The organism is Bacillus sp. 7884-1 (genome assembly GCF_002272245.1).
Taxonomy (GTDB): domain Bacteria; phylum Bacillota; class Bacilli; order Bacillales; family Cytobacillaceae; genus Neobacillus.
In genome coordinates, this window is the sequence record NZ_NPDD01000167.1 from 1 (window position 1) to 57671 (window position 57671).

The following is a 57671-nucleotide window of genomic DNA, read 5'->3' on the forward strand; positions in this document are numbered from 1 at the left end:
CAGTGGCACCGGAACTATTCCTGATCTAATACTCCAGTTGTCTCTTGTGAAGACATTTGTTTTTGCGCTTTGGCAACTTGATTGCTTTCATGGCTGAATTCATTGACTTCACTGAATTTTTTAATGTTATCTTGTTTCTGTTCCTTTTTAGTAACAGCTTCCGACTTATTCATATTTATCCCTCCCTATTCTACCAATCACTTTTTGAATTTGACCTGAAAAAAATCTAGTAATACTCTGATTATTAGAGCAACTTTGTCCTAGATTTAAAAAATGTAATCAATTTTGTTTTGCCTTAGCTTCATCATAAAACCAAGCGAGCTGTTATGTACTTCGCATTGGTGTTGTTTGGAAACGAATGGTTTCAAGTACACGAAAGATTGCGACTACTGTATCAAGAGAGGTTAAACATGGAATACCATTTTCAACTGCTTCACGACGAATTTTAAATCCGTCACGTGCAGGCTGTTTTCCCTTTGTTAGTGTATTGACCACAAGCTGTGCTTTACCATTACGAATTACCTCTAACAAGTTCTCCTCTTCGGATTCGATTTTATTTACAACATTTACAGGAATTCCTTCTTGCTTAAATGCAGCAGCAGTCCCTGCTGTTGCCAGGATACGATACCCAATGTTGTAGAAACGTTTAGCCAGTTCAGCAGCTTCCGCCTTATCTTTGTCCGCAACTGTAAACAATACATACCCGTGGGGCTTGATTGAAGTACCGGAAGCAATAAATCCTTTATACAGTGCTTTTTCCAATGTTGTATCTTGTCCCATTACTTCCCCGGTTGATTTCATTTCGGGTCCAAGTGTTATATCTACTTTTCTTAGCTTTGCAAATGAGAATACAGGGACTTTCACATAAACATTGTTCTCTTCGGGATGAATGCCTGATTGAAGCCCGAGCTCCGGTAACGTTTTTCCTAACATTATTTTGGTAGCAAGATTTGCCATTGGAACACGTGTAATTTTGCTTAGGAATGGCACTGTGCGGCTCGCGCGCGGATTAACTTCCAATACATACACTTTCCCTTTTGTTAAGACGAACTGAATATTAAGTAAACCTACTATTTGAAAACCTTTTGCAATTCTTGTTGTATAGTCAATAATTGTCGCCTTTGTTTCTTCTGATAGGCTTTGTGGCGGATACACACCGATCGAGTCACCTGAATGGACACCTGCACGCTCAATATGTTCCATAATACCTGGAATGAATACATTCTCTCCATCAGAGATAGCATCTACTTCCATTTCCTGGCCTGTTAAATAACGGTCAATCAATACTGGCTGATCCTCGTGAACTTGGACCGCATTTTTCATGTAATGAAGTAATTCCTCAGTTTGATATACAATTTCCATTGCCCTTCCGCCTAGTACAAAAGAAGGCCGAATCAGTACAGGGAAGCCAATATCCTCTGCAATTTTTACCGCTTGTTCTACTGAAGTTACGGTTTTCCCTAAAGGCTGCGGAATATCCAGAGCTCCCAATGTTTTTTCGAACTTTTCACGGTCTTCTGCTGCCTCAAGACTCTCAAGTGATGTGCCTAAAATTTTCACACCCCGGCTTGCCAATTCCCCGGCCAAGTTAATCCCCGTTTGCCCGCCAAATTGTACAACAACACCCAGTGGATTTTCTAAATCAATAATATGCATAACATCTTCAATGGTTAATGGCTCAAAGTACAGCTTGTCTGAAATACTAAAATCGGTTGAAACTGTTTCGGGGTTATTATTAATAATAATTGCCTCGTAACCTGCTTCGCGAATAGCCCAGACAGAGTGAACCGTTGCATAGTCGAACTCCACTCCTTGTCCGATACGAATGGGTCCAGACCCGAGTACGATAACACTCTTCTTCTCAGTGACAATTGATTCGTTTTCATCTTCATACGTACCGTAAAAATAAGGCGTTTCGGATTCAAATTCAGCTGCACATGTATCCACCATTTTATATACAGGGATGATTCCATTCTCTTTCCGATATTCATATACTTCGCGTTCTGTCATTCCCCATAGTCTTGCTATAGTTTTATCTGAAAAACCGATTTTCTTTGCTTCAAGGAGAATTTCTCTATCGCCTTTGTTTTCTTCCAAAACCTTTTCAAATTTGACTATATTGTCAAACTTCGCAAGGAAGAAGATATCAATTTTGCTCCACTCATGAATTTGTTCAATCGTTTTTCCTCTGCGGAGTGCTTCACCTATGTAGAATAAGCGCTCATCACCTGCTGTACGAATACGTTTTTCAATCAATTCATCATTGATTTGATCTGCATCATTTAAGGCTAGGTGATATACTTTCAATTCAAGTGAACGAACCGCTTTTAATAGTGACTCTTCGAGCGTACGGCCGATTGCCATTACTTCACCTGTCGCTTTCATTTGTGTACCAAGCTTCCGATTGGCCGATTCAAATTTATCAAATGGCCAGCGCGGAATTTTGGTTACTACATAATCCAGGGCAGGTTCAAAAGATGCATAGGTTCTTTCTGTTACAGGATTCATCATTTCATCTAACGTAAAACCTACTGCAATTTTCGCCGAAAGTTTCGCAATTGGGTATCCTGTTGCTTTTGAAGCCAGCGCGGATGAGCGGCTCACACGCGGGTTTACTTCAATAATAAAGTATTGAAAGCTGAAGGGATCTAAGGCAAGCTGAACGTTGCATCCACCCTCAATCTTCAGGGCACGAATAATCTTTAAAGATGCATTACGCAATAATTGATACTCACGATCGCTTAAGGTTTGACTCGGTGCTACAACAATTGAATCACCTGTATGGACACCAACAGGATCGATGTTTTCCATGTTGCACACAACAATAGCATTATCATTGCTGTCACGCATTACTTCGTACTCAATTTCTTTAAACCCGGCAATACTTCTCTCGAGCAGGCATTGGGTAACAGGACTGTATTTTAAGCCACTCGTTACAGTTTCAATTAATTCTTCTTTATAGTGGCAAATACCGCCGCCCGTTCCTCCAAGTGTATAGGCCGGACGAACAATAACAGGGTAGCCAACTTGTTCCACGAATGCATATGCCTCTTCCAGCGTATGAATAATTTCACTGTCCGGAACTGGTTCATTCAGTTCGTTCATTAATGAACGGAACAAATCTCGGTCTTCTGCTTGTTCAATCGCGCTTAATTTTGTTCCTAAAATTTCAACGCCCAGCTCTTCTAAAATACCTGATTTGGCCAATTCTACAGTAAGATTTAACCCTGTTTGCCCACCTAGAGTCGGTAAAATGGCATCCGGACGTTCTTTATATATGATGGAGCTTACGAACTCAACAGTTAACGGCTCGATGTATACTTTATCTGCCATTTCCGTATCGGTCATAATGGTCGCTGGATTTGAGTTAACAAGAATGACTTTATACCCTTCTTCTTTTAATGCGATACATGCCTGCGTGCCCGCATAATCAAACTCTGCCGCTTGTCCAATAACAATTGGTCCTGATCCAATTACTAAAATTGTTTCAATGTCTAAGCGTTTTGTCATCGTTCGTCCCTACCTTCTTCCTTGCTTCCATTAATTCAATGAAACGGTCAAATAAATAGTTTGCGTCTTCTGGTCCCGGAGATGCCTCAGGATGGTATTGGACAGTAAAAGCTGGATACTTGTCATGCTTTAACCCCTCAACTGTCCCGTCATTTAATGCAATATGTGTTACTGATAAATCAGTTCCTTCTAAAGAATCCATACAAACTGTATACCCATGGTTTTGCGAGGTAATTTCAACGCGATTTGTTTCTAAATTTTTAACAGGATGGTTTGACCCGCGGTGGCCAAACTTCAATCTTTCTGTATCTGCTCCGCATGCAAGTGCGACCAATTGATGACCTAAGCAAATGCCGAACAATGGTATTTTCCCAAGGACACCTTTAATCATTTCAATTCCTTCTGTTATTTCTTTCGGATCCCCTGGTCCATTACTTAACATGATGCCATCCGGATTTAGATTAAATATTTTTTCTGCCGTTGTATCATACGGAACGACTATAACATCACAGTTGCGCAGCGTTAACTCCCGTAAAATACCGTGCTTCATTCCGTAGTCGACTAGCAGGACTTTAAAACCTCTTCCAGGACTCGGATAGGAACGTTTTGTTGATACTTGTTTCACCTGATCTCTCGTCCATTCTGCTTTCTTTAAATCTGCCACTACTTCTTCAACAATAACATCCATGCTGCAGATTCTTCCTTTTAGAATCCCATGCTCGCGGATTTTTCTTGTAAGCTTCCTTGTATCAATTCCCGCTAAACCTGGAATATCTTTGTCTTTTAAATATTTATCAAGTGGAAATTGACTACGGAAATTTGACGGTATTTCGCAAAATTCTTTTACAATCAAACCATTAATTGTTGGTTCAATCGATTCAAAATCATCACGATTAATTCCATAGTTACCAATAAGTGGGTAAGTCAATGTAACAATTTGACTGCAATAAGAAGGATCCGACAAAATTTCCTGATAGCCGGTCATACCTGTGTTAAATACAACTTCACCTATCAATTCCTTCTCACTGCCAAATCCTTTTCCAACAAATACAGTACCATCTTCTAAAATGAGTTGACGTTTCATTCCATTACACTCCTTTCTTCCATACGCATTATCCTTCTACCCCGCAATCGTTTGATTAACGCCTGTTGATCTTCTCTTCCTCGTAAAAGGAGGATTCATTTTATAGTATTTGGAGGGCATCACGAGCAATTCCAATGATTCACAAATTGAAGGGGTTCCGCTAAAAAGGTTTTTATTTATTTTATTATTGCGTAAAGTTAAAACTACTTCTTTCCTAATTTGTATTTTTACAGGACATTCCTATAATCTCCTTATTTGCCAATAAAATGTATTATATAAAATAAGAAAAATTGTCCACTTTTTTGTATATTTGGCAACACTTGAGCAGGCATTTTTAGAGCGAAACGTCAAAAAAACGCCTTCAAATTTTTGAAGGCGTTTTTTGTAATTTGAGAGAAATTTTCTGTGACCAAGGGGACGGTTCTAGCGGTCCTTTTTGTTTAACTTGTCCCATGAGAACCGTCCCTATGGACACTACCAGATAAAACCGAAATTTCAGTTCCACAAAGAAGACATGTTGGGCATACCTCTGAAAAATATGAACGAGTTGAAGAAATCTTTCTTACTAATAAAGTGATGTATAAAGGTCATTTTGGCGATGCGATCGTGCGAGTCTGCGATACAGAAAAAATGACAGACTTGCTCTATCATATACTAAAGGAAGACCCTGAAATATTTTCTTGATATTTAGTGCCTCGCAACGGGGACCGTGACCGTGGGGACGGTTCTGGTGGCTTTTTTATAATTATTAGTGTCGTAGCTAAGATGAAGAAGCTAATCCAATTTGAATTTGTTCAGAAGTAGATTCAAGAAAACAAAAAAACCACCCTTCGCTATCGTTAGCAAATGGTGGTTCTCACAAATAATCTGCATTTAAAACAACAAGCAATAAGATTATTGCTAGGCAAAAGTTAATCATTCTGGATTTGAACAAACAAAAATATCAGCATCAGGGTCTAATGTTAAAACTTCCTCGGCGTCAATACTCTCAATTGTTACTTTAGTTGTTTCCCATACATTACTGCATCCCGTAATTGTAAATAAAAATAATGCAATCAATGAATAGAATAACTTCCGAAACAACCTACTCCCCCCTTTTTAAGCTAATAGACGGATAAAATCTATCAAAAATTCCTTATTCTACTCTCTAGGTCAAATCATTATTTTAAGTCTGATAATTTTTCTCCCGTAATAATTTCGTATAGGACTGCCGATTTTTCTTTATCTAATTGAGCATATTTACTTTCAGCTTCTATAACAAGTTCTACTTTTTCCTTATTTGGGCTTATCCAGAGCTCATACAACACTGCTTTCGCTTCAATGTTAGGATTTTTGTATTGAAATCCAAACCTGTAATCAGGAGGGCGTATCATAGACACTTTTGCATTTTCCCAATCAATATATGATAAAATCTCTTTCACTTTTTTAACTTGCTCATTATTATTAATTTCTTTAAAGTCCTCATAATGATTTTCATTCACCATATACTTTTGGACTTCTATCCTTTGTTTCCCATCTTTTAAATCATTTGAACAACCTGCTAAAAATATAAATATCATTCCAATAGTGACCATTAATTTTCTGTATTGTTTCAAGTGAATCCACCCCTTTTATTATAGGACGAATTGTTTTAGGTAAAGTTTCGACGTGTACCATCATAAAACATTCTTCGACCAACCTGTTAACTGGCTAGCCCTCTGGTTCCTGCGAACACCAAAGTATCTTAAAGTCTTTTTTCATTAAAAGCCCTTAGCATAAAGAAGAGCTCGATTCTTACTGTAGAATCGAGCCTGTTTTTGAATAACTTTTCATCATAAAGCTATGATAAGTTCGTTCTACTTGCTGTAACTTCCTTTTTAACATGAAGGGTCTGATTCTTTTCCTTCGCTTCTGATACCCATTTATCAAGTGATAAATAAATAATACCGGCAAAGATACAACCTATTCCTAGAACAGTAAAAAGAACCTGACCAAGATGTTCATCAAGCAAAAAACCTGCAAAAATGGGACCGAATGCACTGCCAACGATCCACTGAAGACTTGCTGCCCCCATATAGGTACCACGTAAATGTTCAGGTGCAATATTCGCTACAAATGTCATTTGTACCGGGGATAAGAGCATTTCCCCTAATGTGTATATTCCATAGATAATGATAAGAATTAAAAGGATACTCCAATAGGAAAACTGGAGCTTTGTAAAAAAGATTGGCAGCCATCCTACTGAAAGCAGCCCAAAACCAAATAAAACCGAACCATATAGCATGACCTTTCCAAGTTTGCGCTTACTTGCCCATTTCGATATCGCAAATTGGAAGAAAACGACCAGTGCACCGTTAAAAGCCATTAAATAAGGATATGGATTTTGGGCATCGGAAAGTGCCGGCAATTGTTGATCAAAATGCAGTGGCAGCATCCCTTCCGTTTGTGAGAATCCCATTGAAATAACAATTCCCGTGATAATATAGAAAAATAAAATTTTATCTTTGACGAGCACCGTAAATATAGATGGCAGTTTCTCTTCTTTATCAAGATCTTTCGTATCCTTTTTTCGTTCATTTTTCGGAAGTGTTTCTGTAAGCAAGAGCGCTAAAAATAGAGAATAAATAAAAACGGATGAAGCAGCAATGATAAAAATAACTGACTTTGATAAAAACACAACGGATGCTCCAAGTAATGGACCGATTGCTGCTCCAATATTGTGTCCCATTCGAAGCAGCCCAAATGCTTCCGTTCTTCCTTCTTCATCCGTCACATCAGCGACCATGGCTGATGCCGCAGGATGAAAAAGAGAATTAAACAAACCGAAAAAACTCGATATCAATAAGAAAGGATAGAAACCATCGAAAAAAATAAAACCAAGCATAACCAATCCATTTCCAACCATTGAAACAATCATAATAGGTTTCCTGCCATATTGATCCGCAAGCTTTCCACCTATTAATGAACCAAGCACTCCTGCAAGTGGTCCCATCGCCATCACAACACCAACTTGCCAAAAATGATCCACCTTATCACTCATATATAAGGCGAAAAAGGGCATTAACATCATCATCGCAATACCATTAATCGATTCGCCGATAAAACGAATCCAAATATTACGATCCATGTTTCGAAAGGCATGTAAACTCATTTTCATTTCTTTTTCCTCATTTCTCTTTGACTGAAAGATTATACTTTTACCAGAACAAAAAAGCCGTGAGCAAGTTAAACCCGCCCACGGCATTTTAATTAAAATGAAAGAATGGGTAAGGAAAACTTATGGTTGAACAATCGTTTTATAGTTAAAAAAGGGCACACTGCTCCCGTTAGACATAAGTACATATTTGGTGGAACATACTTCTACTATCCAATTAACCTTAAAACGTAAACCAGTAAGCATTTCCTTACACCTCCTATTCCTGAAATTTTTTAAATTATCTTAATTATCCATAAGAATTATAATTTATTATTAACATGCATGTAAAGAAATTCCTTAAAGAAAAATAAAGAACTTTAAGTAAGCTATTAGGACAGTCCTCTCAAGTAAAAATGGCTGCCTTTTCATATACCCTTCTCTAATGAGGATAAAGCCTGCTTCCTAAATATAGTGAGTAAAACTAATTCAACTGGGTAGTATATGTTTAGGATGATTTACGTTCATATTTAGCATTTTTCCTATCAATCAATGAGGAAGTGAATAGATGAAACACAGTAACGAACAAAATAACTTTGATGGAAATGTAGAAGAAAGTGGTAACAACCTAGCTGGTAGTGATGCTAATCAGGATACCAGTGACTTTGGTGAAAGTAAAACAGCAGGAACTTTAACTGATGCCGTTGCGGGTGCTATGATAGGTGCTCCATTTGGACTATTTGGTGCTGTTATAGGCGGTGTTACGGGCGGTGTTATTGGTAACCAGATGGTGGAGACTGCTGATGCAGATAACAATATAGCTTCCAATAATCGTGATGTGAGCAATAATACTAACTCTATAAATGAGTAGCTATTTTTCAAGGATTCCAATTAATTTAACTAGGGAATGGAAATTTTCCTTTAACCACAGAGACAAAACCGTGGGGACGGTTCTCGCGGTCCTTTTTGTCTAACTTGTACCATGAGAACCGTCCCTCTGGACATTTACTTCTCCACCATTACTCCTCAGATTATTGTGAAATCCAAAAAAAAAACGTTCCTTACAAAATGCAAGGAACGTTTTTTTCTGTTGATAAGTCTTTTATCATTGGATACCTAAGCCATTACTCCTGAAGTTTTACTCGTACATTTCTTTGCCTTTTTCCATCTTCCACACCCTCTGCCTGGCGGTTATGCTTAATGAAAAAGGAGAGAATCAGTCCTATTAAGGAAAGAATGGAAACGACCATAAAGGCGATATTCGCTCCGTGTATATCCGGATAGGCAATGTCCGGGCGCTGTTTTGCTGTTTCCGCTGTTGTTGTCATAACTGTAACAAGGATGGCGGTTCCTACCGAAGCGGCAATCATTTTCATCGTATTATCCATCGCCGCCCCATGAGGAATTAATCGTTTTGGTAACTGATTCAAAGCAGCTGTTGCGACCGGCATCATTACCATGGAAAGACCAAACATTCGAATCCCATAGAGGACAGTAATATATGTCAACGTGGTCGACGGACTTAAAGTCATAAACGCAAATGAAGCAGCAGTCATGATGGTTAATCCAATCATCACGAGCCATCTTGCACCGACTTTATCAAATATTCTTCCAACAATTGGTGACATAATCCCGCTAATCAGTGCACCAGGTAATAAAGCAAGCCCCGCCTCAAAGGCAGAAAACTCCCTCATATTCTGCATAAAGAGCGGAATGATTGTTTCTGCTCCAATTAAGCCCATAAAGCTGATCATTCCAATTGCTACGGCAAAAGGGAATATTGAAAACGTAAAAACACGAAATTCCAGCATCGGATGTTTCAGTCTTATTTGGCGGAAAATAAATACAATCAGTGATACACCACCAATTGTGAGTGATAGTAAGGTTGCAGCATGAGACCAACCGTAATTTCCAGCACTCGTAAATCCATAAAGCAGCCCGCCAAAACCGAATGACGATAGTAGGATCGAAATGACATCCACTTTTGGCTTGGAAACCTCTGTGACATTTTTCAAGAAAAAGAATGCGACAACAATATCGATAAGAGCAATAGGCAAAATAATATAAAATAACACTCTCCATGAAAATTGCGATGTCACCCATCCAGACAATGCTGGTCCGATGGCTGGTGCAAAGGATATCACAAGCCCGACAAGACCCATTGCTGCACCGCGCTTATTGACCGGGAAGATCAGTAAAAATACGGTTGTCATTAATGGCAGCATGACTCCCGCTCCCACAGACTGAATGACTCTACCTATTAGAAGAATTTCAAAATTAGGAGCGATCCCACTGACAACCGTTCCTAAAGCAAAAACACTCATGGCAGAGATAAATAACTGTCTTGTGGTAAATTTTTCTAATAAAAAGGCACTGATTGGAATCATGATCCCATTCACCAACATAAAGACGGTGGTCAGCCATTGTGCACTATTTGCGGTAACGCTCATTTCATCCATAATTGGAGGAATTGCTGTTATCATCAGCGTTTGATTCAAAATCGCGATAAAGGCCCCTGCTAGCAAAAGGCCCACGATCAATGATTGCTTACTCCCTAAACTCTCCATTCATCAAACTCCCCATTTAAAAATATACTGTTACAGATTACCTTGTTTTCCTTCTAAATTCCAATGAAGTGTTCTATTTTTACTATAGGTTATTTACTCTAGCTTCAAAGTATTTAAATTTAACCATGGAAATGATTCCAATGATCGGACCGATGCTTAATAGGATAAAAACAAATCTCCATCCTAACCATGTTTGAAAGATTGGAATTAGGTTTATTGACAAGATTGTAATTAGAAAACCTATACACATTTGCAAGGTAAGGGCCGTCCCGATATAGTCCGCTTCTGCAAACTCTGTAATACCAACAGAAAATTGTGCAGAATCCGCAATGACCGACACTCCCCAGATAATGGAAACAAGAACCGTCAGCCAAATGAACCCACCAAAAGTAAAACCAATCAATATCGCACAAATAGCGCTAACCGACATACAAATAATCGTTAAATTTGCCCTTCCTATCTTATCCGCCGCTATCCCACCTGCTATGCACCCTATTCCCCCCGCAATTCCAATAGCGGAAAAAGAAGCTAACATACTTAGCCATGGGTCTAAATTTGGTGCGGACCGCAAAAAACTTGCAGATAAAAAAACTGGTAGCCAAGTCCACATGGCGTATAACTCCCACATATGTCCAAAATAACCATAATTCACTAACATGACTGGTTTATTCTTTAGTAACTTTCCAAATACGGAAAAAGACCAAGAACTATTTTTAGAAACCAATCGAATATCAGGTAATAGATAGAAAATAAAAATAGCTGCTATCATTGCTAATGTCGAACTAATTGTGAGTACCCATCGACTATCCATATTAATTGTGAAAATGGATATAAAGTGCGGCAATGAGGAGCCTAATGTTAAAGCAGCGATTAAAATGCCTGTTGCCAATCCTCGTTGTTTTGGAAACCAGTGTGCAATCATTTTTACTGAAGTTGGATATACACCCGCTAACGTTACACCAGTCAATATTCTCAATAATATACCAATCGCTGCCTGATCAACGATAATCAAGACCCCATTTAGGAACGCACCCGACAGCGCTGAGATAGCAAACAACCTTCTAATATTAAAACGATCCGATACCCCAAAATATGAACTTAAAAATGCACCAATCACAAATCCAATGGGAATGGCTGCGGACAGCAATGCGCCTTGGGGCGGGGTTAGACTCCAGCTTTTTTCTAGTTCGGAGGCAATAACGGAGGCATTAAACCACAGACTTAAACAAAAAATGACTGCTATTCCAATAATCGTTAACGCCAGCCAACGATTCTTTATCATCATTCACAATGTCCTCCCAAATAAAAATTGAATTAGAAAACCGTGGGGACGGTTCTCGCGGTCCTAAAAAGTAAAAATTTTTGTAGTTCCATCCCCTTTAAGAGTGGTTTAATAATTATCATCAACTAAATGATAACACTTTCCTCTGTTTTTTTTCTGTATTTGGTCTTCATCGGCTTCATGATAACGCCTAATTAAAAAGCTCCAACCTCTATCATCAGAGCTTGGAGTCTTCATTAACTGATTTGTATCAAGAGTAATGATTATCTGCGAATTAGTACTTTCTGATGATCTGCTTGTTCAAAGTCTATTTTGGACATATCATCATCTAATGATATTTTCTTTTCTGCTAGTAAATGGTGGATGTAATGGGCCAATGCTGAATCTTCATAACGTAAACAATCCAGGTAAACTTAAATAACCCAGCTTTTTAATAAAAGATTTACAGCACCTTAACATCAACAAAGTAGCCTCTTAACAATGATTTATTATTCTTATTTTTAGTGGGGGTAGCATGTGTGGCTATCATGGTATTTGGCGTAGGTGGAGCCGTTCGATGTAAATAGGAAAGTGCCAGGCACCATCCACCCCGACATATGAACTTTCGGGAGAAATTTCTGTGGTAAGAAACCTATTCGTTCATGTCCGAATGAGAACCGTCCCAGTGGTATTGGAAACTCGATTCTTTTATCAATAGCTCTTCCCAACTTGTATCTGGAATTTTATTCCCTAAATTATTTACAAAAATAGAACCACAAGACAAGTTTTTAGTAATAACTTAAGATTTAATGTTTCAAATAACAAAAAAATAAAGTCCAGCACTCTGAAGTGCTGAAACTATCATGTGATTCTCTCATTCTATATTATTCAGCAAGCATAAAAGAAAAGTTGGTATCTACATTTTTAGTATCATCATTATTCCTAACAAAAATAATCAACTCATAATCCCCATTTTCATTATAAGATGTTCCTGCTACCCATGCTATTGTCGGTGTTGAAACCCCGTAAACCTGAATCATCGGTATAGGGTTTGAGGCTAAATGATTAGGAAATGATTGTACTATACTAGCGGGGATTGTAATCCAGTATAATCCAGTGTTACGTTTTTCTACGGTAAAGCCTGAACCGGAGACAATGTGGCCATCAGAGGCAATTGCACCTTGAAGTATTTTATTTCCAGGGACGCCAGGATCACCTTTGTCACCTTTATCTCCCGGATCTCCCTTGTCACCCTTTGGTCCCTGTGGTCCTGTTGGCCCCACTGGTCCTTCAGTTCCAGGCTCGCCTTTATCACCTTTTAACCCTTGGTTACCTTTTGGACCAACTTGGTTCCAACTTATTTTCATTTCATTGGAACGGCACTCATCTTCGGCATCAATTATGTAGAGGGTACCGTTGCTATTCTTGACACATGCATAATATACGGTTGTATCATCTTGTGCGAGAACACTTGATACCCCAAAAATAGCCGACATCACCAATACCCCAACCACTGCACCCTTTACTATTGGCTTTTTGAAGAGTTTCATAATTAGAGACATAATCAATCACTCCTATTTTTATTATCTATCACCTTCCTTATAAATGCAGAACTTATTATATTTAGAACGTTGGTGCAAAATATTATTAAGACCAAGGGAACGGTCCGAGACCTGTGAAAAATCTAATTTTTCCTAAAGGTATCTCCAAATCCCATGCCATTATCTTCCATAGACCGATTTGATACGACATCTCCTTTTTTGACATTTACAAACAACTCGGAATCGGTCGATGTAACAAATGCGACACTTCGTTGCTTGGTAGCATCATCATTCAAAAAACCCATTTGAATTGAAAATGCAACAGCCTATCTTGGACATCACTATCTATTCTTAAGAGGTTGATAGTTTGATCCTCATCTTTAGACATATAAAATTGTCCATCGGGCAAATCTTTTATTAATGCTGCATTGTCCTGTGACGATCCATTTGCCAAACCAGGTATTATGAACGGTATTAAACTCACAAGAAAAACAATGGAACTTAAAAAGTTGAATAAGCTATTTAAAAAATAAAAGCAGTGTGATTTCTTAAAAGAATCACACTGCTTTTCTAGTTGTTTTTATTTTTGATTTTGCCGATTTCCAATATTATAAGGAGTCTTCCTCACCAGTTTTCACTTTCTAAACTTCTAACCCTGCAATTCCGACGCCACCAGGTCCCGCATGAGTTGAAATCATTGCGCCGGCTTGAATCCATTTTACATTATTAAAACCCGTTTCATTCGCGATTTCACTCATCCGATGCTTGATCCTTTCATCAAGTCCGATAGAGTATAGAAGGTAAAGTTGCCCTCTATCAATGTCGTATTGATCTAAATAATCTCGCATGAGTTTTTCTGAAACTGCGTCCATACTCCCGCGATATTTTTTGGTTGAAGTAAGATTTCCGTCAATTAATTCAATCCGCGGCTTTATTTTTAACAGCGCCCCTCCGAGATAAGCTAGATTACTAACTCGTCCTCCTGCTCTTAAAAAATCTAAGCTGCCGGGGACAAAAGCTAGTCTTGATTTAGGAACCACTGATTTAATCTTCTCTACTAAGCGTTCAGGGTCAATGGAAGGTTCATTCTCTAATAAGGTAACAGCATACATCACAATCGCCGTTAATCCGCCTGTAACGTTCAAAGCATCAATTAGAAAAATATCATTCATATCTTCGGTTGCAATGATCGCGTTTTGGAAGGAAGAAGATGCCTTCGAAGTATAACCTATATGTACAATGATGCAATCAGGAAAATCATTTTTGATCTTTGTGAAAAATTCAAGATATTCATGCGAATTGGTGGATGTTGTCGAGGGTATTTTCTTTGTCCGTTCGTAATAGTCAAAAATTTCTGTTACAGGTAACGAACCATCTAAATAATCCTTTCCATCCATGATAACGTGCATCGGGACCACTTGAACATTATGTTTTTCAGCTAATTCCTTTGGTAAATCCGCACCACTCTCTGTCGTTAAAATAATTCTCCTCATCCATATCCCCCACTCCAATATAAAACCCATTACGAATTCGTTCTGCATTTTTGTTCTACTCTACTATACATGAAAAAAGAGTACTTAGGGACGGTTCTCTTGGTTATATTAAAAAGGCCATCAGAACCGTCCCCATGGTCACTACCGCTAAATTGTAAATTAAGACACAATTCACTTAAAAAAGAGGATAAATAATTGTAAACTTCAATTTCGTCTTGAGCTACCTCAGGCAAACTTTCTAAACTGACTACTTGCATTTTCTTGAACTTAAGATTCTCTCTGCATTTCCAATTCTTTCTGATTTATTAAGTTTAAGAGTGTCACTATTAAATTTACAATAAATTCTACACAGTCAATTAACCCTTCCTATGTTATTATTTAATAGTTGATTTTTTTTCAGGAGGAAACCTTTCATGCTTGATGTGAATACATCCTTTATTAAAAAACAAGGTGAGAAGATGAAGTCTCCCACAAGTAATAACGATCTACAATATGATGAATTGTCTTCTTTTTTACAGGAAAATGGAGGAAATCATGCTTCTCATTTGATTTTTTTAAAAGATAAAGAGATTTTTTGGACGAAAGAGCGAGATGTACTAATTGTATATAAACGCATTGCAAATAAATTAATGGTTTTAGGTGATCCAATTGGAGATGAAGCAAAAATTCAGGAAGCCATAAAAGATTTCTGTGAATATAGCAAAAGCAGAGGCTTTAAACCTGTTTTCTATCAAATAAGCCCACAGTATATGCACTATTACCATGATACAGGTTTTCGCTTCTTCAAGGTGGGCGAAGAGGGATTAGTGAATCTCCAACAATTTTCTTTAGAAGGAAAACAAGGAGCAAAATTACGAACACGATTGAATAAATTTACGCGAAATTCTTATACATTTAGCGTAGTCCACCCCCCTTATTCTAATCACTTGCTTTCCGAATTAAAGCATATTTCCGATTCATGGATAGGCAGTCAGAAGGAAAAAGGGTTTTCGGTCGTCTCTTTTAGCAAAGAATATGCTTCGCGTTTCCCTATCGCCCTTTTACACAATCCTGAAGGGAAAGTAATTGCTTTTACGACGTTAGCAAGCGATTTTCAAAATACGGTTACCATTGACCTGATGAGAAAATATTCAGATAGCCCTCATGGAACAATGGATGTATTATTTATTCATATATTTCAGTGGGCAAAAAATAATGGATATCAAATCTGCAGTTTGGGTATGTCACCACTATCAAATGTAGGAAACTGCAAACATTCATTTACATGTGAAAAACTAATTCGTCTTGCCTACCTTTACGGGAATTCCTTATACAATTTTAAAGGTCTAAAAGAATTTAAAAGTAAATTTACTACCGATTGGGAACCAAAATATTTAGCTTACAAAAAAACCTTTCTGCCGTTAACTATTTTACAACTACTTTTTCTGATCAACTCTAAACGTAGTTCAATAGATAATAAGGAAAGAAAAAATAATTCTATTAAAAATGCTATCTCAAAATGGCGTTTTGAATGACCAAAATGAGAGGCTATAATGATGCTCGTAAGTAAAGAACTATTTCTTAAATTTATCAAATACAGTGTTGTGGGCTGCATAAGCGTGCTCATTTATTTTCTTTCCGTTTTCATCTTGGTTGAACTTTTTGACAAAGATCCGATTTTCGCATCAACATTTTCCTTTATTATCATGACTTACATTTCATTTCTATTAAACAAAAAATTTACCTTTGGCAGCGACTTCTCCTACAATCAATTGTTGCGTTTTCTAGTTGTTTCTGCCATTGGTTTCATCTTAAATTTTGGTATTATGTATCTAGTAGTAAATATACTTTCACTTCACTATGTAATCGGTGAGCTAATCACAACATTGATCATACCCATCATCAACTTCATATTGAATAACTATTGGACATTTAAATAGTAGGAAAAAGACCGGAGGGACGGTTCTGATGGCTTTTTAGTATTACTGTCCCCCGTTACATTAACGCAGTGCTTCGCCGGGGGACTGACCCCTAGCAAAGAAAAAAACACTCACAAACTGACAGCTTCGTTATTAAACTTTTGCACCAGTATACTATTTAAGCTTTTTCCTTACGGATTTTGATTAACTTTACTGAACAATCGCCCCCGTTGGTTTAAGTGGTATTTATTTTTTATCAAGGAATATATCGACCTTTCTTAAAAATCTAAAAAAAAGCCGATTTTCAACGGCTTTTTTTATATTGTATTTGTTAATTCATTTATCCCTATTTTCCCATTAAGTTTTCAAATATAACAGAGATATTCCATTCCATCATACCAATATAAGAATCTCCATCTTCACCCGGTTTTCCAAGAGAGTCTGTAAATAATGTCCCACCAATTGGAACACCAGTTTCTGTTGAAACCATTTCCATACTGCGAGGGTCGATACTCGTTTCTACAAATAATACTGGAATTTCTTGTTCATTGATTAAATCCACTATTTGCTTAACTTGTTGCGGCGTTCCTTGATTTTCTGCATTGATCTCCCAAATGTATCCTGCCTCAAATTCGTATGCATCACTAAAATATTTAAAAGCTCCCTCGCTTGTAACTAAAAAACGCTTTTCCTTAGGAATTTTATTAAAGCTTTCTAACGCTTCTTGATGAAGTTTTTCTAATTTCAAAATATATTCTTTAGCGTTTTTTTCGTAAATATTTGCATTCGCTGGATCTATTTCAATCAGTGCATCTCTTGCATTTTCTGCATACTTAATTCCGTTTCGGATATCAAGCCATGCATGTGGATCTTCTTCACCTTCATTTCCTTCTGATGTTAAAAATTTAGGATCTACTCCTTCACTTAGTCTAAATACAGGCGCATCCTCACCAGTCTTTCCCGCAGTTTGGATAAGTTTCTCAAACCAAGAGTTACCCGCTTCAAGATTTAAACCATTATAAAAAACGACATCTGCATCTGTTGTTTTTTGAATGTCTAATGGAAGTGGGTCATATTCATGCGGATTAGATCCTACTTTAGCTAAACTATGAATCTCTACTTGATCGCCACCGATATTTTTTACGATATCATAAAGAATGGAGTAAGTCGTAACCACCTGTAACTTATCCTCTTTATGTTCTTTTCCTGGTTCACTAACGGTTTCCCTATTTTCACTACATCCTGCCAGAATGACAATTGCAAAAAGACTTATAATAAATAATTTTAGAAAATATTTCATTGCTATTCCTCCTATGTTTTTTATGAAAGGGCTTGTTTTTTCCTTCTTGCTTTTAAGAAACGCCATAAGATTCCTTGTTTTGGTGAAAAACCAAAGGCTAATAGGAAGAGAGCAGTTGAAACTAAGACAATGGTTGCTCCTGAGGCTAAGTTATAAGTGAAGCTAAAGTATAACCCCACAACCGAAGCAATCACTCCTAAACCAGCTGAAAGGTAAATCATTACCCATAATCGATCAGTTAATAAATAGGCTGTTGCTGCTGGAGTGATTAGCATTGCTACTACCAGTATGATTCCCACTGTTTGTAAAGAAGCAACAGTTACCATTGTAAGCAGCGTCATTAAAAAATAATGGATAAATTTTATTGGTAGTCCATATGCTTCTGCCATGGTCGGATCAAAAGAAGTCACTAGTAGTTCTTTGTAGAACAAATAAATCGAAATTAACACAAATATTCCGATGCCCAGTGTAGTCCACATATCTGAAGGTCGGACTGCTAATACATTCCCAAACAAGATGTGATAAAGGTCCGTACTACTTTTCATTAGGGTGATCAGAATAATTCCTAATGCAAAAGCAGCCGTAAACATAATTCCAATGGAAATATCATTTTTGATACGACTATTTTGGCTAACAAAACCGATTGACATTGCGGTCAAAACACCTGAAATAACGGCTCCAACAAAGAAATTAATTCCAAGCATGTAAGCAATGGCCACCCCTGGAAGAACAGCATGAGAAATCGCGTCACCCATTAGTGCCATTCCTCTTAAAATGATAAAACAGCCCACTACTCCACAAATAATTCCAACCATTACAGAGGTTAAAAGAGCTTTTTGTAAAAATCCGTATTGAATCACAGCCTCAATAAAAGACATTTATACCTTCACCCCCAAACTATCAAGAAACGAAAACTGTCCAGAATACGCTTTAGCCAAAACTTCCGCATTTAAAACCTGATTTATTTCTCCAAAACCAATAAGTTCTTTATTTAACAGAACAAGTTGGTCAAAATAATCACTGACTTTACTTAAATCATGATGAACAACAAGAATCGTTTTGCCACTATTCTTTAATTCTTTCAATATAGTAATAATGGTTTCTTCACTTGATACATCTATACCAACAAAAGGCTCATCCAGAAAAAGCATTTCAGATTCTTGAGCAAGTGCCCTTGCTAAAAAAACTCGTTGTTGCTGTCCCCCTGAAAGTTCTCCAATTTGACGCTTACTAAATTCTGCAATACCAACCCTTTGTAAACATTGCAGCGCCCATTCTTTTTCTGACTTTTTTGGTCTTTTGAATAAACCTAGTTTTGGATACGTTCCGAGTAAGACAGTATCCAAAACAGTGATTGGAAAATCCCAGTCAATATTGCTCCTTTGCGGGACATAGGCAACGGATTTTCTTAGCTCATTAAAACTTTGCCCGAATATTTGAACTTCGCCTTTATCTTTCGGGATAAGGTTTAACAATGCCTTTAATAGCGTTGATTTCCCAGCTCCATTTGGACCAATAACCCCAACTAATTTACCTGGATCTATTGAAAAACTAACATTTTTCACCGCTTCATTACCATGGTAGGACACAAACAAACTTTTCACTGTAAGCGCTGGATTCATTAATAATCATCTCCTTCATATCTAATGTTTTCCTTTGTATGAAAAATGTTGACTTAATGCAACTTTTAATTAAAAAAATAAAGTGGAAATTTACCACATCTTACTTTAACTATATATATGGTTTAATTCAAAAAAGTTTCCCTTATGAAACATTTTAAACTACAGGAAAATCCATGTCAATTAAAAAGAATTTTCTTTTGTATTCTCATCGAAGAATTCAAAGTTAAAGTAGATGTAACAAAAGGAAAAAATCAAGGAATAAACGGAGATATCATTCTACAATTTATTGTCACCTCTTACGTAGGGATAGTGGAATGGTGGTTCAAGAATGGAATGCCTTATTCACCTCGTGTCATGGCAGAACAAGTAGGGATTTTATTAGAGAGGAATCTATTAAAAAACAGAGCAGTGATTAGCACACTGCTCCTTATGTCTCAATCTCAAAAAACAGGGGTTTTTGGATTGATCGCAGGTTTCTTGCTTTCAGCTGGGAACCTGATGCTGGCTGCGACCTTTTATGGGAAGTTCGCTTATAGGGACTACCCACAGGATGGTTTGTCTGTCAATATCGCGAATAGTCTTTCATATGGAGGGCTGCTTCTTGGCACGATTATTCTCATGATTGTATCTTTCCGTGCGAAAGTATTCCCGGGCTGGTACGGAGTCGTGTTCTTGCTCATGCTTATCTCTTTAGGGCTTCCTTTCCTTGATGACTTTTTCTCACTATTCTGGGGATTGACTTATGTGGTGATGGGCTATTCCATCTTTACAGGTAAAGGAATTCGCTACTATTTTGATCCAGCAGGAAAAAAATCATTGATTATTTAATCTATAGATTTCTTGAAGACCATGGGGACTGTTCTCATGGTCTAACCTCATTTGAACCCTATAAGAAACTATGAAGACAAGAAATTTAGGCTGCCTCAATCCAAATGAATTTAGTTTGAGGCAGCCTAATTGGTGTTTTATATATTTCTCATTTTCATTAGCGATTTTTTAAAATTTAGAACCTCAAATTGGAGGTTCCTTATTCTCGAATAAACCAAATCTTTGATATCAAATCATCTAGCTATTAAACTAGTACTTTCCCCTGTAATCCCATTCGTGGCAATCTCCCAATAGATGACCTTGTGCCCAACAATGGGCCGATTTTTAATATCGGCAAACTCTTGAATTTCACAAAACTGTTGTAATATCTTATTGATTCTGACACGAGCTCTTTGAGATTCACGAAAACTGTCAGAATACCCCTTTCATTCTGACAGGATTGCTCTTGAATTCTCCAAAGCTGTCTGAATGTCCATTTAATTCTTACAAGAGTGCTTTAGGATTCACCAAAACTGTCAGAATAACCCTATTATTTTGACACGATTGCTCTTGGATTCACCATTGCTGTCCGAATACCTTTATGATTCCGTTACGGTTACTCTTAAAGTATTAAAGAAATATCTTAGCCCGCCTCAATGTGAACCAAAGTTCTTTTTTTCATTCCATTATTCTGCCCCGTTAACATAATGAGAAAATAAGACCTCATCCTTCTGAGTAGTAGTTTAATTTTTGTAAATTAGAATAACATTAGAAATCAAAAAAACCGGCACATTTTTGGTTGCCGTTATTTCTTATGAACCTTTACAAATACAGTTCCAAATAGTTTATCTCCAATATATGCATCTAACTTCCACATTGCACTCGTAGGTAGTGACATATTTGATGGCATGTGTCGGTCTGCTCCATTATTTGGACCACTTAAATCTACACCTTCAAACAAAGTTATTTGTTCAATATCATTTTCGTGTGTAGCAACAACTTATAGTTTTCCTTCAAGCTCTTTGTCTTCTCCCCAAAAATGCCACATATATTTTTGGGTTTTATTTGGATAAAATATTAGAACCTCACTATGATCATAAATAAAACCTAAACGTTCTTTTTCACCAATCAACGTATAATTACCTGCTTTAAACAAAGAACTTTCATTCCACTCTTGTGCTTGATTTCTTTCGTCTTAATTGGTAATTACTGTTTCATTACTTTCTTATATCATTTGTTCACCTCCATATGCTCGGTAATTACCCTATATTTGCTTAATAAAAGTGCTAAAAGCAGTGCAATTTTGAAATGCACTGCTTTTATACTTGTTTTTATTTATGCCTTTTCCTCTGTAGGTACTCCAAAAGAGAACGGCTTACTAACAGTGGGAACCCTGATTTAATCAATATTTTTTATAAGTATAGTAGTTTTCGCTATTAGTTGTTAAGCAAGAATGCCCTCAATTTTTTGAATAATTTCACTTGGAAGTTCGATTTCAACAGCTTTCACATTCTCTTCCACCTGACTTGGTCTGCTTGCACCAATTAAAGCGCTCGAAACATTTGGCTGTCTTAAGATCCAGGCTAAAGCAAGACCAGGTAGCGTGATATCCAATTCCTTTGCGATCTTCTCTAACTGTTCTACTTTTGAAAAAATGTCCTCATTCAGCATGCCTTTGATAAAGGTATTGATTTCTGCATTTGAAGCGCGGCTATCCTTTGGAAGGTTATTTCCCTTGTATTTTCCTGTTAAAACCCCTTGAGCGAGTGGAGAAAAGACAACTTGTCCTACACCATATTTTTCACTCACTGGAATGACTTCTTTTTCAATATAGCGCTTAAACATGTTATAGACCGGCTGGTTCACCACGATTCGATCTAAGAGATATTTATCGGCAACACGCATTGCCTCTTCAATTTGCGCTGCGCTCCATTCACTTACCCCGGCATAGAGGATCTTCCCTTGACGAATTAAATCATCAATCGCTCTTAATGTTTCATCAACAGGTGTTTCTGGATCAAAACGGTGACAATAAAAAACATCCACATAGTCTAAGTTCATTCTCTTTAAGCTAGCGTTTACTTGCTCGGTAATATGCTTTCTAGATAATCCCCGATCATTCGGACCTTCACCCATTGGAAAGAACGCCTTTGTTGTAATCACATAAGAGTCACGTGGATATTCCTTTAAAGCCCCAGCCATGACTCGTTCACCTTCACCACGCTCATAGACATTGGCAGAATCAAAAAAGTTGATCCCTATTTCATACGCTTTATGTATCGTTTTTTCAGCAATATTCTCTTCGACAGATTTCCCGTAGGTTAACCAGCTTCCTAAACTAATTTCACTTACTTTTAAACCACTATTTCCTAATCTTCTGTATTTCATCGAAATCCTGCCTCCTTGGACTATTTTTAGAAAATGTCTTTCAAATAAACTTATGTTTCTTTTCGTTTATTATTACTTATGATTATAAAGTTCCAGCTACACCGCCATCAATATTCAGTGAAGTACCTGTAACATAAGAGACTGCATCCGAAACAAGGAATGTAATCACTTTCGATACGTTCAAGAGGAAATTGATGGTCTTTCCGGGAGAATTCTTCCCATGAATGTTCCGGTGCTTGGTTTCTCCATATTTTTTCCATTTGTTCGTTCCGTACTAAGCCAATACATACGGTGTTGACGCGAATATTATCCCGGCCAAGGTCCTTGCTCATTGCTCATTGCTTTTGTAAGAGCCATCCCCGCTGCTCTGCTAACAGAAGTTGGCAGTGAAGTAGAAGGAGGTGTTTTCCCACTAATTGCTGTGACATTGACAATCGCGCCTCCTCCCGATTGGCGCATATACGGTACGGCATAACGGGCACAATGAATCGTACAAAATAATTTTAAATCTAGATCCTGTCTCCAAAGTTCGGTTTCTACTTTTTCAAACGCGTGGGCCTGTGCAGTTCCGGCATTGTTGACTAAAATATCCAAACGTCCATATTTTTCTATGGTCACTTCTACTACTTTTTTACATTGGTCTTCCTTTGTAACATCGGTTACGACAACTAATACTTCTTTTCCTGTTTGTTCAAAAATTTAGGCTGCTGCCTCCTTTAAACGATCCTCATTTCTAACACAAATCGTTACTTTTGCTCCTTCTTTCACTATCTGAAAGGCCGTTTCTAATCCAATTCCTCTGCTCGACCCGGTGATTAATGCGACCTTTCCTTTTAAACCTAAATCCATTATTATCTCCTTTCTTGTGTAAGCCTTTTTTATATTGGTTTCCTTATTTTTTTGCTATTGCCTTCGCTTTCACTTTAATTCGATATAAAAGGGCAAATCCCCTTCCACAGTTCAAAAATATTAATCAAACTCTCTTTATTACATTACACAAAAAAGTGTGGGGACCATTACATACCTGCTGCATACCCTTTAATTTAGGAGAAAAAAAGCCGATTTCCCCTACGCTAAATGTGGTAGCGTCAGGAAAATGCTGATTTACAACGTTAAGGAAATCCTAATATAAAAAGCCCAATTTCTGAGCATTAAAATGGAGAAATTAGGCTATTCGTTACTAGATGCATTTCATTTTGGACTGACTACCAACTCGCTCAAATTCTAGATATCATTTTTCAAAAAGCGCAAACGTCATTTCCCCAAGCATAACTAAAGCTGGAATGAAAAATACCAAAAAACTAATATATAATACCTTTTCATAGTGTCGGCTTCGTACCCATCTATCAACCTTACAAAAACAATATGCCATCAAAAGTCCTCCAGTAATAAACACACAAGAAAAGAGTATAATCGTGAGCATTGCTTGGAACCCTGTCAACTCGGTACCGGGATTGGTTAAGATTGGTGTACCGTAAATAGCTAGAATCATAATCCCAAATAAGAATCCTTTTTTAAACCAATGATGTGGGAGATACATTTCTACTAATATAAACAAGAAACTGATCGCTAAACAGGAACCTATTCCTGTACCAAGCAACTGCAAAACTCCTTCGATCGTTACACCACTTGCCAATTCCGGAAAAGCGATAGCAGATACGCATAATGATTCGTAGCAAAATTCCACAAACTGCTCCAGTGGCAATCGCAGCAATAAATGCAATTCCAATTCTTTTACAGATTTCCTTGACTCCTTCATTTATGTACATATAAATCTCCTAACAAACCTTTTGAATTTTATACTACACCCTAAAAAGAGATGTAATATTGCCGTAATTCGCGTTAGAAGATAGAGTATTCTTCTACCAGTATAATGACTGCTTAAATAGAAGAATTGGCTGGTCTTCCTGCCACTTCCTTTTTTTAGGTAATATAAAATGAAATACCTTAATCTTTATTTTAGTCAAACTTCAATTTCTTCTTGATAGGAATACGATTCCTCAAGAAGCTTTTCCCACTTTTCATACAAGCTATTAGCTGACTTATAGTTTTCGTTGACCAATGACAGATCTCCCTATAACTTCTCTTTTAAATGAGAGCACATGCCTTCCCATTCCTCTAAGCATTCGTTATCAACAAGGTTAGAAAACATCGGTTTCGTTCTATAACTCCTCCTATTAATGCACTGCCAAGGTGGGATACGGAGAATTCTTTACGTAAGGGTGCAAGCAAATCGATAAACAAAGATGAAATTAACAACCCTTGTAAACTGCTAAAAAAATAGCCCCTTTCATATAAAGATCAAGCCACCATTGTCTTTCCTGTCTGAAAATGAAAGAAGTAATGAAGTATTAATGAAATTCCAAGGATTCCACCATCAATTATATGATTGGGCACGAGAAACCCGTTTACCCCAATTCCTAATAGCAAGCTGCCAATGATCAAAGCCATTAATTTCTGAAAAATAACAATCACCTTGTCCAGTCTTTTTATTCTATTCATATGTCACCATCTTGAAATTAAGAATAAGTGACAAATGTTATAATCGCTCCTTCACTAACACAGTTAAAGACAATCTAGAGTTTATAAAAATGGTATGCCTAAAAAAACAGTTGAATATTATAGAATGATTTAACATTAAGGAGGTTTTGTCTATTGGCTAAAATTATCATTCTGTATGAACAACCAAAGGATATAGAAGGATTTGAAAAACATTACTTCGATGTTCATGTTCCGCTTGGAAGGAAGATTCCCCATATTAAGAGTGAAACTATACGACGAGTCATTCAGTCACAAAATACCAACTTAAACTTATACTTAATTACTGAACTTGAATTTGAAAACATCGATAAATTACATGAAGCATTGTCTAGCCCTGAGGCACAAGCTGCAGAAGCAGACGGAGAAAGTTTATTCAAATACCTTTTTAAACCTCCAATCATCACAATTGTTGAATAATAGGTATGTCAAGTCACTCCACGGCTGTTCTTTTTCATTTCATCATATTCATATTACTAATAATAGTAATCTCGATTTACAAAGGGGTGAGTTTGATTGGCGGCTTTGTTACCCATTGATGATAACGCTTTAAATGCAGTAGGAAATTGGAATTTAACCAAGGAGCAATTTTTAATAGATTTACGAAATACTTTAATTGATTCAGTGAACGAATGTGAAGCTTATCGCTTTCTGTGCAAGGAACAGGACTTTGATGCAAATCGTGATTTACAAACCATTGACGACCTTACAAAAATCCCCTATATCACTTCTCAAACATTCAAACGGTCTGTTGGACTTTATTCCAAGCTTTTACGTATACCTGTTAAGGAAATTGACCTTTGGACCTTATCCAGCAGCACAAGTGGAGATCCCAGTTTATCAGGCCGAAGATGGAAAGATGTCGGTACTTATCAACGATCATATCTTACCGTTTATCCCCGTTTATTTGGTACAGAGCCGTTAGAACGTTGCCTTATGTTTTGGCCTGATCCAAAAGCTATGCGAGCATCCATAGGCCTAATTGATGGGAAAAAAGCTGCACCATTTGCTTCGTACATTATTGATTCAGAGCGTTTTACAAAAGAACCAACTAAAACACAATATCTTTTAGAATTAAATCAACATTCTAAAAAATTGGAGGTCAATGTTCCTGTTTTGCTTGAAGGTCTAAGGGAAGCAGATAAAGATAAAGGAAGAACATTATTGATTGGCTCAACCCCTTTACTCTACTTAACTATTGTAGATCATTATAAGCGAACCGGTGAGACTTTCCACCTCGGACCCAATACTTTCATCCTTGCAGGAGCAGGTGGATGGGATGGAAAAAAGGGGCAGGTAAATATCGGAAGAACAATATCAAAGGAGGCTTTTGTTTCAGATTTGATGCAAATTCTAGGTATTCTACCGAAACACATTATTGATCGATTTGGTTTTTCCGAATCCTCCGCAACGTTTGCTGGCCATTATAATTCTAACTTAAGAGATTTTATATATGAAATTCCTCCTTGGGCACATATTCTTGTTAGGGATCCATTTACACTAAAACCAATTTCAGAGTTTGGTAAAGAGGGGCTCCTTGAAGTCATAACTCCCTATGGGATGAGCACCCATACTGGAACAGCTATTTTAGTCGATGATTTAGTCAGTCTTGTTGACCCATCAATTTATGGGAGTAAACGAACTACTATCCGTATTCATGGCCGTGTTCCTCATTCTCATAAAGCTGGATGTGGGGTGATGTTTGAATGACAGTTAATAATTTATTTGAACCTACTCGATGTATTGGTTCTATAGAAGCAAGAGCTGAAGCGGAAAAGCTTAGAAATGGAATATCGACGGCAAGGAGCCGCCCTGTTTCATATTATATAGACCTGCTTGATGCGGTTGGGAAACTTTGGTCAGATCCCACTTTTCGCGCCTCAGTTCTACCTTTTCTAGCAACCGCTACAGGCCATTCACCCGAGCTCGTTGAATTAGAACTTGATACGGTCTGCAAATTCCTAAAGCAGGAGTACCTTTTTGCCATGGTGGATAGAGAGCTTGAAGATGGAAACATCCTCGACAATTGGATAAAGGTTCAAGGGATATTGTTGCGGCGACATCCTCGGGGGTTGATATTGCATAATTTGGCTGGTAATGCCTTAATCGTTGCACCTCTTAGCATTACTTTTGGATTATTGACTAAAAATATTGCACTCATCAAAGTCCCATCTGATCAACCATTATTTTCAACGGCATTTGTCCGTTCTTTACTATCACTTGCACCAGAACTAAATAATGAGATATCTGTTCTACAATGGTCAGGTTCCGATCATGAAGTTTTTCAAACACTATTCCCTGTACTAGACGGAGCAATTCACTGGGGTGGAGAAAAATCTCAGCATGCTATATCTCTTCTGGCTTCAGAGTATGATGTGCCCTTACTCTCACATGGCCCTAAGTTTAGTTTTTCATATATAGATGGGCTGATGCAAAAGGATGTAACGGAGCTTGCAAAAAGAATTTCCATTGATATAGTGTTATGGGAGCAAAAAGCCTGTTCGTCACCAAGGTTTATCCTGGTTCGTTCAGGGGATGATGGCGCAGACGCTCAAGCGTTGGCAGAGTCTCTTGCCATTTCCCTTAGTCAGGCTGATGTCAAATGGCCAGTTTCACGGACTGATATCGGAAAAAGTATACTTGTCGCAGCCCAACGACAGCAATATAGTCTTAAATATGGAATGAGTGGTCAAGGAAAAGTACTGGCTTCAAAAGATCCAAATGGCTGGACTGTGGTGATATCGAATACATTGCCAGACAATGCTGCCATCAATGCTTCAACAGGACGATTTATATTTGTCTGTCCCGTTTCCTCAAGCACAGAAGTACTCAATTATTTGAAGTCATACGACCGTCAACAGAGAAAGCTTCTTCAAGTAATGGCATACGAAGGAAAGGATATGAACTTCTTGGATGCTGCCACATACCTTGGCGTATCACGAATATCACGGATTGGAGAAATGAGCTTTCCAGCACCTGGTGCCTCACACGATGGTGGATATAATCTAAGTGCCTTGACAACCATTCATTCTTGCCCAGAATAAAGTTTATTCTCTACTTCTCTACTCCTAGTTTATAATCCAAATCCTAATGCTTTCTGACTTGAAAATCAAACGTCGAAATTAACCAGAGTTCCCCCTTCTGTTTTTCGTCCATAAAATAACATAATAAAAATAAAGCAGGGGAAAAACGATAATGAGATTATTTATTAATAAAAATGAACATTCTGATATCTATAAAAATGATGAAAAAATTCTGAACCTATTCAAGTGTTTGTTCGGCATAATTCCTAAATAGAGCAAATGAATGAGCAACAAAAAAACAACATGCCCTAGTAAACCAGCGCAGACCTGAGACTCATGTAAATGCGAGGTTTCAAAAAACTGTAGGCGAAATTTCGAAAAAAAAGAAAATCCCAGCCTTTCTTTAAGGCAGGGATTTTCGACTTGTTAAAAGAGTTAATCGTTTTTTTATTAAATGCTTTACTTCAAATCATTATAAATCTTTGATAATAAAACTTTATTGGGATCTTGGCTAAGTTCCCACATCATAGCACCACCCAGGCCATTCGCCTTTATGAAGGAGGTTTTATATCCTATTGATTCTGTATCATCATAACTGATAAATTGAGATCCATTAAACAGCCATGGAACTTTGGAATCCGGTTCCCAGTAACGGATGAACCCATTTTTATTTACATAATTCGCTTCCAGTTCCGCATATCTGATAGCCGAACCACCGCCCATAAATGACTGATATAAACCATTATTCATATTCGTTACCTGGTTGTAGGCTCTGCCGTAGAAAGGAACTCCCATGATGAGTTTATTGGCAGGCACCACATTATTAAGAAAAATCCGGACTGCATCCTGTACACTCCACTCCCAGGAGAAGCCTGTCTCGGGATCACGGTATAATGGAGCATTCATCCCTGTCATGATGTCCCAGGATCCGTGGATATCATACGTCATGAGCTGGATGTAATTCACATACTGGTGAATTAAGTTCAGTTCTGTATTTGCAGCATAGGTGCTGCCCGCTCCAGCTGCAATGGTTAACAAATACTCTTTCCCATCCTTTGCACTCTGAGCATCCATTGTTTCTCTTATTTTTTTTAAAAGAAGAGTAAAATTCTGCTTGTCCTCAGGACGGTTTATATTGTCTGCTTCTCCCCCGCCAACTGGATATTCCCAATCTAAATCAACTCCATCAAATCCATATTTCAAAATGAATTGCAGGCAGCTTTCAGCAAAGATCGTTCTGGATTGTTCCGTCAAGGCTACATCCGAGAACTTTTCGGACCATGTCCAGCCTCCCACAGAAATTAATGTTTTTAAATGAGGATATTGTTGTTTGAGCTTTGTTAATTGATAAAAATTTCCCTTGTAAGGCTGTTCGGTCGTATCTCCTGGAAAGTTTTTTTCAACATCTGCCCACGAGTCCCCTAATGCAATTTTCCCATCTGAAGAAATGTTGGCAAATGCATAGTTTATATGGGTAAGTTTACTTGCATCAATATCGGCTGCCTGAAAATTTGAATAAGTGGACCAGCCGGTAAAATATCCGACTCTTTTATAGGCGGTTGGTTCAGGGGTAACTGTATTTCTTACAATGACCGTTTTGGAAACCTGCGCACTTTGATTGGCAGTATCGTAAACGATTACCTTTAATGTTTGACTGCCATCCGGCACCCATGGGTCGGTGGCCCAATTCATACTATATGGTGCTGCAGTTCGAGTTCCAATTAAATACCCGCCATTATTGCTGTAAAACTCTACCTTGCTTATTCCTTTATCATCACTTGCATCAACAGACAATGTAACCGTTCCACTTATAGTCTGGCCATCACTCGCAATAGGAGAAACCTGAAAGCTGCTTACTTGGGGTGGCTGATCGACTGCCGGTGCGGAAGTGGTAACATTTATCGCATTACTTGGATCAGAAACATTTCCACTTGCATCCCGCGCTTTTATGAAAAAACTATAAGACGTATTGGAACTTAAATTCCCCACTGTATATGAGGTTGAGGAAGTATTTCCGATATAGATATTATTTTTGTAAACATCATAACCTTTAACCCCAATATTATCCGTAGAGCTAGTCCAAGTTAATGAAACAGTCGAAGCAGTAATTCCTGCTGTCTTCAAATTAGTTGGTGCAGTTGGTGCATTTCGATCCCTTTTTGCGGCTTCACTGACAGTGAAATTACTGGTAAGGCTGAGAAACACTAAAAAGAAAACAGTAAAGATTTTAAAGCAGTTTTGTAATCGTGGATTCATGGCAATTCCTGCCTCTCCTATTAAAATAGCAAACTATGTTTACTTAATTTTAATAGGAGGAAAAAGGATAATGTAGTGGCAAATAGTAGCAAATTTTAGTCTATTCCCAAATAAGCTGATAAAAGGGCTACACACTAATAGGAAACTGTTGTTTGTTCAAAACGGAAAAAATCATCCTCTTCCTGATAGAGTAACCAATCCTTATAAAAAGACTCTAATTTATCAAGTTCCTTATCTTTAGAATTTCTCATAGCAATCTACCCAATTAATACTTGGACAGACTTTTTCTAATAGTTTCATCCCGTTTTTTGGATATAACATTTCTGCTTCATATAATTAAGCTGGTTTGTTCATAGTCTACTATTTTTTTCCTATAGATACTTGGTACATCAACATTAATAGTATATGTATCATTTTCAGTATTAACGCCATCGACAGTATAATTGACATCCTTAGAGGAAATTCATACATCATTCTCGTATTTAATTACTTCAATAAATTTCCATATTTATTCAACCAAAACCTTATCATCTCAAAAAAATCCATTCTAAATATATTCAATACTATTGGTTATTTTTCTATTAAAATCATAATTATTGTAGCTAATTGTCGATAAAAATAAAACTATTCAAAATTTTGAAAATAGTTTAAACTAAATTTGAACATGTCATGATAGGTTTCGTTATCGCTATATGTTCACAAAATTATAAAATTATTTTAACAAAAAAAGAGGAGGAGTTTTGTTGAATAAAAAAGTTTTAGCACTTGGTTTGTCATTCGGTTTAGCAGCTAGTACATTGGCAGCAGCATCTACATATGCTGCACCAAAAAATGTTTTATCTAATTACAAGTACAACGAGTCGGTGGATTCTCCTGAATTTGTATCAGGTGAGTTAACAAAACCATCAGCAAAAAGTCCTGAGAGCATTGTACATGCTTATGTGAATGAGAATAAAGATAAATTCAAGTTGGGATCGAAAACATCTGAAGCCTCATTTATCATCCAATCTAGTAAAAAGGACAAATTTGGTTCTACTGCTCTTCGACTTCAGCAAGTATACAATGGTGTTCCTGTTTGGGGATCAACTCAAGCAGCATTAGTAGCGGATGATGGAGTTTTAACCGTTTTTTCTGGTACTGTAGCTCCTAACCTGGAATCCAAAAAAGGACTTAAAGAAGAAAAGAAAGTTAATGCCAATAAATCGATTAAAATTGCGGAAGCAGACCTTGGATATACGCCTGATTATGAAAAAAACCCAACATCTGATCTAGTAGTTTATACAAATGGAGATGAAGCTACGTATGCTTATCTTGTAAACTTAAACTTCTTATCTCCAAAACCTGGAAACTATAACTATTTTATTGAAGCTTCAACAGGAAACATATTAAATAGCTATAATGATCTTGATGAAGCACACGGTCAAACTACATCTGATGAAGGTAAACCTAGTGGTGGTTCAATTACTGGATCAAATGTTTCCGGAACAGGTAAAGGGGTTCTTGGAGATTCCAAGCTGCTAAATATGACGCTTTCGGGGTCAACATATTATCTACAAGATAATACAAGAGGTGGAGGCATATTCACATATGACGCGGCGAATCGTACTCGTCTATCCGGTTCTCTATGGACAAGTATTGATAACCTCCTAAATAGCACATATGATGCGGCAGCTGTCGATGCTCATTATTATGCAGGTAAAACATATGATTATTATAAAAATGTTTTTGATCGTAATTCTTATGATGATAATGGCGCAGTAGTAAAATCTAGTGTTCATTATGGTAGTAATTATAACAACGCGTTTTGGAACGGTCGACAAATGGTCTATGGTGATGGGGATGGATCTAATTTCATTCCATTATCAGGAGGCGTCGACGTAGTTGGGCATGAGCTAACTCACGCAGTAACAGATTCTACTTCAAATTTAATCTATCAAAATCAGTCTGGCGCACTAAATGAAGCAATATCTGATATTTTCGGAACGCTTGTTGAGTTTTATGATAATAACAACCCGGATTATGAAATTGGGGAAGATATTTATACTCCAAGTATTGCGAATGACGCGTTTCGTTCGATGAGCGATCCAGCAAAATATGGTGATCCTGATCATTACTCTAAGCTTTACACTGGAAAAGCTGATAACGGTGGAGTTCATATTAATAGCGGAATTATTAATAAAGCAGCTTACCTTTTAGCAAAAGGTGGAACACATTATGGTGTAACTGTTACAGGCATTGGTAATGATAAGTTAGGTGATATTTATTACCGTGCTAATACAGTATACTTAACTAAATCCTCTACTTTTAGCCAGGCTCGTGCTGCTCTCGCTCAAGCGGCTGCTGACCTTTATGGTGCAACTTCAAATGAAGTTACGTCCGTAAATAAATCGTTTGATGCAGTAGGTGTAAAGTAACTAGTATCATAGAATCGCAATAAGGGAAACCCTTCCCATCTAGTTGTAAAGTAGAGAACTGATTTCAAAGAGGTAGCTTACGCTATCTCTTTTAATTTCAGTTCCCCCTCATCAAACCGTACGTGAAGTTTTCCCTCTTAAAGCTTTCCGATGTTCTTCTTACTTAAGCTAAAAAAAGGATACTCTGCTAGAAGAAATACAGTTGAGTAGTTTGCTAATACAATAGAAATTAGAAGGGAAAGGTTAAAATGATTGTTGATTGCCATTTTCATGTGGATGAAAAATTTTGACACTAGAAAAAATGGTAGAGGGTATGGATAAAAATGATGTAACTAAAACAGTGCTAATTGCCCCTATGAATGAAACAATGTTTGAAATAGAGAGCGCTTTTCAACATCATTTACAACGCTTGTTCCGTTTTCTAATACTTCATGCACCTCAAATTGGACTTAAAATTTATGATGGTCTAGTAAAAGATGGCTATTTGAAACTTTATGGCAATTCATACAAGATTTATCCTAAGCCAAGCAATTGTTTTGTTGCTACTGCAATTGCTAGATTTCCAGACCGGTTTCTAGGCTGGATAGCAGTGAACCCTTTGATTCCCGGATCTATGGAAGAAGTAGAATTCTATCTTAATAACCCAAGTTTTATTGGGGTGAAAGCTCATCCGTTCATGCATCAATATAGTATTAAAGCAATTGATCCTATTGCGGCTTTGTGTGAATCAAAGGCATACCTATGATTATTCATCTATCTTCAGAACCTGATTCTTATCAATATTTACCCGAAAACTACCCCAAACTTAAATTAATTTATGCTCATGCAGGTCTTCCTTTTTGGAAAAAACTATGGAAATACGTTAAGGATCAACCAAATGTATTTGTTGACACATCAAGTGATTATCTAAATCGATCGATTGTAAAGATGGCTGTTGAATCTTTAGGTTATCGTAAGGTTCTTTGGATTGATTCACTTCAAATTCCTGATAACCAAAAGGAATATATTCTGGGGCAAAACTTTTTAGGATTAATTGATTGATAAAATGATTCCTATTTAACAAAGAACCTGATAAATATGTCAAACCTACAAAAAAATTAATTACTATATATCACTCTTTTAAAATATACATCTAAAGTCTTTTACAAGGAAGGAGTGAAGGAATTGGTAAATAAATTAAAAAGTATGTCTTTTTCCTTACTGGGTCCCTTAACTGAATTTCGAAATAATCCTTTGAAGCTAATGGATTCATTAAGGATATTAAATGAAGATAAAGCAATCATAAGATTTGCAAATATAAAAATACATGTTCTGTTTCATCCCGAATTAATTAAAGAAGTTCTGGTTACTAAGCAAAAGTCATTTCAAAAATCTACAATATTTGCTGGTTTAAAAATAATCATTGGCGATGGATTATTAACAAGCGAGAACCCAAAAAATCGAAAACAAAGAAAACTCATTCAGCCATCTTTTACTCGAAGCCATTTACTATCTGTCTTTATTTATTAGCTCAACATCCAGATGAGCAAACGAAAGTCATTAATGAGATTAGTGAAATAGTAGGAGACAGAAGCGTTCAATTTACAGATTTAACTTCATTAAAATATACACAATCGACAATATTGGAGACCTTGAGAATATATCCACCAGCTTGGATTATAGCTCGTGAAGCAGCTGAAGACACTGACCTGATGGGTTATAAAATAAATAAAGGGGAACACATCTTTATTTCTCAATATGTAACACATAGGGATGAAAAGTATTACAAAGATGCACATGTATTTAAACCTAATCGTTTTGAGAATGGTAGACCAATCGATGTTCATGAATATGCGTATTTTCCTTTTGGCGGTGGATCTCGTATTTGCATCGGAAATCATTTTGCCTTAATGGAAGCGACGATGATCCTCGTAACCATCTTGCAGAAATATAAAGTACTACTGCCTTCAGAATCAAAGGAAGTTGAATTAGCTCCATTAATTACTTTACGACCGAAAAATGGGATTAAATTACGGATTCAAAGGAGATTGTAACGTGCTAAGGAATTTCATCCCGCAGATTTATAAGCTGCTAAACTAACGAAGAGCTTCTATTTCAGCTTTTGTGTTAATTCGTAATTATGCTGCTTTCTTTTCAATCGTACCCTCATTAAATTTTGTTTTCACAAAAATGCTTCCTATTTTGTAACCAATTAAACCAGGAATCACCCATCCGAAGTCCATATATTGCAAAGGAACAATTGATAATAATTCTGAAAATGAATCATTTAAAAATGTAGAATTAATGATTTCCAATAAGCTAAATAACCCAACTAGGCCGACTGTCATGACATAAACTGGTCGTTGATTAAAAGGTAATCTATCATGTAAAGACCTAAAATAATTAAGGTAATGGCCATTGGATACACTAAGCCCAATATCGGGACAGATACTTTTAAGATTTGAGATAAACCAAGATTTGCTACAAAACCGCTGATCAAACATACAAGGATTGCCCATTTTATATAAGGTAATTTAGGGAAAACACTTGAAAAATATTGTGCACATGATGTAATTAATCCTATAGAAACACTTAAATAGGCTAAAGTATAAATTAATCCTAAAACAATCGTACCACTCTGTCCAAACAATTGATGTAGTACAGAACTTAATACAATTGCCCCATTATCTACATTACCTGATATCGAAGCTGAAGCTCCTAGGTATACAATAATTAAATAACAAAAAGTTAAAAGTAGACTACATACAATTCCAAATATCGCTAAATACTTAACTTGTAATGTTTGATTGTTTATTTTTTTACTTCTAAAAATATTGGTAAATATAATTCCATAAATTAATGCACCAATTGCATCCATTGTTTGATATCCATCTAAAAATCCTTGTGAGATTGGATTTTCTTTATAAGATAAAGAAGCCTCTTTAAAGCTAGATAAATCAGTAAACAAGGCTTTAATAAAAACAATAATGATTAATATTAATAAAGAAGGTGTTAAAATTTTCCCCAATCTGTCTACTAATTTAGATGGCGATTTTGCGAACCAAAAAACGATACTAAAAAATACAACTGTATAAACCAAAAGTCCGATCGGTGAAGACTCAATTGTATTTGGTAAATAGAGCTTAACTCCCATTTCATAAGCAAGACTGCCTGCACGCGGAATGGCAAGTCCCTGTCCTATTGATATAAAAATTGCCATTGGAAAAAGCAAAGCAAAAGTAGGATTAACCCTATTTACTAAAGTATCGAATGATCCTGATTTAGCAACAGCAATAAAAGCTAATACAGCGAGACCCGCATCTGAAATAATAAATCCAATAACCGCTTGCCATACATTTTCTCCAGCAGCTGCTCCCAAATATGCTGGAAAAATTAAATTTCCTGCACCAAATAACATTGAAAATAACATAAAGCCAATAAACATGATTTCTTTATTAGTTAATTTATTCAATTAATTCACCTCAACCTAAAATTGTTATATTAAAATATTTTTTATTCCATCAAATTTCCATTCAATTTAGGGTTAAATATGAAAAAGTACTAATATATTTCACTAAATTAGAAAGAGTTTCCTTATTAATCAACCTAAAAAAGTGATACGGAAATTTTTATCACCTCTAAAATCATTGTTTCATCTCTGGTATTCAAAAATTTTGTGACTTGAACTTTTGCCTAAAGAGAACAAAAGCACAACTAGCTGAAAAATCACTAGTTGTGCTTTTTGTCCGCAAAACTTCCGACTGACTTCTTTTAGAAATATTCTTATGGCTCAAGAAAATTTACTTAAGAACAGGGAAAATTCCGAAATACTCTTCTAATGTCAAACCACGAGCCTTCATATCTTTTGAAATTCCTGTACCTACATAGCGAATATGCCAAGGTTCATATTTGTAACCAGTAATGTATTCTTTCCCTTTCGGATATCGTATAATATACCCGAAATTAGCACTATTTTTATCTAACCATTTTGCTTCCTTTGTATCTGCAAAACAAGAAGACACTGCACAATATCCATTGCTCCCACTTACGTCTATTGCTAAACCCGTTTGGTGTTCGCTTGTACCAGGAATAGCACTGTATGTTCTCGCCTTTTCATAGCCGTCCCTTTTTACATAATAATTAAATACTGAAGCTTGTGTAGCATAAGAACGATATCCTGATGCACCGCTTAAATAAATTCCTTCCTTTTTAGCAGCTGCAAACATTTTTTCTAATGCAATCGCCGCTTCTTTTCGCATTTTACGTTTGTCTATATACTCTTTAAATATGAAAGAGACTTTAGGAAAAACTAAATCTGTAGGAATATATGTATGGGGCAGATATATTTTTTTGTTCACAAAAACAGCAATTGACTCTGGATATTTCGTAGTAGTTACCACTTTCCCATCTGGCGTTCTTTCCTGTGTCGTATAAGAGGCTTTTGTTATTTGAGCTTGATTAGAATGTGGAACATTGACAAGCGGTGTCAAAGATTCATTTTTCTTGCTTTGCATATTTTTAGATAAATTTGATTCATTCGATTCTCTGCCACAACCAACGACAGCTATCAAAAATAAGAAAACGAACCATACTCTTACATTTTTTTTTACCATGAAACACTACTCCTTCAACAAATAATCAATACGAACAGTCAAAACCATAAATGTGTTTATAAAAATTTAAATTATTAATATTAAGGTTTGTAACTAAATTAAGATCTATACGTATTCAAGAAGAGGTGTATGAAATTTTACGATTTGTTTAATAAGAAATTAATTCCTCTATACGGCATGTATAAAGTAAATAAAGATATGGTTTTCCGTGAGCACACCAATCCTTCCGGCCTGTGGACAAAAGAAAAACCAATCACCGGTTTAACAGGATTGGCTGGTTGCAATAATTTAATTTAAGACACAATGGCTATAGAAAATAATGTATATGGAAATAATTTCTAAAACGGTGCTATTTATTGTACGGTTCCCCGCGGATTATCTAAATAAGATTTCTGTAACAAATTGTTATTTTTTAAGGACATATAGAATTTTGTTGCCTCATCAGCTTCTTTGTCGAACCATAAGTGGGGAATTATCTTTTGCATATAATTTCCTCCTTAGAAATAAAACCCTAATTCTGTTGCAGTTCTTAATCTTTCGCGATTTACTATAGAGAAAATGTTACCTACCATTACTATATATATATTGTTTATATCTAGGCGTTATTGAACTTGGTAAAGCGCTCTGAAAGTGATTCACCAAGTTCATATTTTTTACATTCTTTGATATTATGGATGCAAACCAAAACCTATTGATGCAGTGGCGTTTACCTTACTAAGTTATATTTGAATACTTTTTAACTTCCCCATAGAATCTTTCAAATAAAATATTACATTTCAATTTTTTATCTTTATGAAAATAATACCATAAACTATCAAAAAGATTGTTATTATTTCATCTGTCAATTTTTTAGGTAGCACATTTCATGACTAAGGGCAATTTTCATAAGGTCATATTTTATAAAGCATTTCCTATCTGTTTTTATATTCTGAATTTCTCTTTAATGGATTTGTTATTACTAATGGGCACGAATTTGCTCTGTCGTATAAAATTTTGCATCTTCTTGCTGATTCGCATAGCGTATATCAAGTTTCATTTGATTACTCCTTCATTCATCAACTTTTTATATTCAATTCCTGCAAAAAATAGAGCAGCAAGACCGTAGCTCCAGTCTCTTGATTTTTGCATCTTATATTGTAGCTTGTAACCTAGCGCTGGTAAAATATGAAGCGGAATCGTCGGACCGCTAATATGTCCTAAACTGATGAGACCATTTCGGTAATCTAAATCAGCGACGACTGCATTAAACGCCTTCAAACTAGGTTCCAAATAGATTCGATCGAGGTAACCAGAACGAACACCGTGCATCCACCCCGAGGCAATTAAAGCTGTTGCACTACTTTCTTTAAGGGTGGTTTCTGGCTTGTTAAGTAACGTTTCAAAATAGCCATCTGTTCGTTGATAAGGAAGTAACGCCACACTTATTTCTTGTAATATTCGGATTGCTTTGTTACGCTCTTGGCCGTTTTCTAAGTTATCAATTAACATTGGTAGCGCACCAACAACCCAGCCGTTCCCCCTCCCCCAATAAAGCTTTTGTGGAAACTGCTTTTTTACACGAACCCAATAGCTATGAACAAACAATTTGTTGTCCGGATCTTTCAAATATTTTTCGAATAACTCTGGCTGAATTTTAGCAAACTCCATGAGCCACTCTTCTCCTTGTTCTCTTGCATAAAGACTTGTAAACACCCCGTACATCATTATTGAGTCGATCCAAATACTTTTCGGATAAAATTTTCCTTCAAGTGAGTGACCGAGATGATTTGGCATATTGTGGATAATTTTTTCAGAGTGTTTAATATAGGAAAGGCCTCGTTCGGTTACGACACGATAGTCTTCATTTTCAATATGTTTACTTAAATAATACGTCGCCAAAATCGGAGCTAACGTATCCGATTGATCAACGCGAAGCCCTTTTTTAATGTGATAATCAACATATCGTTTTATGTAATCTGTGTACCGCGCTTCACCTAAAAGGTCGTTCAGTTGACCAAGAGCGTGCATCAGTAACCCTTCACCCCACATCCACGGTAATTTCTCCGGGACGAGTCGTTTCGTCGTCGCGTCAGCTAACTCAATAATTTTTGCAAACAACTGATCCATCGGCATCCTCCAAACTAAACTAACAATTTTTTCAGTTCATCCTCTTCTTCCTTATTCTTATCCTTTTGTTCGTAAAATTTCAAAAGCCTTTCGTGAATATGACGGTTTAGCGGATACTTACGGGCAATAAAAATGGCTAATAGTAATAAAATGGCCGGCAAAACAAAGATAATGACACGCAATCCTGTCATAAATGAGTTGGGCTGATTATAGAAATTTACCGATTTTAGAGATGAATTGCTACTGAAATCGTAGACCTCGGTTACTTTAAGGTCCTTCTCAACAACAATACTGTCTTTCTCTTCATCTTTTTGACTCATTTTCAACACATTTTTATCAAAAACATAGTCGATTTTTTCATTTGTCAGCAATTCAACTTGTCGATTCTCCATGTCAATGCGAATATCATCGTTGCCGTCTTTTTGCAAATCGACCGTTAACATCCCTTCATTGTTGACGAAAGCGGTTGCATTTTTAGGGATAATCATCTCACCTGGCTGCATATAACCAGAAAGTTGAAGCATTAAACCCACCGTCCATATGCCAATGGCTGAAGAAAACTTTCGTGAAAACGCCATAAATCCGGCAAACGAGCCACTGCGACGCTCACCAAATGCTAATAGCGATACATCCGTAACGTCAGGAAACATCACCCACGGCATAACAATACAAGCTGTCAACCCTAACCCAACAACAGCTGCAATAATAAAAATCGCGGCAATTGGCCAACTGTAATTGTAAAACCCAAGAGCAACGGTGCCAACAATAAAAATTGCTGCTCCAATCATGAATGTTTTCGGCTTGCCGATTTTTCCAGCGAGCATTACGACAAAAAACAACATGACAATTTGCATAATGAGCATCGTTCCAAGCACAAATTCGAGTAAATCTTCTCGATGAATCAAATATGTCATATAGTACGTAAAGATAGCGCTTACTACATCCATGACGAAAAAAGCGGATAAATACATTCCTATTAACGAACGGTAAGTTTTAACTCGAAAAGGAGAAATAATTTCTGTCAAGCTAAATCGGCGCTTCACATCGGAAATCGGTACGCGCTCTTCGCAAAAAAGAAATATGCCAATATACGGAACAGCATAAAAAATACTGAAAACAAGCCCCATGAATAAATACCCTGTTTTCTCAGGAAACATCCCTACGATAACCATCGGCATGACCGCACCAATCAATGAGGAAACTTGCGAGAAAAATAAACGAGTTGCGTTCACTTGGTCGCGCTCTTTGACGTCTTGACTAATTTCGCTTGATAAAGCAGTATACGGAATCGTTACAATCGTAGAAACCGTTGAGTAAAAGATGTAACTAAATAACACAAATAAAAATTTTCCAAGTGCACTTTCAAAATTCGGCGCATACCAGAGGAGCGTAAAGGCAATTAGGATGAGAAAAAAACCTGCTAAAAGATATGGTTTTCTCCGACCGAATCTTGTCCGCGTATTGTCAGTCACGACTCCCATCACTGGATCTGAAAGAGCGTCCCAAATTTTTGATAATAAAATAACGGTCCCTGCAAGAACAGGGTCAATGCGGACAACATCTGTCAAAAATCTCAAATAAAAAAAAGCAATAACCAGCTGGGCACCGCCGCCAAACAAATCGCCCGCTGCAAACGTAAACACCTCTTTTTTCATCATTTTTTTCATAGCTTTCTCTCCGTTTCAGCTAATTATCTTTGCTCTCTCAACCCTAAATCAAAATTGAGCGTCAACCGATGCCCTTTGCATTTTAACTCAATTTCGTTTGCTCCTCTGTCAAAATTTCCATAGGGCGATTCTAACCGCTTATATTGATCCTCCATCCGCTTTCCATCTACATATAGTCCATCTTTATATTTCAGCTTATATTTCCCATATTTTAACGTCAGTTTTTCAAAGTGAATGTTCGTCTGTTTTATTCGTTTTTGAAATTGCTCATAACTTTCACCTGAATCTGAAACTTCAAAAATCCAATATGTCGTCTTACCATGTTGAATGAGGTCATAACGGTCATTTGGATTGACGACTAAGTCACTGCCACCAATTAAAGCGACGTGAACACATTCTTTTGTACCGAACGCGTACTTTCCTTCAATATGCGCCTGTTCAAATCGATCGATTGGAAAATGCGCATGGGTGAATTCGATGCGATGCCGTTCCATAAAGCCCTTTCGTTGGTCCACTTTATAAATCGACAAATGGACATTTTCAAACTGGGCACTATGAGGCTGAATGCCGTTTCCAACCCAATAAGAAGGCGAAAAATTTCGCGCATTGTCATCAAAAATCGGCGCACCTGGATGTGTCGAAAAAATACTAATGTCCTTATTTAAAGTTGCTTGCCAGATGTGATGTTGGTCACCAAACGTTCCCGGATAGTAATTTTGCGCTGTTGACAAAATATAGTTGGCTTTCCGATATGTATAAGAGTTCACCTTTTGAATCGCGACACCGTTTGACACTGGATTTAACATCTTTGTCACTAATGGCAATAAAAAACTGAACGACTTTATATCTAGCATCTTTAAATCCTTCAAAAAATCATTTGCCTTCATGTTGTAGGCGCGAAACATTCGCATTGTTTCGCGAATAGATTGCAGGTTTGTAAAACTTTCCATTGCCCATTGAATATAGCCAGCCGTCACTTCGCCTTTTTCGGCACGGAGCTGCTCAAGTTCGTCCAAATCATGCCCCATACTTGTTTTAATTACGCCCGGTTCTTTATCGTTCGCTATTTCAAAAATGACTTTTGGCAACTCATAATTTTTGCATAAAAAAAGATTGGCACTAATGCGTGTATAATCTAATTCTTGCTTATACCGGTTTCCAAATAAAAACTCATTAATTTCAAGCACATCTTGTGTCAACGGTTCACGTTTTTGCACTTCGTAACAGCGTCCACTTGTAACCGAAAACAAACCTTTATACAAATGCATCGCCATATCTGCCAAAATTAAATCCATAATAATTGCCGCTTTATTTTTAATTTCTTCATCACCAAAATCAATGAGTAATGCTAAAGGAGCAATATCTTCTTCATAATACGTGTTGGAGTGCCATTCAATAAAACCGTGTTCAAAACGATGTTTTAACCAAATGAAAATTTTCCCCCTAAACTTCTCACTCAGTTGTGCCCCTGTTAAATATGAATTAGTAAATAGCTCATTTTGGTAATAACGCCCTGCTACATACCCACACGTAAAAAACAGTAGCTGATGATTTTCAGACCAATAACACATTGAGTCGTCACCAGGTTCATCCATCCAATATTTGAAAGACAAAATTGTATTTCTCATCTCTTGAATAGTGTTGTCCGTCAAAAGAGATGAATAAGAATACAGTGTTCTTAAAACTGTGACCATCCTAAAGTCAGCACAGTCAAGGCGGTAATCAATAAATTTCAATAGCTCTAGTAGTCCTGCCTCGTCAATCTGCTTCCCTTCATCTAAATCTTTAATTTCTTTAAAAGATTTCGGCCCCATTTTAATACTCATCGGAATATCTCTGTCCATAAATCTCCTACCTTCCTATCCGTTTGTTACTCGATTGCGAACAACTTTTTTAAATAATCGTTTAAGAAGATGCCCTTAGGATCAAGCTGTTGACGAATCTTTTTAAAGTCTCCTATTTTCGGATAAAGTGTAGTTAAATTATCGCCACGAAGTGTATGAAGTTTCCCCCAATGCGGTCGTCCATTGTAGCGACGAAAAATTGCCTCGATATCAGCAAAATATTTTTCATGCTCCATACCTTTATACATATGGACAGCAATATACGCAGAATCACGCCCATGCGCTGGACTAAGCCAAATATCATCACCTTTCACATAGCGACATTCAACAGGGAAATGAACGTGATAGTCGTTTTTCTCGACAAGCTGATGTATTTCACGAACAACAGTTTCCATTAATTCAGCTGGAACGCTATACTCCATTTCGTTAAAACGGACGAGACGAGTTGTTGTAAATAATTGATGAGTATAACCAACATCCTTTCCTGTATCGACAAATTTCGCTGACAGACTACTGATTGATTTACTCAGACTTGGAATCGTACGACATACTCGCGAAAGAACACCAAATAAGGCATTTTCCATCACCATTTGATTTAAATTGCGCCAAAATCGATTGCTTGGTAGTTGATTCGTTGCTTCATTCATCAATTTAGCTTGAATGGTATCCGTATGCGGAAACCAGAAAAATTCAAAGTTGCGATAATCATCTCTAAACTCCGCTAAATGTTTAAAACATTCATCTAATGATAACCGTATACTTTCATATGTAAGGACAGTAGCCGGAATGACACGCAATGTTACTTTCACAATAATTCCTAACATCCCGAGCGAAACTTGCAACGCTCTAAATAAATCCGGGTGACTCTCACGATTACACGTCAATACTTCACCAACAGCAGTCACAACTTGAATTTCAACAGCTTGTGTCGCAATACTTCCAAGCTTACTTCCTGTTCCATGCGTTCCCGTACTAATTGCCCCAGCAATCGATTGTTTATCGATATCACCAAGATTTTCTTGCGCCCATCCTTGTGCATGAAGAGCTGCACTTAAATCGCGTAATTTCGTTCCTGCCCATACACCGACTGTTTGTGTAACTGCATCGACTTTTTCGACTCCTGCTAGATGGTCAAGTGAAACAAGCACTTCATTTGTATGTATAACTGGCGTAAACGAGTGTCCAGATCCGACAATACGAATCCCTCGTCCTACTTCTTTACATCGTTTTACTAACGAAACGACATCTTCAACACTCGCTGGAAAAGCGATATGTGTCGGTTTACTTTGAACGATTCCAGACCAGTTTTGCCAAATTTTTTGATTTTCTTTTAAAGAAAACATTGTCCATCCCCCCGATAAGTTGTTACTCTATTAACAATTTCACCATTTGAAACACAATAAAGATGATTAAACCGCTCGCAAAGTTCACCAGCTTTCGCATGGCGTAAAAAAATAGGATCACCGTGCATTAATTTTGCGGTCCCCAGATAAACAATCGGCGTCTGTACTTCTCCCGCTCCTTCAAGGGGCAATAACTGTGCGCCTTTTGGTAAATACGGCTTCGGTAGCTTATCTGTTCCAACTGCTCCTGATGCAATGTAACCCCCTCCAGCACATGTAAATAGATGGGCATCCGGTTTGCGAACAATTTCAATCGCAAAGCCCGCAGCTGGCTTGTAATGAAAATTACGATAGTTGTCAAATAACCCCGGGGAGAAAAAACCCGACCCGACTGTTACTTCTGTTACAACTTTCTCACTTGTTGTTGTATGTAAACTTCCCGTCCCCCCACCATTCACAAACTGAAGGGAAATCCCGTAGTTTCCAATCATTTGAATCGTCGCAGCTCGTTTTTCAGCAAGACGCTTCTTCGATTGTTTTTTTAGTAATGTAACAATCGTATTTTTTGCAGTTTGCTTCGGATAGTGGTCACCAACACCAGCAATTTGGGCTTCGTATCCCATTACACCAACTAAACAAACAGACGAGGACTCCATTATTTTTTCAACAACTACTTTCGCATCACCTACATTACGAATCGGTGAACGCCATACGCCGAAATGAAGCCCCGGAACATCCATTGACATGTCAATGTCGAGACAGAGAGGGAGTGTTACATTAAACGTTTCGGCAATTTTGTTAAGATGTTGGACATGTTCGACAGAGTCAACCATTAAGGTAATCCTTTTTCCTTGTTGGTTGAACTGACAAATTTTCGCCACTACTTCTGAATCCCAGATCGGATAGCCGATTAAAATATCTTCAATTCCTTCGTTCCCTAGATAAAGCGCTTCCATCGCCGTAAAACACATCACACCTTTAAATAGCGCATGTTTCTTCATAATATATTTCATTATAAAAACACTTCGAATTGATTTCGTCGCAATTCGAATGTTTTTGTGCGCTGCGGCTGAAACAATCCTTTCAATATTTTCATCCAATAAATCAAAGTCCACAAACGCAAAGGGTTTAGCTGTTCTTTCAAATATTTTTCTGTAATAGTGATATTCATGGTCCATTCCATCAAACCTCTCCATCAAAGTTGAAACCTGTGAAATCCCCTTTTCCCTTTAAGCTACTTTATGACGACTGTCGATAAAGTAACATTTATTTATTTATTAATTTATTGTTTTCTTAAAATTTATTATTTTTTAAATATTAATTATTTTCATAAAATTATACCACTAATTTTAATAATAATAAATTGACGTGTCAATTTAAGTTACAGGGGCTTTCTAGAGTTGAAAGCCCCTGCCTTTTTACTTTATTTATTTAGGCGACCTTTTGAGTCAGACTCTTTTTTAGTGTAATACTATGACAACTATAATTTAAAACCGTTTTAGGAATAAGGGCTTACACGAAGGGCTTCTACACAGTTCACTTTCAAGATCGGAAAAGAATAAAATAATTGTGAATTATATAGAAAGCGATGAGAAATATTCCTCGTTTCCGTAAAAAAAACACCAGCAAAAGCTGGTGACAAATTATTTCCAAATCTTAATTTTAATTAAATAGCTGTTTTTGGCGCGCAATCAAAATTGATGGATAAGTTTTGTTATTTAATATTTTTTGTGCATCTGCATTCAAAACAGTTTTAGCTTTTTCACTGCTATAATTAATTAATGCTTTATTATTAATTTGGAATAAAAAGTCCTGTATATGCTTATCCGCATTATCAGGATTCCCAATATCTAGCTGATGCTGGGCCTGTTTAAGATAATTTGTAAGCTGTGGTATTATCGGTCCAGTGAGTTCACCTGAATTAATAAAGCGGCTTACCAGCTGCATCATTGAGTTAATACTAGTAGTGACATTAAAGCTAAGCGACGTTTCTAGTTGGTTGCCAGCTACATCCTCTAGTGTAACTAGAGCTGTATAAATTCCTGGTTTTCCTGCCATGTCAATAACTACGTCCTGCTGTGTTTTAGTTTCAATAACATAGACTTCGCCGTCTATAGTAATTTTTGCTGAAGCCATTCCTGATAAATCATCTGCTACTTTAAAGGTAAGTGGTAAATAGTCATCAAAGGACTCTCCATCATTCAGGTTATTACCATTTACTATAAGATCAAAATGCGGCATTGTTTTATCAATTTTTATAATCTGCTGTTTTGTCTCTTCTAAATTACCTGCTATGTCCATCGAGCGATATTCCAGCGTATAAACTCCCTCTTGATTAAAGTCAACTGGATTATTATAAGGAATCCAATCTCCGCTATCGCCGATTCTGTATTCTATTCCTTTAATCCCGCTCAAATTATCATTTGAACTTAAAGTAACATTTACATTCGAATTAGACCACTCATTCGATCCCGTTCCACCTACCTTTGCGATAGAAACAGGTGCAGTATAATCTACTACGATTGGGATGTTATTTGATTGTATTATTGTACCATATAGATTAACTATCGCAGTAATAACTGCATTTCCTTCTTCATTAGGCGTTATTACCCCGTTGTCATCTATAGATGCTACCTCTGAATTACTGCTTGTATACTGTATGGTAGCTTTTGTTAAATCCGCATCTAAACCACTGTCAAGCTTTCCTGATATGATAATCGTTCCTTTGTTTGTCTTGCTTAGCACTGTTTTATCAGCAGCAATGGTTACATCCTTCAACTTATCAACTGTAAAATTAACATTGTATGTCTTTGATGTAGTACCATCCTCAGCAGTTACCTTTATCGATGTTTTGCCAGGTAGTTTTGTTGCAGCTGTTACTACTGCACTAGAATTACTATCTGATGTAGTTGTGGCTACTGTCGGAACTTCAGTTGTTCCTGCCGGTAACAATACATTGTAATCTGTTTTTTCTGCAGCAAATTCATTTAAAGGTGTACCATTTAAAGTAATAGAACTTAAAGTTGCAATTGGTGATTTTGTCAATCCTACAATTTCACTGGCACTCAAGGCTCTATCGATTATTGTTAGTTGGTCGATACTGCCTGCAAAGAATGAAGCTTTTGCACCCGTTCCTGGTTGTATTTCAGCTCCCAGATAGGACATTGGACAATTCATTTTATCTGGAAGTGTTTGCGAAAATACACCATTTACATAAAGTGATGTCCCTGCACTGGAGCCAACAAATGTTAGATGCACCCATGTGTTTGTCGTAGGAAGCTTATAATTGAAGCTACTGTCTTTTACTCCAAATACGGAAAATCCAACTTTCCCTGAATTCCTCCATTGGTTAGCCTTAATACTAGATGTTGGGCCACTAACAAGTGCTTCAGCAGTTTTGGTTGTATTGGATTTGCCGTAAACCCACATACCTAAAGTCCAGTCTCCTGCTATCTCTGTTCCTCCCAGACTCATATATTGAGAAGTCCCATTCAAACTAACCGCACTTCCAAATTTACCTGTTGTCCATGTTGGAAGAGAAGTTGTGTTACTTAATAAGGTTGCATTAAATCTACCTGAGCTATCTGCTGCTGTCGTACCGGAACCTTCATCCATGCTCCAGGTTGAGTTAATTGGCATTGCAGGCGGAGAAAATGCAATAGGATCTGCGAAATACTTAATTCCCTTATTCTCTAAACTTGAAGCGTGGTTATAAAGTCTAGACTTAAAATCGTTCCAGTCTCTCATACTCTTTGGTGTCCATCCAACCTCTGCATTCGCTATTAATCGTGGATAGATCATATAATCCAAATGGTCCTGAGTCACAATGGTTTCGGTCCATAATGTACTTTCTATTCCATAGATAGAGTTTGCCGGAGCAAAATCCGTTGGATCCCAAAGGTACGCTTTCGATGTATTGATATATCCTCTCCAAGATAAGCCAAGTGGAGAATTAGCGTAATATTTCTGATCGATATATGCATTTGCTGGAGATAAGATCATCTTCATACCTTTTGATATGGCAGATGTACCAGTGGTAGGAGTACAATGCCAGTTTTGAAGAATCGAATCACTCGATGTTAAACCGGTTGAAGTATCATATGGGTCCCATCCAACAACCTTCTTACCATATTGACTTACAATTCCTGCGACTCTTCCTACAAAATAATTGTAATCTGAGGCAGTGGTATTAAAGGATTCATCCCCTCCAATATGAATATACGGTGAAGATGAAATAGCAGAAAGTTCTCTTATTACATCATCAACAAAATCATATGTAGCTTCAGATCGAGCCATCAGTGTACTATACCCAACTGCTGTATCATACCTAGGTACCGCTCTGACTCCAGTAGGATTTAATTCTGGAATCGATGCTAAAGCTGCATTAGTATGTCCAGGCATATCAATTTCAGGAATCACTTCGACATATCTAGCATTTGCATAGCTTACAATTTCCTTAAACTGTTCTTGTGTATAATACCCACCTGGAGCATGGTTAACTGCTGAAATGCTTCCATATGTTATTAGGTCTGGTCTCGATTTAATTTCAATTCGCCATCCCTGATCATCAGACAAGTGTAAATGTAGCTTATTAATCTTATACTGTGATGCAAGATCAATCTGACGCTTCACTTGATCCACTGTGAAAAAGTGTCTAGCTACATCTATCATTATCCCTCGATAACTATATGAAGGCTTGTCGTTTATCGTTGAACATGGTATTACCCATGGTACTCCTGTAACAACTGTACTCTTTACAATTTCTGCTGGTAAGAGCTGAATTAATGTTTGAGTACCTCTGAAAATACCTTCTGGTTTATAGGCAGAAAGTGTAACTCTATCCGTATCTGTAACCAAATTATATCCTTCAATCCCTTGTTCAGCAGTTCCTCCTATTGTAGTAAAATAAATACTTCCCGCTTGAGGCGTATTTGATTTTGTAACCCTGATATTAAAGCCTGTGGAAATATTTAGCTTAGCTACAAGGAATTGAGCAATGTTATAAATTTCATCTGTTTCTTCTTGAGAATTACCAGCTACGTAGATCGAAGTGCTTGGAGTTAAAGTAAATTCCCCAGTGCCAGCTATATAACTTACAGGTTTTGGTAATAACGATGGGATATTGGGAGCAGCTTTAGCATTATTAGGTATTATTATCACGAAATTAAGAAATAAATTAAGGAGTAACATAAATATTATTGCAACAGGAAACGTTTTATTTTTAATTAATTTGTTCAAACTACATTCTCCTTTTATTTTTGATATGGAATTGTAAGTTTGGTTCTTAACTTATTGTCCTAGTGTTCATTTCTCTAGAATTTGTCACTGTGAAGGTTTTGTGCACTAGCATGAAATAATTTGATAATAGTCCTGTTGTTACAGCCATCGAGGACATTGCATTAAACATTTTTTTGTTCTACTTTTTCTCATCAAATTTCTCCTTTTTATATGTAATTAGCAGTTTAATATATTTGAAAAAATGCGAATATTGTAAAAAACCACTAATCCTAATTATAAGTAGGCAATGACTTAAAGTAAATTGGGGGAATTCCACTTGAAGTTTATAGATATTTTTTGACATACATATGCTAATAAATTTATGTTTTTGATACATTATGTAAAATTAGCTCGAAAAAGAAAATATTTTAACTCCATTTAGTGTCGCTATTTGTAAATTATCATCACCTGATTTTAGGAAATATTGGAATTTCATGTGACAATAGAATTTTAATTTAATTATTTCATGGATAAGGGTATCAATAAACCATTCATTTTAACAAAAAAGAATAAACACCTCATTGTTCTAATTCCAATATTAACCGTCATTGGTGCAAGTTCCTTATCACTCTTTCCACTACCTTGACCACGTTGATACTTACGTATTGTCTTTTGCATAAAAATAGCCTCCTATGAATTTTTATAGGCGACTAAGAGTAAATGTAATTTACAGTTTCGGTAAACAGTCTAGTTAACACTATTTAGATTGTAATGGAGAAAATTTATTAAAAACGCTGAAAATGTTATATTAGCGGGGCTGCGTGGAAATCGAACCTACCAGACCTGGCACGCAGGTCTCAAGCAGTTTTGAAGACTGCTGTCATATGTTTATCTAGTATCTTTATGTATCCTCAAGTACTGATAAATTAAGCTTTCTTGCTTCATAGTATTTTCTTGTGATTTGTAATTTTTAAAATTTGGGCACGAAGCATGGCACCTTTAACCTCTAAATTAGGAATGATATAGTTTGAACAGCAACATTAATTTCTTAGAGCTTTTACTACATAAAACAGAGATGGATTATCATCTTTCTTGTACCACTTACCTGCTCCGTTAGCACAAAAAAAAGCCGCCATTATAGCAGCTGGATCTAAGAGTATTATTTACCGAAGTTATAATTACAACAATCTTATTGAGTTGGGGACAGATTATTAATTATTGTCCCCAACTTTTTTGATTACTATAGTTTTCTCCTAAGTACTATTACTCTTTAATTCTTACCTTTATTTCTTTAGGTCCGCTTTCTTTATATCAAATGATAAAAAATTCGCTTGAGTAACTATAATGAAAAAAGTTTAGGAACTCCTTTAAAATCACTCTAATTCACTTAAAATTTCCTCCAGCGTTTTTCCATTTGCATTTTCTTTTGGATTTTTGTCAGCCTTTACTGTCGGATTTTCAAGCAGATAATTTTTCTTGATATATTCCATATCCTTTAGGTCTACCGTACCATCGAAATTGATATCAGCGTTGCGATCGGATGCTTTCCAATGATTTTTCAAGTAAACAGCGTCATCAATATCGATCAAGTTGTCTTTATTGACATCGCCGGCAAAAGCTGGTAGGAACGAAAGGATTTGCTGCTCCCCAAGACTGCCTTCGCGGCCGATTGTAAACGTTTTTTCTACTGTGAAGTGGCCTGGTATATCCAACTTGAAAGTTAAAGGTGTACGGTCGGAAGGCAATCCGTCAACATAGAATTTGGCGTCCTTTGTTACTCTCCCCTCATACGAGTTGCCATTCACGTCCATCGCTGATACTTTCGCACCCAATGCAAGATAATCGACATAGGTAGTAAGAAGGGCTCCGTAACCATCTCTATAATAGATTGTACGGCAAGAATATCAAACGGGTCAGGAACCTACAGAATATAGGCGAAGCATGAGCCGTATATGCAGTTGGTTATCGAACCAGTTAGTGGATCAGTGACACGTACAGAGTGACGGAAAGCATGTTTGATTCTCCCTGTCTTTTGTTTCGCCTATCTTTCCATTCCTTGATTAAAAAGCCTTCAGCCAAGGTAAGCCCTTTACATATCTTGCCTAATTTCTCTTCCCGTTTTTATCCGTTTTCTTCAAATAATGATAGTAAGAAACCATCTTACCCAAGAATATTCTATGTACATATTTCAAACTAAATCTATGCATTATTCACAAACAGAGTTATGAGTATCAACTTAGCACTCCTTGCTGCCTTATTCGCTTCTTTACTGCCATACCTGCTACAATCGGTATCAAGAATGTAATTTAGCTACGGCAGTCAGAGCTTTAGTAGTTTTACTTATGGACTTCCTGACGTGATCCATAAAAAATAAAAAGAGCCACCACTCAAAAGTGATAACTCTATCAAAAATTATCCCACAAGGGATCTAAGCCCCAAAGCACTATTTACACCAAATGGCAAGCTACTTTTCTACCTTCAACTTCCCGTAGTTCTGGTTTGGAGGTTTTGCAGATGTCCTGTGCGAAGCTACACCGAGGGTGGAATTTGCATCCTGTTGGTGGGCTGGATGGTGATGGGAGCTCCCCTTTTAGGATGATTCGTTCCTTTACCTCGTCAGGATCAGTTTTTGGAATGGCTGACATCAGTGCTTTTGTATAGGGATGAAGCGGTTCTTCAAATAATTGCTCTTTATCAGCGACTTCCACCATTTCACCTAAGTACATGACACCTACTCGATGGGCAATATGCTCGACTACCCCTAAGTCATGAGAAATGAAAATATAAGAAAGACCGAGCTCTTCTTGTAAGTCCTGTAATAAATTCAAAATCTGAGACTGTACAGATACATCTAGTGCCGACACTGGCTCGTCCAACACAACAATCTTCGGTCTCAAAATAATCGCCCTAGCAATTCCAATTCGTTGCTTTTGTCCTCCAGACATTTCATGTGGGAAACGTGCCAAGTGACTTTCTGATAACCCGACTAATTGCAACGTCTCACTCAATAGCTGTTCATGCTCTTGCCTAGGAATCTTATGTGCAATTAAGGGCTCCGATAAGATTTCTCTAATACTCAGCTTTGGATTCATGGACGCCATTGGATCCTGGAAGACCATCTGAATATCCTTTCGAATATGCTTCATCTCTCGCTTGCTTAAAGTCGTGATATCCTTCCCTTGAAAAATAACTTCACCACTTGTTGGCTCTATGAGCCGTAGTACGCAGCGACCAGTTGTTGATTTTCCACAGCCTGATTCGCCAACAATCCCGATCGTTTCCTTTTCATTTAACTCTAAACTCACGCCATTCACGGCATGGACATATTGCTTTGACTGGAACCACGCTGATTTAGCAGCGAACCTTTTCTCTAAATTTTTTACTTCGAGCAGAGCCGTTGTCATAGAACCGCCTCCTTCTTCTCATATAGCCAACATCGACAGGATGTTTGACCATCTAATTCAAAAAGTGGAGGAACGGTGTTCTCACAAATATCCATCGCTTTTGGGCAGCGGTTGGCAAAACGGCAGCCATGTGAGTACTGATCAGGGGTTGGAACCTGTCCGACAATCGATTTCAATCGCCTTTCCCCTTTTGATTGGTGGGGGGTTGATTGGATTAAGCCAATCGTATAAGGATGCCGTGGGTTCCGAAGCAGTGTTCTCGTATCGGTTGATTCTACGACCTGTCCCGCATACATAACGACAACTCGGTCACACATCTCCGCTACCACACCTAGATCATGTGTGATCAACAGAATGGACATATCCAGTTCATCCTTAAGTGAGCGTAGCAAATCCAATATTTGTGCCTGAATCGTTACATCTAATGCAGTTGTCGGTTCATCAGCAATAAGCATAGCAGGATTACAAGCAATCGCCATCGCGATCATGACACGTTGCTTCATACCACCTGATAGGCGGTGAGGATACTCATAGTAAATATCATCTGCACGCGGGATTCCAACAAGCTTTATTAGCTCTACAACCTTTTTCTTAACGGCTGCGCCTTTTACCTTTTCATGCTTTTCAATCACTTCACCAATCTGCTTCCCAATGGTTAAGACCGGGTTTAGAGAGGTCATTGGATCTTGGAAAATCATTGAAATCTCTTTTCCTCTGATTTTCTTCATTTCTTTTTCAGATTTGTCTACGAGATTGTTATTTTTATAATTTATGTAACCATTTGTAATTTTACCGTTTTTATCAAGTAACTGAAGGATGGATAGTGAAGTAACACTTTTCCCACAGCCTGACTCCCCTACTAATCCGAGGACCTCCCCTTTTTTCACGGTAAAATCAATATGATCAACAACCGTTAATGGACCATTTTTCCCTTTAAATTGAGTGGTTAATCCGTTTACTTCTAATACATTTGACATAGTTTTCCCACCTCCTTACTCTTACCGTGTTGATTTCGGATCAAATATATCGCGCAATGCATCACCTAAAAGGTTGACTGCAAATACAACCATCGTGATGGCTAATCCAGGAAATGTAGACAACCACCATGCATCGTAAATATAATTTTTCCCTTCACTAAGCATCGTTCCCCATTCCGGAGTCGGAGGCTGTGCACCCAAACCAATAAAGCTAAGTGCGGCCGTATCCAAAATCGCGACACCGATAAAAAGTGTAGTAAAGACAAGCAATACACCAGCTACATTAGGTAGAAACTGCCTAAGCAAAATCCAGCTATGCGAGCTGCCAATGGACCGGCTAGCTTCTACAAAGCCGGAGGATTTAATCGTCAAGGCTGCTCCTCTTATTAATCTAGAAAAACCTGGTATTGATGCAATTCCAACAGCAATCATCGCATTTGTTAAGCTAGGTCCTAAAATCGCAACAATCGCTAGAGCCAGGATTATGCTTGGAAGAGCTAACAAAATATCCATGATTCGCATTAACACATTATCTACCCAGCCACCAAGATAGGCACATACTAACCCAATTAGCGTCCCGAGAAAAAAAGTTATGGCCACAGCTAGCATGGAGACCTTTAACGTAACTTGGACCCCGAAGATTAGTCGTGAAAGAAGGTCTCGGCCAATCGGATCCGTTCCTAATAAATGCTCCTTGCTTGGTCCCTCTAAAATAGACTCATAAAACAATTCCTCGGGGTTGTATGGTGCAAGTAAAGGAGCGAATATACCGATTAGGGCAACGATAAAAAGGAAAAGTATACAAACTACTGCACGCTTATCCTGAGATAACTTCCTTAGTGTATCTGATTTGATCTTCAATGGCCCACGATGTGTAACACGAGCCTGGATGGGTTTATACGTTTCTAGTTTTGCCATGTATCACGCCTCCTTTGTGCCCATTTCCACCCGAGGATCAATCATGCTGTATAAAACATCTACAAATATATTAATCGTTACATACACAACACCCATAAATAAAACAATTCCTTGAATAAGAGGAAAATCTCTCGACATGATTGCCCCTATTGCTAATGTACCAAGGCCCGGCCAGTTAAATACTTGTTCGATAATGACCGTTCCACCAAGTAAAGCTGCCAACTGCAGTCCAATCACCGTCACAACCGGGATTAATACATTTCGTAACGCGTGACGGAATAATATGAGTCTATCCTCAAGCCCCTTGGCCCTTGCAGTCCGAATGTAATCATTCGAAAGAACCTCGACCATTCCGTTTCTCGTTAAACGCATAATCATCGTTGATGCGACCACACCAAGTGTTACGGCTGGAAGAATAAGATCTCGAAAACCTGTTCCATTTGCAATCGGAAACCAGCTGAGCTTAACTGAAAATAACATGATTAGTAGAATAGCTAACCAAAAGCTTGGAATCGATACCCCTAATGTGGCAAAAGCGGTACATAGTTTATCAATGAATGAATCTTTAAATCTAGCAGCTAGAATTCCTAATGACATTCCAATAACAACGGCGACAAATAGCCCAAAAACGGCTAGCTTAACCGTCTCTGGAAAACGGTCTAAAATTTCCGTTAAAACCGGTCTACCTGTTTTTAAGGATGTTCCGAAATCACCTTCAAACAACACATTCATGATATATTGCCCGTATTGAACCAAAAGGGGCTTATCAAGCCCCAAATGGTGTGTTAGTTTTTCCACCTGCTCTGGTGATGCATTGATTCCGAGCATGATTTTAACCGGATCACCTGGAATAAAGTGAATCAACAAAAAAGAGAAGATGGAAATTCCGAAGATTACTAGAATACCGGATAACACCCGATTAATTATGAACTGCTTCATTACCGCTGCACCCAACTATCATGGAATTCGATTGTAACACCTTCCAATTTCACGTTTTGAATTCTTTTATTCACTACATAAAAGACCTTTTCTGCATAGATAGGAGCCCAATATGCGTTTTCAACGATAATCTCTTGTATTCGGGCATACACTTGTTTTCTTTCTTCAGGATCGATCGTTGTTCTACCTTTGTCTAACAATCCATCCAGCTCAGGATTTTTCACTCGAACATGGTTTAAACCGCCAATCTGACTTGAGTGGAATAGCAGTGATAGAATATCAGGATCAGCGTATGAGTAGGCTAGGAAGGATAAATCATATTCTCCCTGTGAAACCTTTTCAATTAATGTTCCTGCTTCCATAGATTGAATATTCACATTGATTCCAACCTCCTTCAGCATGGCTTGAACCATTTGACCTGCTTGGTTATGCTGTGCCATAATGGAAAGCTCAAATGCAAGCTCCTTCCCACCCTTTTCCATCATTCCATTACTATTTTTCGTATAGCCTGAACTCTCTAATAGACTTACAGCCTCATCTTTATTTAATTTATGACCATAGTTTTCTACCTTTGAGTCATAACCAAAAATAGTTGCTGGTATTGGACCAAAGGCTGGTGTTCCCTCACCGCTTAGGACTGCCTTGATGATGGCATCTTTATTGATAGCCATATTGATGGCTTTCCTGACGTTAAGATCTGATAGCACTTTATCCTCTAAATTCATTTCTAAAAATAATCCTAAGCCTTGACGTTCTGCTTCTAAAACGTAGTAATTAGGGTTATTGCGATACTTTTGAACATTCTTAGGAGATACATTCATGGCTACATCAATCGAGCCACTATCAAGTGCTGCTAGCATCGTTTGTTCATCCGCAATAAATTTATAAACCATTTGATCTGGATAGGCTTTTCCTTGGTTTTCTGTGAAGGCTTTCGGCCAATTAAAGTCTTTATTTCTTTCTAATGTAATCGATTGGCCTGTTACCCATTCTTTAAAGAAAAATGGTCCCGTTCCAATTGGATTTCGTCCATAATCATCACCCTGCTTTTCAATCGCTGCTAGGGATACCGGTTGTAAATATCCTTGACTTGCGAGGTTACGTAAAAATGGTGCTGATGGAGCAGCAAGCTCAATCACGAATGTTTGATCATCTGGAGCAGAGGTTGACTGGATTCCTGCTACCAAACTAGCAGCCACTGTTGCCCCAGTATCGGGGTTCAAAATCCGGTCAAATGTCTCTTTAAACACCTGTGCTGTTAACGGTGTACCATCTGAGAAGGTCACACCTTGACGAAGTGTAAAGGTAATGGTTTTTCCATCCTCTGATACGCTGTATTTTTCAGCCAGATATGGTTCTAAATCATTTGTTTCCGGATCAATCGCAAGTAATGTCCCACCAATATGGCTAGTAATCAGACCGGCAATACTCATAGCAGTTTTATGAACATCTAACGTATCAGGCTCTTGCATGGAAGCGATTGTAACCGTACCACCTGACTGTGGTTCTGAAGCCTTCTCAGGCTTAGAAGTGGAGGTAGAATCCTTACTACATCCATTCATTAAAACCAACGAAAGAACCAGCATTGTTAAAAACAAGAATGATTTAGTAAGTCGATTCATAACCATTTCGGAGTCCTCCCTATTCAACTTTTGGTGTTTGTCTAAATCCAAATGCCGCGCGGATAACATTGTTGTGTTCATCTTTCACAAAACGAAGTGCAAGTTCTGATTCTCTGAAGGAAACAATAAATGTATCGTTACCAATTGGTTTTATATCATTTAATTCAAATCCTTCTGCTTGAACCTGGAGCTTCCTATCTTCAATCCCCACTGTATATTTCGATCCTT

At 37.3% G+C, this 57671-nt stretch carries 47 protein-coding genes and 4 pseudogenes (1 of these 51 running past the window's edge); 13 read left to right on the forward strand and 38 right to left on the reverse strand.

Going from position 1 to position 57671, the window contains the following annotated elements:
- Positions 1 to 14 precede the first annotated feature (14 nt).
- The 7 genes from CHI06_RS29910 to CHI06_RS30625 form a co-directional block, all read right to left on the reverse strand.
- Positions 15 to 173 carry a hypothetical protein gene (locus CHI06_RS29910; protein ID WP_179292692.1) on the reverse strand — a complete coding sequence of 53 codons (159 nt, stop codon included), beginning with the start codon at positions 171 to 173 and terminating at the stop codon, positions 15 to 17.
- A 151-nt stretch (positions 174 to 324) separates the two neighbouring features.
- Positions 325 to 3510, reverse strand: coding sequence for a carbamoyl-phosphate synthase large subunit (gene carB, locus CHI06_RS19060; RefSeq protein ID WP_095250206.1), 3186 nt, complete (start codon positions 3508 to 3510; stop codon positions 325 to 327).
- A complete protein-coding gene (locus CHI06_RS19065) occupies positions 3488 to 4594 on the reverse strand; it encodes a carbamoyl phosphate synthase small subunit (protein WP_095250207.1) in 1107 nt (368 codons plus the stop codon). The genes carB and CHI06_RS19065 overlap by 23 nt, the downstream gene beginning before the upstream one ends.
- A 915-nt stretch (positions 4595 to 5509) precedes the next feature.
- Positions 5510 to 5677, reverse strand: coding sequence for a hypothetical protein (locus CHI06_RS29915; RefSeq protein WP_179292691.1), 168 nt, complete (start codon positions 5675 to 5677; stop codon positions 5510 to 5512).
- Positions 5678 to 5754: 77 nt separating this feature from the next.
- Entirely contained in the window at positions 5755 to 6153 is a 399-nt protein-coding gene (locus CHI06_RS19075) for a hypothetical protein (RefSeq protein ID WP_373558157.1), read from the reverse strand.
- 260 nt (positions 6154 to 6413) lie between these two features.
- Positions 6414 to 7730: an MDR family MFS transporter gene (locus tag CHI06_RS19080; protein ID WP_095250208.1), complete on the reverse strand. Its 1317-nt coding sequence runs from the start codon at positions 7728 to 7730 to the stop codon at positions 6414 to 6416.
- Between the two features lie 120 nt (positions 7731 to 7850).
- A complete protein-coding gene (locus tag CHI06_RS30625; protein ID WP_257009367.1) occupies positions 7851 to 7973 on the reverse strand; it encodes a hypothetical protein in 123 nt (40 codons plus the stop codon).
- Between the two features lie 301 nt (positions 7974 to 8274).
- Here CHI06_RS30625 and CHI06_RS19085 point away from each other — a divergent pair, with 301 nt between their 5' ends.
- On the forward strand, positions 8275 to 8577 hold the full coding sequence (locus tag CHI06_RS19085) for a hypothetical protein (protein WP_095250209.1): 303 nt from the start codon (positions 8275 to 8277) through the stop codon (positions 8575 to 8577).
- A gap of 253 nt (positions 8578 to 8830) precedes the next feature.
- Here the strand turns inward: CHI06_RS19085 and CHI06_RS19090 are convergent, their stop codons facing one another.
- From CHI06_RS19090 to CHI06_RS19110, 5 genes and pseudogenes are all read right to left on the reverse strand, one after another.
- Positions 8831 to 10273, reverse strand: a complete 1443-nt coding sequence (locus CHI06_RS19090) for a DHA2 family efflux MFS transporter permease subunit (protein WP_095250210.1) — start codon at positions 10271 to 10273, stop codon at positions 8831 to 8833.
- 82 nt (positions 10274 to 10355) lie between these two features.
- Positions 10356 to 11558: an MFS transporter gene (locus CHI06_RS19095; protein ID WP_306453824.1), complete on the reverse strand. Its 1203-nt coding sequence runs from the start codon at positions 11556 to 11558 to the stop codon at positions 10356 to 10358.
- Between the two features lie 860 nt (positions 11559 to 12418).
- Complete coding sequence (locus CHI06_RS30215; protein ID WP_218833109.1) at positions 12419 to 13096, reverse strand: collagen-like protein; 678 nt, start codon at positions 13094 to 13096, stop codon at positions 12419 to 12421.
- Positions 13097 to 13221: 125 nt separating this feature from the next.
- Positions 13222 to 13571: pseudogene (locus tag CHI06_RS30630) on the reverse strand (ABC transporter permease); the annotation flags it as partial.
- A gap of 145 nt (positions 13572 to 13716) precedes the next feature.
- Complete coding sequence (locus CHI06_RS19110) at positions 13717 to 14568, reverse strand: DegV family protein (RefSeq protein ID WP_095250211.1); 852 nt, start codon at positions 14566 to 14568, stop codon at positions 13717 to 13719.
- 413 nt (positions 14569 to 14981) lie between these two features.
- Between CHI06_RS19110 and CHI06_RS19115 the strand changes: the two genes are divergently transcribed.
- Both CHI06_RS19115 and CHI06_RS19120 read left to right on the forward strand, forming a co-directional pair.
- Positions 14982 to 16082, forward strand: a complete 1101-nt coding sequence (locus CHI06_RS19115; RefSeq protein ID WP_095250212.1) for a phosphatidylglycerol lysyltransferase domain-containing protein — start codon at positions 14982 to 14984, stop codon at positions 16080 to 16082.
- Positions 16083 to 16100: 18 nt separating this feature from the next.
- Positions 16101 to 16487, forward strand: coding sequence for a GtrA family protein (locus tag CHI06_RS19120; RefSeq protein WP_095250213.1), 387 nt, complete (start codon positions 16101 to 16103; stop codon positions 16485 to 16487).
- A gap of 325 nt (positions 16488 to 16812) precedes the next feature.
- Here CHI06_RS19120 and CHI06_RS19125 read toward each other — a convergent pair whose 3' ends face one another.
- The 3 genes from CHI06_RS19125 to CHI06_RS19135 are packed head-to-tail and all read right to left on the reverse strand — an operon-like array spanning position 16813 to position 19388.
- The gene (locus CHI06_RS19125; protein ID WP_095250214.1) at positions 16813 to 17766 is read right to left on the reverse strand and encodes a metal ABC transporter substrate-binding protein; all 954 of its coding nucleotides are present in this window, start codon (positions 17764 to 17766) and stop codon (positions 16813 to 16815) included.
- Between the two features lie 20 nt (positions 17767 to 17786).
- Positions 17787 to 18644: a metal ABC transporter permease gene (locus tag CHI06_RS19130; RefSeq protein ID WP_095250215.1), complete on the reverse strand. Its 858-nt coding sequence runs from the start codon at positions 18642 to 18644 to the stop codon at positions 17787 to 17789.
- Positions 18645 to 19388 carry a metal ABC transporter ATP-binding protein gene (locus CHI06_RS19135; RefSeq protein WP_095250216.1) on the reverse strand — a complete coding sequence of 248 codons (744 nt, stop codon included), beginning with the start codon at positions 19386 to 19388 and terminating at the stop codon, positions 18645 to 18647.
- Positions 19389 to 19595: 207 nt separating this feature from the next.
- Between CHI06_RS19135 and CHI06_RS30635 the strand changes: the two are divergent.
- A pseudogene (locus CHI06_RS30635) lies at positions 19596 to 19778 on the forward strand (TetR-like C-terminal domain-containing protein); the annotation flags it as partial.
- A 1417-nt stretch (positions 19779 to 21195) separates the two neighbouring features.
- Here the strand turns inward: CHI06_RS30635 and CHI06_RS30640 are convergent.
- From CHI06_RS30640 to CHI06_RS19165, 5 genes and pseudogenes are all read right to left on the reverse strand, one after another.
- Entirely contained in the window at positions 21196 to 21327 is a 132-nt protein-coding gene (locus CHI06_RS30640; RefSeq protein ID WP_257009368.1) for a hypothetical protein, read from the reverse strand.
- Between the two features lie 311 nt (positions 21328 to 21638).
- The gene (locus CHI06_RS19150) at positions 21639 to 22583 is read right to left on the reverse strand and encodes an aldo/keto reductase family protein (RefSeq protein ID WP_095250217.1); all 945 of its coding nucleotides are present in this window, start codon (positions 22581 to 22583) and stop codon (positions 21639 to 21641) included.
- 82 nt (positions 22584 to 22665) lie between these two features.
- A pseudogene (locus tag CHI06_RS19155) lies at positions 22666 to 23432 on the reverse strand (SDR family NAD(P)-dependent oxidoreductase).
- Between the two features lie 382 nt (positions 23433 to 23814).
- The gene (locus CHI06_RS19160) at positions 23815 to 24342 is read right to left on the reverse strand and encodes a hypothetical protein (protein WP_095250218.1); all 528 of its coding nucleotides are present in this window, start codon (positions 24340 to 24342) and stop codon (positions 23815 to 23817) included.
- A 542-nt stretch (positions 24343 to 24884) separates the two neighbouring features.
- Positions 24885 to 25085, reverse strand: a complete 201-nt coding sequence (locus CHI06_RS19165; RefSeq protein WP_095250219.1) for a YitT family protein — start codon at positions 25083 to 25085, stop codon at positions 24885 to 24887.
- A gap of 153 nt (positions 25086 to 25238) precedes the next feature.
- On the opposite strand from CHI06_RS19165, the gene CHI06_RS19170 reads away from it, so the two are divergent.
- The 3 genes from CHI06_RS19170 to CHI06_RS19180 all read left to right on the forward strand — a co-directional run bounded on the left by CHI06_RS19170 (position 25239) and on the right by CHI06_RS19180 (position 28165).
- Complete coding sequence (locus CHI06_RS19170) at positions 25239 to 25541, forward strand: EthD family reductase (protein ID WP_095250220.1); 303 nt, start codon at positions 25239 to 25241, stop codon at positions 25539 to 25541.
- A gap of 96 nt (positions 25542 to 25637) precedes the next feature.
- Positions 25638 to 26831, forward strand: a complete 1194-nt coding sequence (locus CHI06_RS19175) for a LuxE/PaaK family acyltransferase (RefSeq protein WP_095250221.1) — start codon at positions 25638 to 25640, stop codon at positions 26829 to 26831.
- A complete protein-coding gene (locus CHI06_RS19180) occupies positions 26828 to 28165 on the forward strand; it encodes an acyl-CoA reductase (protein WP_095250222.1) in 1338 nt (445 codons plus the stop codon). Before CHI06_RS19175 ends, CHI06_RS19180 begins: the two co-directional genes overlap by 4 nt.
- Positions 28166 to 28603: 438 nt before the next feature.
- Here the strand turns inward: CHI06_RS19180 and CHI06_RS19185 are convergent, their stop codons facing one another.
- Positions 28604 to 30400 (reverse strand): glycosyl hydrolase family 18 protein, encoded by a 1797-nt coding sequence (locus CHI06_RS19185; RefSeq protein WP_095250223.1) that lies wholly within the window; start codon positions 30398 to 30400, stop codon positions 28604 to 28606.
- A 743-nt stretch (positions 30401 to 31143) separates the two neighbouring features.
- On the opposite strand from CHI06_RS19185, the gene CHI06_RS19190 reads away from it, so the two are divergent.
- From CHI06_RS19190 to CHI06_RS29925, 5 genes are all read left to right on the forward strand, one after another.
- Positions 31144 to 32814, forward strand: a complete 1671-nt coding sequence (locus CHI06_RS19190) for a M4 family metallopeptidase (protein WP_095250224.1) — start codon at positions 31144 to 31146, stop codon at positions 32812 to 32814.
- 286 nt (positions 32815 to 33100) lie between these two features.
- A complete protein-coding gene (locus tag CHI06_RS19195) occupies positions 33101 to 33559 on the forward strand; it encodes a hypothetical protein (RefSeq protein WP_095250225.1) in 459 nt (152 codons plus the stop codon).
- Complete coding sequence (locus tag CHI06_RS19200) at positions 33556 to 33855, forward strand: amidohydrolase family protein (RefSeq protein ID WP_095250226.1); 300 nt, start codon at positions 33556 to 33558, stop codon at positions 33853 to 33855. The genes CHI06_RS19195 and CHI06_RS19200 overlap by 4 nt, the downstream gene beginning before the upstream one ends.
- Before the next feature lie 123 nt (positions 33856 to 33978).
- A complete protein-coding gene (locus CHI06_RS29425; RefSeq protein ID WP_142300984.1) occupies positions 33979 to 34323 on the forward strand; it encodes a cytochrome P450 in 345 nt (114 codons plus the stop codon).
- 29 nt (positions 34324 to 34352) lie between these two features.
- Positions 34353 to 34847 (forward strand): cytochrome P450, encoded by a 495-nt coding sequence (locus CHI06_RS29925; protein WP_257009370.1) that lies wholly within the window; start codon positions 34353 to 34355, stop codon positions 34845 to 34847.
- 84 nt (positions 34848 to 34931) lie between these two features.
- On the opposite strand, the pseudogene brnQ reads toward CHI06_RS29925, so the two are convergent.
- Together brnQ and CHI06_RS19215 are read right to left on the reverse strand one after the other, a co-directional pair.
- Positions 34932 to 36265 (reverse strand): annotated as a pseudogene (brnQ, locus tag CHI06_RS19210) (branched-chain amino acid transport system II carrier protein).
- 328 nt (positions 36266 to 36593) lie between these two features.
- A complete protein-coding gene (locus tag CHI06_RS19215; RefSeq protein WP_095250228.1) occupies positions 36594 to 37406 on the reverse strand; it encodes a M15 family metallopeptidase in 813 nt (270 codons plus the stop codon).
- Between the two features lie 129 nt (positions 37407 to 37535).
- Between CHI06_RS19215 and CHI06_RS29930 the strand changes: the two genes are divergently transcribed.
- Positions 37536 to 37703: a hypothetical protein gene (locus CHI06_RS29930; RefSeq protein WP_179292695.1), complete on the forward strand. Its 168-nt coding sequence runs from the start codon at positions 37536 to 37538 to the stop codon at positions 37701 to 37703.
- Between the two features lie 56 nt (positions 37704 to 37759).
- Here CHI06_RS29930 and CHI06_RS19220 read toward each other — a convergent pair whose 3' ends face one another.
- From CHI06_RS19220 to CHI06_RS19285, 15 genes are all read right to left on the reverse strand, one after another.
- Positions 37760 to 37891, reverse strand: a complete 132-nt coding sequence (locus CHI06_RS19220; RefSeq protein WP_095250229.1) for a VOC family protein — start codon at positions 37889 to 37891, stop codon at positions 37760 to 37762.
- 547 nt (positions 37892 to 38438) lie between these two features.
- Positions 38439 to 39512 (reverse strand): glycoside hydrolase family 88 protein, encoded by a 1074-nt coding sequence (locus CHI06_RS19225; RefSeq protein WP_179292696.1) that lies wholly within the window; start codon positions 39510 to 39512, stop codon positions 38439 to 38441.
- A 14-nt stretch (positions 39513 to 39526) separates the two neighbouring features.
- A complete protein-coding gene (locus CHI06_RS19230; RefSeq protein ID WP_095250231.1) occupies positions 39527 to 41179 on the reverse strand; it encodes an MFS transporter in 1653 nt (550 codons plus the stop codon).
- Positions 41180 to 41202: 23 nt separating this feature from the next.
- Positions 41203 to 43023: a hypothetical protein gene (locus CHI06_RS19235; protein ID WP_095250232.1), complete on the reverse strand. Its 1821-nt coding sequence runs from the start codon at positions 43021 to 43023 to the stop codon at positions 41203 to 41205.
- A 26-nt stretch (positions 43024 to 43049) separates the two neighbouring features.
- On the reverse strand, positions 43050 to 44366 hold the full coding sequence (locus CHI06_RS19240; RefSeq protein ID WP_095250233.1) for a D-arabinono-1,4-lactone oxidase: 1317 nt from the start codon (positions 44364 to 44366) through the stop codon (positions 43050 to 43052).
- The gene (locus CHI06_RS19245) at positions 44354 to 45544 is read right to left on the reverse strand and encodes an amino acid deaminase/aldolase (protein WP_095250234.1); all 1191 of its coding nucleotides are present in this window, start codon (positions 45542 to 45544) and stop codon (positions 44354 to 44356) included. The genes CHI06_RS19240 and CHI06_RS19245 overlap by 13 nt, the downstream gene beginning before the upstream one ends.
- A 484-nt stretch (positions 45545 to 46028) precedes the next feature.
- Positions 46029 to 49604: a family 20 glycosylhydrolase gene (locus tag CHI06_RS19250; RefSeq protein ID WP_095250235.1), complete on the reverse strand. Its 3576-nt coding sequence runs from the start codon at positions 49602 to 49604 to the stop codon at positions 46029 to 46031.
- A 498-nt stretch (positions 49605 to 50102) separates the two neighbouring features.
- Positions 50103 to 50261: a hypothetical protein gene (locus CHI06_RS29935; protein ID WP_179292697.1), complete on the reverse strand. Its 159-nt coding sequence runs from the start codon at positions 50259 to 50261 to the stop codon at positions 50103 to 50105.
- A gap of 695 nt (positions 50262 to 50956) precedes the next feature.
- Positions 50957 to 51415, reverse strand: a complete 459-nt coding sequence (locus CHI06_RS19255; RefSeq protein ID WP_095250236.1) for a dockerin type I repeat-containing protein — start codon at positions 51413 to 51415, stop codon at positions 50957 to 50959.
- A 615-nt stretch (positions 51416 to 52030) separates the two neighbouring features.
- Positions 52031 to 52987: an ABC transporter ATP-binding protein gene (locus tag CHI06_RS19260; protein ID WP_095250237.1), complete on the reverse strand. Its 957-nt coding sequence runs from the start codon at positions 52985 to 52987 to the stop codon at positions 52031 to 52033.
- A complete protein-coding gene (locus CHI06_RS19265; protein ID WP_095250238.1) occupies positions 52984 to 53964 on the reverse strand; it encodes an ABC transporter ATP-binding protein in 981 nt (326 codons plus the stop codon). Before CHI06_RS19265 ends, CHI06_RS19260 begins: the two co-directional genes overlap by 4 nt.
- A gap of 21 nt (positions 53965 to 53985) precedes the next feature.
- The gene (locus CHI06_RS19270; RefSeq protein ID WP_095250239.1) at positions 53986 to 54882 is read right to left on the reverse strand and encodes an ABC transporter permease; all 897 of its coding nucleotides are present in this window, start codon (positions 54880 to 54882) and stop codon (positions 53986 to 53988) included.
- Between the two features lie 3 nt (positions 54883 to 54885).
- Positions 54886 to 55821: a nickel ABC transporter permease gene (nikB, locus tag CHI06_RS19275; protein WP_095250240.1), complete on the reverse strand. Its 936-nt coding sequence runs from the start codon at positions 55819 to 55821 to the stop codon at positions 54886 to 54888.
- Positions 55821 to 57449, reverse strand: a complete 1629-nt coding sequence (locus tag CHI06_RS19280; protein ID WP_179292698.1) for an ABC transporter substrate-binding protein — start codon at positions 57447 to 57449, stop codon at positions 55821 to 55823. Before CHI06_RS19280 ends, nikB begins: the two co-directional genes overlap by 1 nt.
- Positions 57450 to 57462: 13 nt before the next feature.
- Positions 57463 to 57671, reverse strand: the final stretch of a protein-coding gene (locus tag CHI06_RS19285; RefSeq protein ID WP_095250242.1) for a serine hydrolase domain-containing protein. The gene runs 1237 nt beyond the window's last position; the window shows 209 of its 1446 coding nt (coding positions 1238–1446); its start codon lies off the right edge, out of view — the gene reads right to left on this strand; it ends in the stop codon at positions 57463 to 57465.

What these genes read in the sequence shown, in the direction of transcription:
- CHI06_RS19150 (WP_095250217.1), bottom strand. Translation starts at nt 22,583, where the DNA reads ATGAAATACAGAAGATTAGGAAATAGTGGTTTAAAAGTAAGTGAAATT.
- carB (WP_095250206.1), bottom strand. Translation starts at nt 3,510, where the DNA reads ATGACAAAACGCTTAGACATTGAAACAATTTTAGTAATTGGATCAGGA.
- CHI06_RS19110 (WP_095250211.1), bottom strand. Translation starts at nt 14,568, where the DNA reads ATGAGGAGAATTATTTTAACGACAGAGAGTGGTGCGGATTTACCAAAG.
- CHI06_RS29935 (WP_179292697.1), bottom strand. Translation starts at nt 50,261, where the DNA reads ATGCAAAAGACAATACGTAAGTATCAACGTGGTCAAGGTAGTGGAAAG.
- CHI06_RS19235 (WP_095250232.1), bottom strand. Translation starts at nt 43,023, where the DNA reads ATGGACAGAGATATTCCGATGAGTATTAAAATGGGGCCGAAATCTTTT.
- CHI06_RS19280 (WP_179292698.1), bottom strand. Translation starts at nt 57,449, where the DNA reads ATGGTTATGAATCGACTTACTAAATCATTCTTGTTTTTAACAATGCTG.
- CHI06_RS19180 (WP_095250222.1), top strand. Translation starts at nt 26,828, where the DNA reads ATGACAGTTAATAATTTATTTGAACCTACTCGATGTATTGGTTCTATA.
- CHI06_RS19135 (WP_095250216.1), bottom strand. Translation starts at nt 19,388, where the DNA reads ATGAATCCAGCGCTTACAGTGAAAAGTTTGTTTGTGTCCTACCATGGT.
- CHI06_RS19090 (WP_095250210.1), bottom strand. Translation starts at nt 10,273, where the DNA reads ATGGAGAGTTTAGGGAGTAAGCAATCATTGATCGTGGGCCTTTTGCTA.
- CHI06_RS29910 (WP_179292692.1), bottom strand. Translation starts at nt 173, where the DNA reads ATGAATAAGTCGGAAGCTGTTACTAAAAAGGAACAGAAACAAGATAAC.
- CHI06_RS19095 (WP_306453824.1), bottom strand. Translation starts at nt 11,558, where the DNA reads ATGATGATAAAGAATCGTTGGCTGGCGTTAACGATTATTGGAATAGCA.
- CHI06_RS19265 (WP_095250238.1), bottom strand. Translation starts at nt 53,964, where the DNA reads ATGTCAAATGTATTAGAAGTAAACGGATTAACCACTCAATTTAAAGGG.
- CHI06_RS19220 (WP_095250229.1), bottom strand. Translation starts at nt 37,891, where the DNA reads ATGCAAAAGATAATTCCCCACTTATGGTTCGACAAAGAAGCTGATGAG.
- CHI06_RS19215 (WP_095250228.1), bottom strand. Translation starts at nt 37,406, where the DNA reads ATGGTAAAAAAAAATGTAAGAGTATGGTTCGTTTTCTTATTTTTGATA.
- CHI06_RS29930 (WP_179292695.1), top strand. Translation starts at nt 37,536, where the DNA reads ATGAAATTTTACGATTTGTTTAATAAGAAATTAATTCCTCTATACGGC.
- CHI06_RS19225 (WP_179292696.1), bottom strand. Translation starts at nt 39,512, where the DNA reads ATGGATCAGTTGTTTGCAAAAATTATTGAGTTAGCTGACGCGACGACG.
- CHI06_RS19240 (WP_095250233.1), bottom strand. Translation starts at nt 44,366, where the DNA reads ATGTTTTCTTTAAAAGAAAATCAAAAAATTTGGCAAAACTGGTCTGGA.
- CHI06_RS19260 (WP_095250237.1), bottom strand. Translation starts at nt 52,987, where the DNA reads ATGACAACGGCTCTGCTCGAAGTAAAAAATTTAGAGAAAAGGTTCGCT.
- CHI06_RS19245 (WP_095250234.1), bottom strand. Translation starts at nt 45,544, where the DNA reads ATGGACCATGAATATCACTATTACAGAAAAATATTTGAAAGAACAGCT.
- CHI06_RS19270 (WP_095250239.1), bottom strand. Translation starts at nt 54,882, where the DNA reads ATGGCAAAACTAGAAACGTATAAACCCATCCAGGCTCGTGTTACACAT.
- CHI06_RS19115 (WP_095250212.1), top strand. Translation starts at nt 14,982, where the DNA reads ATGCTTGATGTGAATACATCCTTTATTAAAAAACAAGGTGAGAAGATG.
- CHI06_RS30215 (WP_218833109.1), bottom strand. Translation starts at nt 13,096, where the DNA reads ATGTCTCTAATTATGAAACTCTTCAAAAAGCCAATAGTAAAGGGTGCA.
- CHI06_RS19160 (WP_095250218.1), bottom strand. Translation starts at nt 24,342, where the DNA reads ATGAAGGAGTCAAGGAAATCTGTAAAAGAATTGGAATTGCATTTATTG.
- CHI06_RS19130 (WP_095250215.1), bottom strand. Translation starts at nt 18,644, where the DNA reads ATGTCTTTTATTGAGGCTGTGATTCAATACGGATTTTTACAAAAAGCT.
- nikB (WP_095250240.1), bottom strand. Translation starts at nt 55,821, where the DNA reads ATGAAGCAGTTCATAATTAATCGGGTGTTATCCGGTATTCTAGTAATC.
- CHI06_RS30625 (WP_257009367.1), bottom strand. Translation starts at nt 7,973, where the DNA reads ATGCTTACTGGTTTACGTTTTAAGGTTAATTGGATAGTAGAAGTATGT.
- CHI06_RS19230 (WP_095250231.1), bottom strand. Translation starts at nt 41,179, where the DNA reads ATGAAAAAAATGATGAAAAAAGAGGTGTTTACGTTTGCAGCGGGCGAT.
- CHI06_RS19065 (WP_095250207.1), bottom strand. Translation starts at nt 4,594, where the DNA reads ATGAAACGTCAACTCATTTTAGAAGATGGTACTGTATTTGTTGGAAAA.
- CHI06_RS19185 (WP_095250223.1), bottom strand. Translation starts at nt 30,400, where the DNA reads ATGAATCCACGATTACAAAACTGCTTTAAAATCTTTACTGTTTTCTTT.
- CHI06_RS19120 (WP_095250213.1), top strand. Translation starts at nt 16,101, where the DNA reads ATGATGCTCGTAAGTAAAGAACTATTTCTTAAATTTATCAAATACAGT.
- CHI06_RS19085 (WP_095250209.1), top strand. Translation starts at nt 8,275, where the DNA reads ATGAAACACAGTAACGAACAAAATAACTTTGATGGAAATGTAGAAGAA.
- CHI06_RS19080 (WP_095250208.1), bottom strand. Translation starts at nt 7,730, where the DNA reads ATGAAAATGAGTTTACATGCCTTTCGAAACATGGATCGTAATATTTGG.
- CHI06_RS19165 (WP_095250219.1), bottom strand. Translation starts at nt 25,085, where the DNA reads ATGAATAGAATAAAAAGACTGGACAAGGTGATTGTTATTTTTCAGAAA.
- CHI06_RS19075 (WP_373558157.1), bottom strand. Translation starts at nt 6,153, where the DNA reads ATGATATTTATATTTTTAGCAGGTTGTTCAAATGATTTAAAAGATGGG.
- CHI06_RS19125 (WP_095250214.1), bottom strand. Translation starts at nt 17,766, where the DNA reads ATGAAATATTTTCTAAAATTATTTATTATAAGTCTTTTTGCAATTGTC.
- CHI06_RS19200 (WP_095250226.1), top strand. Translation starts at nt 33,556, where the DNA reads ATGATTATTCATCTATCTTCAGAACCTGATTCTTATCAATATTTACCC.